The organism is Paenibacillus sp. GL_099_B (assembly GCF_057835695.1).
The window spans coordinates 5,071,553-5,129,223 of sequence record NZ_CM174430.1 but is presented as its reverse complement, the minus strand read 5'-3'; the positions used below and the strand labels follow the sequence as shown (position 1 = coordinate 5,129,223).

Annotated in this window: 55 protein-coding genes and 1 other annotated feature (2 of these 56 running past the window's edge); of the genes, 46 read left to right on the top strand and 9 right to left on the bottom strand. The window is 47.6% G+C overall.

Translation table 11 applies throughout. The annotated features are described in order from the left end of the window. Positions 1-196, top strand: the 3' end of a protein-coding gene (locus AC3ITG_RS23330) for a cache domain-containing sensor histidine kinase (RefSeq protein ID WP_489251480.1). 1,685 nt of this gene lie to the left of the window's left edge; only the last 196 of its 1,881 coding nucleotides appear in the window; its start codon lies beyond the left edge, outside the window; the stop codon is at positions 194-196. A 5-nt stretch (positions 197-201) separates the two neighbouring features. Further along, entirely contained in the window at positions 202-960 is a 759-nt protein-coding gene (locus AC3ITG_RS23325) for a response regulator transcription factor (RefSeq protein WP_489251479.1), read from the top strand. A 52-nt stretch (positions 961-1,012) separates the two neighbouring features. Here the strand turns inward: AC3ITG_RS23325 and AC3ITG_RS23320 are convergent, their stop codons facing one another. From AC3ITG_RS23320 to nirB, 4 genes are all read right to left on the bottom strand, one after another. Beyond that, on the bottom strand, positions 1,013-1,642 hold the full coding sequence (locus AC3ITG_RS23320) for a YfbR-like 5'-deoxynucleotidase (protein ID WP_064636321.1): 630 nt from the start codon (positions 1,640-1,642) through the stop codon (positions 1,013-1,015). A 301-nt stretch (positions 1,643-1,943) separates the two neighbouring features. Further along, positions 1,944-2,732, bottom strand: a complete 789-nt coding sequence (locus AC3ITG_RS23315) for a formate/nitrite transporter family protein (RefSeq protein WP_489251478.1) — start codon at positions 2,730-2,732, stop codon at positions 1,944-1,946. 29 nt (positions 2,733-2,761) lie between these two features. Continuing rightward, the gene (nirD, locus tag AC3ITG_RS23310; protein WP_489251477.1) at positions 2,762-3,088 is read right to left on the bottom strand and encodes a nitrite reductase small subunit NirD; all 327 of its coding nucleotides are present in this window, start codon (positions 3,086-3,088) and stop codon (positions 2,762-2,764) included. 69 nt (positions 3,089-3,157) lie between these two features. Beyond that, the gene (gene nirB / locus AC3ITG_RS23305; RefSeq protein ID WP_489251476.1) at positions 3,158-5,587 is read right to left on the bottom strand and encodes a nitrite reductase large subunit NirB; all 2,430 of its coding nucleotides are present in this window, start codon (positions 5,585-5,587) and stop codon (positions 3,158-3,160) included. 231 nt (positions 5,588-5,818) lie between these two features. Here nirB and AC3ITG_RS23300 point away from each other — a divergent pair, with 231 nt between their 5' ends. Continuing rightward, the gene (locus AC3ITG_RS23300) at positions 5,819-6,526 is read left to right on the top strand and encodes a metal-dependent hydrolase (RefSeq protein ID WP_489251475.1); all 708 of its coding nucleotides are present in this window, start codon (positions 5,819-5,821) and stop codon (positions 6,524-6,526) included. 151 nt (positions 6,527-6,677) lie between these two features. On the opposite strand, the gene AC3ITG_RS23295 is transcribed toward AC3ITG_RS23300, so the two are convergent. After that, the gene (locus AC3ITG_RS23295) at positions 6,678-7,751 is read right to left on the bottom strand and encodes a M42 family metallopeptidase (protein WP_489251474.1); all 1,074 of its coding nucleotides are present in this window, start codon (positions 7,749-7,751) and stop codon (positions 6,678-6,680) included. Between the two features lie 616 nt (positions 7,752-8,367). Between AC3ITG_RS23295 and spoVAC the strand changes: the two genes are divergently transcribed. The 17 genes from spoVAC (at position 8,368) to leuS (ending at position 25,262) form a co-directional block, all read left to right on the top strand. Continuing rightward, positions 8,368-8,871 carry a stage V sporulation protein AC gene (gene spoVAC, locus AC3ITG_RS23290; protein ID WP_063567264.1) on the top strand — a complete coding sequence of 168 codons (504 nt, stop codon included), beginning with the start codon at positions 8,368-8,370 and terminating at the stop codon, positions 8,869-8,871. Further along, positions 8,868-9,884, top strand: a complete 1,017-nt coding sequence (gene spoVAD / locus AC3ITG_RS23285) for a stage V sporulation protein AD (protein ID WP_413372738.1) — start codon at positions 8,868-8,870, stop codon at positions 9,882-9,884. Before spoVAC ends, spoVAD begins: the two co-directional genes overlap by 4 nt. 4 nt (positions 9,885-9,888) lie before the next feature. Beyond that, entirely contained in the window at positions 9,889-10,239 is a 351-nt protein-coding gene (spoVAE, locus tag AC3ITG_RS23280) for a stage V sporulation protein AE (protein ID WP_053781314.1), read from the top strand. Between the two features lie 207 nt (positions 10,240-10,446). Next, positions 10,447-11,403, top strand: coding sequence for an AAA family ATPase (locus AC3ITG_RS23275; protein WP_053781313.1), 957 nt, complete (start codon positions 10,447-10,449; stop codon positions 11,401-11,403). Between the two features lie 15 nt (positions 11,404-11,418). Beyond that, positions 11,419-12,654 carry a DUF58 domain-containing protein gene (locus AC3ITG_RS23270; protein ID WP_489254518.1) on the top strand — a complete coding sequence of 412 codons (1,236 nt, stop codon included), beginning with the start codon at positions 11,419-11,421 and terminating at the stop codon, positions 12,652-12,654. Beyond that, positions 12,651-14,864: a transglutaminase TgpA family protein gene (locus tag AC3ITG_RS23265; protein ID WP_489251473.1), complete on the top strand. Its 2,214-nt coding sequence runs from the start codon at positions 12,651-12,653 to the stop codon at positions 14,862-14,864. Before AC3ITG_RS23270 ends, AC3ITG_RS23265 begins: the two co-directional genes overlap by 4 nt. Before the next feature lie 109 nt (positions 14,865-14,973). Further along, positions 14,974-15,501, top strand: coding sequence for a YqeG family HAD IIIA-type phosphatase (locus AC3ITG_RS23260; RefSeq protein WP_064636329.1), 528 nt, complete (start codon positions 14,974-14,976; stop codon positions 15,499-15,501). Then, a complete protein-coding gene (yqeH, locus tag AC3ITG_RS23255) occupies positions 15,498-16,625 on the top strand; it encodes a ribosome biogenesis GTPase YqeH (RefSeq protein ID WP_024628522.1) in 1,128 nt (375 codons plus the stop codon). Before AC3ITG_RS23260 ends, yqeH begins: the two co-directional genes overlap by 4 nt. Positions 16,626-16,666: 41 nt before the next feature. After that, positions 16,667-17,530, top strand: coding sequence for a shikimate dehydrogenase (gene aroE, locus AC3ITG_RS23250; protein WP_413372733.1), 864 nt, complete (start codon positions 16,667-16,669; stop codon positions 17,528-17,530). Between the two features lie 88 nt (positions 17,531-17,618). After that, the gene (gene yhbY, locus AC3ITG_RS23245; RefSeq protein ID WP_063567269.1) at positions 17,619-17,912 is read left to right on the top strand and encodes a ribosome assembly RNA-binding protein YhbY; all 294 of its coding nucleotides are present in this window, start codon (positions 17,619-17,621) and stop codon (positions 17,910-17,912) included. A 15-nt stretch (positions 17,913-17,927) separates the two neighbouring features. Next, a complete protein-coding gene (locus tag AC3ITG_RS23240; RefSeq protein ID WP_379443647.1) occupies positions 17,928-18,518 on the top strand; it encodes a nicotinate-nucleotide adenylyltransferase in 591 nt (196 codons plus the stop codon). Continuing rightward, positions 18,502-19,068: a bis(5'-nucleosyl)-tetraphosphatase (symmetrical) YqeK gene (gene yqeK, locus AC3ITG_RS23235; RefSeq protein ID WP_489251472.1), complete on the top strand. Its 567-nt coding sequence runs from the start codon at positions 18,502-18,504 to the stop codon at positions 19,066-19,068. The genes AC3ITG_RS23240 and yqeK overlap by 17 nt, the downstream gene beginning before the upstream one ends. Positions 19,069-19,085: 17 nt before the next feature. Continuing rightward, a complete protein-coding gene (rsfS, locus tag AC3ITG_RS23230; RefSeq protein ID WP_024628517.1) occupies positions 19,086-19,433 on the top strand; it encodes a ribosome silencing factor in 348 nt (115 codons plus the stop codon). Further along, positions 19,430-20,335: a CvfB family protein gene (locus AC3ITG_RS23225; protein WP_489251471.1), complete on the top strand. Its 906-nt coding sequence runs from the start codon at positions 19,430-19,432 to the stop codon at positions 20,333-20,335. The genes rsfS and AC3ITG_RS23225 overlap by 4 nt, the downstream gene beginning before the upstream one ends. 138 nt (positions 20,336-20,473) lie before the next feature. Continuing rightward, positions 20,474-21,244 (top strand): class I SAM-dependent DNA methyltransferase, encoded by a 771-nt coding sequence (locus AC3ITG_RS23220; RefSeq protein ID WP_489251470.1) that lies wholly within the window; start codon positions 20,474-20,476, stop codon positions 21,242-21,244. Positions 21,245-21,422: 178 nt separating this feature from the next. Continuing rightward, entirely contained in the window at positions 21,423-22,379 is a 957-nt protein-coding gene (locus tag AC3ITG_RS23215) for a phosphotransferase family protein (RefSeq protein ID WP_413372726.1), read from the top strand. 98 nt (positions 22,380-22,477) lie between these two features. Then, positions 22,478-22,745: a binding site (T-box leader), on the top strand. Between the two features lie 72 nt (positions 22,746-22,817). Beyond that, positions 22,818-25,262 carry a leucine--tRNA ligase gene (leuS, locus tag AC3ITG_RS23210; protein ID WP_489251469.1) on the top strand — a complete coding sequence of 815 codons (2,445 nt, stop codon included), beginning with the start codon at positions 22,818-22,820 and terminating at the stop codon, positions 25,260-25,262. Here leuS and comER read toward each other — a convergent pair. Next, complete coding sequence (gene comER / locus AC3ITG_RS23205; RefSeq protein ID WP_063567276.1) at positions 25,243-26,088, bottom strand: late competence protein ComER; 846 nt, start codon at positions 26,086-26,088, stop codon at positions 25,243-25,245. The two genes, leuS and comER, sit on opposite strands and share 20 nt — an antisense overlap. Before the next feature lie 186 nt (positions 26,089-26,274). On the opposite strand from comER, the gene AC3ITG_RS23200 reads away from it, so the two are divergent. The 3 genes from AC3ITG_RS23200 (at position 26,275) to AC3ITG_RS23190 (ending at position 30,445) form a co-directional block, all read left to right on the top strand. Then, entirely contained in the window at positions 26,275-26,862 is a 588-nt protein-coding gene (locus AC3ITG_RS23200) for a ComEA family DNA-binding protein (RefSeq protein WP_489251468.1), read from the top strand. 95 nt (positions 26,863-26,957) lie between these two features. Next, a complete protein-coding gene (locus AC3ITG_RS23195) occupies positions 26,958-27,479 on the top strand; it encodes a deoxycytidylate deaminase (RefSeq protein ID WP_489251467.1) in 522 nt (173 codons plus the stop codon). 104 nt (positions 27,480-27,583) lie between these two features. Beyond that, positions 27,584-30,445 carry a ComEC/Rec2 family competence protein gene (locus tag AC3ITG_RS23190; protein WP_489251466.1) on the top strand — a complete coding sequence of 954 codons (2,862 nt, stop codon included), beginning with the start codon at positions 27,584-27,586 and terminating at the stop codon, positions 30,443-30,445. 621 nt (positions 30,446-31,066) lie between these two features. Here the strand turns inward: AC3ITG_RS23190 and AC3ITG_RS23185 are convergent. Next, positions 31,067-31,369 (bottom strand): hypothetical protein, encoded by a 303-nt coding sequence (locus AC3ITG_RS23185; RefSeq protein WP_053781298.1) that lies wholly within the window; start codon positions 31,367-31,369, stop codon positions 31,067-31,069. 348 nt (positions 31,370-31,717) lie between these two features. Here AC3ITG_RS23185 and AC3ITG_RS23180 point away from each other — a divergent pair, with 348 nt between their 5' ends. The 3 genes from AC3ITG_RS23180 to holA all read left to right on the top strand — a co-directional run bounded on the left by AC3ITG_RS23180 (position 31,718) and on the right by holA (position 34,790). Further along, positions 31,718-32,266 carry an RNA polymerase sigma factor gene (locus AC3ITG_RS23180; protein ID WP_024628507.1) on the top strand — a complete coding sequence of 183 codons (549 nt, stop codon included), beginning with the start codon at positions 31,718-31,720 and terminating at the stop codon, positions 32,264-32,266. Beyond that, positions 32,263-33,516 (top strand): anti-sigma factor family protein, encoded by a 1,254-nt coding sequence (locus AC3ITG_RS23175; RefSeq protein WP_489251465.1) that lies wholly within the window; start codon positions 32,263-32,265, stop codon positions 33,514-33,516. Before AC3ITG_RS23180 ends, AC3ITG_RS23175 begins: the two co-directional genes overlap by 4 nt. 257 nt (positions 33,517-33,773) lie before the next feature. Beyond that, positions 33,774-34,790 (top strand): DNA polymerase III subunit delta, encoded by a 1,017-nt coding sequence (gene holA / locus AC3ITG_RS23170; protein WP_489251464.1) that lies wholly within the window; start codon positions 33,774-33,776, stop codon positions 34,788-34,790. Between the two features lie 166 nt (positions 34,791-34,956). Here holA and rpsT read toward each other — a convergent pair whose 3' ends face one another. After that, positions 34,957-35,229, bottom strand: coding sequence for a 30S ribosomal protein S20 (gene rpsT, locus AC3ITG_RS23165; RefSeq protein ID WP_024628504.1), 273 nt, complete (start codon positions 35,227-35,229; stop codon positions 34,957-34,959). Positions 35,230-35,404: 175 nt separating this feature from the next. Here rpsT and gpr point away from each other — a divergent pair, with 175 nt between their 5' ends. The 18 genes from gpr (at position 35,405) to AC3ITG_RS23075 (ending at position 53,365) form a co-directional block, all read left to right on the top strand. Then, positions 35,405-36,406, top strand: coding sequence for a GPR endopeptidase (gene gpr / locus AC3ITG_RS23160; RefSeq protein WP_489251463.1), 1,002 nt, complete (start codon positions 35,405-35,407; stop codon positions 36,404-36,406). Between the two features lie 159 nt (positions 36,407-36,565). Then, entirely contained in the window at positions 36,566-37,861 is a 1,296-nt protein-coding gene (locus tag AC3ITG_RS23155) for a stage II sporulation protein P (protein WP_489251462.1), read from the top strand. A 54-nt stretch (positions 37,862-37,915) separates the two neighbouring features. After that, positions 37,916-38,275: a hypothetical protein gene (locus tag AC3ITG_RS23150; protein WP_489251461.1), complete on the top strand. Its 360-nt coding sequence runs from the start codon at positions 37,916-37,918 to the stop codon at positions 38,273-38,275. A gap of 146 nt (positions 38,276-38,421) precedes the next feature. Continuing rightward, entirely contained in the window at positions 38,422-40,236 is a 1,815-nt protein-coding gene (lepA, locus tag AC3ITG_RS23145; protein ID WP_489251460.1) for a translation elongation factor 4, read from the top strand. A gap of 275 nt (positions 40,237-40,511) precedes the next feature. Further along, positions 40,512-41,696 carry a radical SAM family heme chaperone HemW gene (gene hemW, locus AC3ITG_RS23140; protein ID WP_489251459.1) on the top strand — a complete coding sequence of 395 codons (1,185 nt, stop codon included), beginning with the start codon at positions 40,512-40,514 and terminating at the stop codon, positions 41,694-41,696. Positions 41,697-41,813: 117 nt separating this feature from the next. Further along, positions 41,814-42,284 (top strand): N-acetyltransferase, encoded by a 471-nt coding sequence (locus AC3ITG_RS23135; RefSeq protein WP_063567287.1) that lies wholly within the window; start codon positions 41,814-41,816, stop codon positions 42,282-42,284. A gap of 253 nt (positions 42,285-42,537) precedes the next feature. Further along, a complete protein-coding gene (hrcA, locus tag AC3ITG_RS23130) occupies positions 42,538-43,569 on the top strand; it encodes a heat-inducible transcriptional repressor HrcA (RefSeq protein ID WP_076288070.1) in 1,032 nt (343 codons plus the stop codon). Between the two features lie 39 nt (positions 43,570-43,608). Beyond that, entirely contained in the window at positions 43,609-44,184 is a 576-nt protein-coding gene (gene grpE / locus AC3ITG_RS23125; protein ID WP_489251458.1) for a nucleotide exchange factor GrpE, read from the top strand. A gap of 157 nt (positions 44,185-44,341) precedes the next feature. Continuing rightward, positions 44,342-46,186: a molecular chaperone DnaK gene (gene dnaK, locus AC3ITG_RS23120; protein ID WP_413372706.1), complete on the top strand. Its 1,845-nt coding sequence runs from the start codon at positions 44,342-44,344 to the stop codon at positions 46,184-46,186. Positions 46,187-46,315: 129 nt separating this feature from the next. Then, entirely contained in the window at positions 46,316-47,437 is a 1,122-nt protein-coding gene (gene dnaJ, locus AC3ITG_RS23115; RefSeq protein WP_063567290.1) for a molecular chaperone DnaJ, read from the top strand. A gap of 150 nt (positions 47,438-47,587) precedes the next feature. After that, entirely contained in the window at positions 47,588-47,956 is a 369-nt protein-coding gene (locus AC3ITG_RS23110; protein WP_489254517.1) for a hypothetical protein, read from the top strand. A 235-nt stretch (positions 47,957-48,191) separates the two neighbouring features. After that, a complete protein-coding gene (locus tag AC3ITG_RS23105; protein ID WP_413372705.1) occupies positions 48,192-48,371 on the top strand; it encodes a YfhD family protein in 180 nt (59 codons plus the stop codon). Next, entirely contained in the window at positions 48,364-48,756 is a 393-nt protein-coding gene (locus tag AC3ITG_RS23100) for a hypothetical protein (protein WP_413372703.1), read from the top strand. Before AC3ITG_RS23105 ends, AC3ITG_RS23100 begins: the two co-directional genes overlap by 8 nt. Positions 48,757-48,916: 160 nt before the next feature. Then, positions 48,917-49,882: a 50S ribosomal protein L11 methyltransferase gene (gene prmA, locus AC3ITG_RS23095; protein ID WP_413372702.1), complete on the top strand. Its 966-nt coding sequence runs from the start codon at positions 48,917-48,919 to the stop codon at positions 49,880-49,882. Positions 49,883-49,885: 3 nt separating this feature from the next. Continuing rightward, positions 49,886-50,560, top strand: a complete 675-nt coding sequence (locus AC3ITG_RS23090) for a site-2 protease family protein (protein WP_053781283.1) — start codon at positions 49,886-49,888, stop codon at positions 50,558-50,560. 145 nt (positions 50,561-50,705) lie between these two features. Beyond that, positions 50,706-51,470 (top strand): 16S rRNA (uracil(1498)-N(3))-methyltransferase, encoded by a 765-nt coding sequence (locus AC3ITG_RS23085; RefSeq protein ID WP_063567294.1) that lies wholly within the window; start codon positions 50,706-50,708, stop codon positions 51,468-51,470. Between the two features lie 2 nt (positions 51,471-51,472). Beyond that, complete coding sequence (mtaB, locus tag AC3ITG_RS23080; RefSeq protein ID WP_413372700.1) at positions 51,473-52,819, top strand: tRNA (N(6)-L-threonylcarbamoyladenosine(37)-C(2))-methylthiotransferase MtaB; 1,347 nt, start codon at positions 51,473-51,475, stop codon at positions 52,817-52,819. Positions 52,820-52,930: 111 nt separating this feature from the next. Further along, entirely contained in the window at positions 52,931-53,365 is a 435-nt protein-coding gene (locus AC3ITG_RS23075; protein ID WP_413372699.1) for an NUDIX hydrolase, read from the top strand. 58 nt (positions 53,366-53,423) lie between these two features. Here the strand turns inward: AC3ITG_RS23075 and AC3ITG_RS23070 are convergent, their stop codons facing one another. Next, a complete protein-coding gene (locus tag AC3ITG_RS23070; protein ID WP_489251457.1) occupies positions 53,424-54,425 on the bottom strand; it encodes a Na/Pi cotransporter family protein in 1,002 nt (333 codons plus the stop codon). 700 nt (positions 54,426-55,125) lie between these two features. Here AC3ITG_RS23070 and AC3ITG_RS23065 point away from each other — a divergent pair. Further along, positions 55,126-56,502, top strand: coding sequence for a class I SAM-dependent rRNA methyltransferase (locus AC3ITG_RS23065; protein WP_489251456.1), 1,377 nt, complete (start codon positions 55,126-55,128; stop codon positions 56,500-56,502). Positions 56,503-56,696: 194 nt separating this feature from the next. Continuing rightward, positions 56,697-57,671 carry the beginning of a helicase-exonuclease AddAB subunit AddB gene (gene addB / locus AC3ITG_RS23060; protein WP_489251455.1) on the top strand. 2,529 nt of this gene lie beyond the right edge of the window, so 975 of the gene's 3,504 nt are visible here — the first part of the coding sequence; its start codon is at positions 56,697-56,699; its stop codon lies off the right edge, out of view.

Sequence of the window (57,671 nt, the reverse complement as noted above, 5' to 3'; positions counted from 1 at the left end):
CATCCAACAGTACATACAACAATCACAGGAATGGGAGCGTATGCCAGAACTTGAGATCAACGGGATGGGTTTGAAAAACATCTGGATCAGACTCAAATTATGGTATGGTTCCGCGGCACATATGCATATTTCGAATAAACCTTCTGGCGGCGTCAGTATTTCGATTGGCGGTTCCATTCGAAAGGAGCACAGTTAAAACTCATGGTGATGACATATAGAACCATTATTGTGGAAGATGAGGCGTTAATTCGCCGCAACGTATCCCGGAAATTCAGCGAGCTGGGCACAAGGTTTGAGGTTATAGGTGAAGCTAGAAATGGACAGGAAGCATTGGAACTGATTGAACATACGGTGCCTGATCTGGTCGTTACCGATATTCAGATGCCCGTCATGAATGGATTGGAACTGGCGAAACATCTGTATTTTGCCTATCCCCATGTCAAGATTGTGATCCTGAGCGGCCACCATGAGTTTGAGTTTGCACGTCAGGCGATCAGTTACAAAGTGGAGGATTATCTGCTTAAACCCCTCACTGAAGAACAGCTTCGGTCGCTACTGGATGCGATGGAATTAAAGCTTGGCAGTGCAGAGGATTTGCTGGCACATGTCAGTGCAATGCTGGATGAACAGGTGAAGCCGGAGGATATTGCAGAGGCAGTTAAGTTGTATCTGAAACAGAACTATATGCATGAAATTACGTTGCAGGACATGGCAGGACAGATGCATTTTAGTGTAGATTACCTCGGGAAGTGTTTCAAAAAGGTGACGGGTGAAACCCCGCTCAAATACATGACAGGGCTTCGAATCAACGAAGCAAAACGCTTGCTCGCGGCCTTTGAAGATATGGATATCAAGACAGTAGGTAAAGCGGTGGGATATAGTGATTCCCATTATTTTAGCCGTATCTTTAAAAACAAGACAGGACTGTATCCAAGCGAGTATCGCCAAAGGTTACAATAACGAAAAAAAGCCCTGTCCATGGTTTTTGAAGAACCACGATGACTGGAGCTGATTATTGTGACAAAGCGTCTTCCGTGATTTGGCGGATATCAAATGGGGAGCGGTTACCTTCCTCAATAATGTCGGGGAGGATATGCTCGAGGAAATAGTGTACACAGTGGAGGTCAATATTTTTGATTTTGATCAGGGCGTATCGGTACATCACGATAAATTCCTTTTCTGTATTGCCACGTTGCAGTTCAGCAAACGCTTCGTACACCTGATCCATTTTGTCGGCCACCTCCAGAATAAGTCCTTCGACAGAATTGTCTTTACCTTCACGCAGCTGTCTGCGGAAAATCGGCTGGAACTCTTCAGGAATATTTTCGTTAATAAAATGCTCAACCATGCCTTCTTCCACCTGCTGCAGCATCGAACGAAGCTCTAGTGAATAATGTTTGACTGGCGTTTTGATATCACCGATAAAGATTTCGCCATAATCATGACTGCTGGTGATTTCATATAGCTTCTTCCAATCGATGGCGACGCCATGCTGTTCCTCAATATCGGCAAGTGTTTTGGCATATTGCACGACTTTCCAAGAGTGGGCGGATACGCTGTGTTCCTCGAACTTGAATTTTCCTGGGGTACGAATAATGCGTTCGAGATCGTTGAGTGACCTAAAGTACGTGTGAATTCCCATATAAGCGATCATCCTTTGTAAGTTTGGGTGGATATATAAACCGACTATACTCCAGTTATATTAACCGTAGATTAACGATGTATGCATGGAATGTAAAAAAATGCTGAGCAGCTGTCTGGGGAGTGTGGAGTGGGGGGAGCAAAAACCACCATTTCCTTCGGAAGATAAGCCGAAGGAACAATGGTGGTGAAGATGCGTTGAAAAAGTTGATTCGCACCGATGAAGCTAAATGAACTATGGCGTTATTCTGGACACCTGCTGTATGATGCCTCAAGGCATGTGAACTACATGATTAGCCGAGTCAGCCTTTCTTCCTCACGGGCGAAACAAACCAGTACGCCATACCTACAAACAGCGCACCGCCGATAATATTACCGAGTGTGACCGGAATCATGTTATGCATCCAGCCTGCCAGAGTAATCGTATCTGGGTGGTTTGGCAACAGCCAGGACAAGGAGAGCAAGGTCATGTTGGCGACGCTGTGCTCATATCCACTCGCGATAAAGGCGTACAGACACCACCAGATGAGGACGAGTTTGGCAATATCTTCTTTTGAACGGGCCGCCATCCAGATCGCCAGACAGACCAGCCAGTTACATAGAATGCCACGGAAGAAAAGTTCGCTAACGGGAGCGGCCATCTTTTTGGCAGAAACGACAAACAGCAGATGTTCCGGTGTCGCCGTCTTGAAGAGACCGCTTCCCACAATGAGCAGACTGAGCAGAACGGCACCGATCAGGTTGCCAAGGAAGACAAGTCCCCAGTTTTTGAGTGTATCGCGAACAGTAGTCCGGCCAGCTAGTGTACTCATTGTGAAGAACATATTGTTACCTGTAAACAGCTCCGATCCGGCAAAGATGACGAGTGTGAGGGCGAGTCCAAAAGACATGCCCATCAGCATCATCTGCAGTGGGGCACCGATACTGAATATCAGAATGATGCCAAGGCCTACATATGCGCCAGCCATCAAAGCGGCAACCATGTAACGTGGCAGGCTTGCGTTCATTTGATCTCGTTTTTTAACCGCTGCTTCAATAATTCCTTCAACATTTGTTGTATATACATGACGATTTCCCCCATTATGGTGCATCTGTCGTTGACATTGAAAATCTTATATAGCTATAAAGCGACCCAGACCTGCCCGTTCTCGATCTTCACGAGATACATCTGCACTTGTCCCTGATCGGGGGCCTGCACAAGACCGGTGTTTAGGTCGATTTTCCAATCATACAGTGGATCGTATAGATAATACCCGGAGACAATCCCTTCTGCCAGCGGTCCACCCTTGGGATGAGGATTTCTATTTGCTGCAGCAAAGATGGTGCCATCTGAGGTGCGAAATACAGCTAGTTCATGGTCTTTGATCTCAACCACTCTACCAATCTGCGGCAGAAATTCTTCGATCTCTCCGGCAGGATAGTAGATGGCAGATTGCTGTGTTGTCATATGAACATCTCCTTCATTTTCAGATTACGTTACAGGATCAATATATATCATAAAGCCCGAGACAGAGGACTATGGGCGAGCAGAAACTTCTATGCCATGGAAAAGTTTGTTCTGGCCTTCCTTGTTACGCAGTGCTTTTTTCCAAGGATCCTCCACTTTCTCAAGAGCGAATTCGATTCGTTCCATAAGCGCCTTGCGCTCTTTCACGTCATCGACAACAACGGCCCGAATGTGCTCCAGGCCCACACGTTCCACCCATTCGGAAGTCCGCTCCAGGTAGTTGGCTGTCTCCCGATAATGCTGCATGATCGCTCCACAAAGCTCAACTAATTCTTCATCTGTCTTGACCTTACACAGGGAGTCAGCCAGTCTGGCCTTGATGCCACCGTTGCCTCCAATAAATATTTCCCAGCCGCCGTCATTGCCCACGATACCTATATCTTTCGTACACGACTCCGCACAGTTACGAGGGCAACCGTTCACGGCATATTTGAACTTGGCAGGCAGATCCAGACGTTCGAACTTGCGCTCTAGCAGAGCGCCCATCGCCATGGAATCCTGCGTGCCGAAGCGGCAAAATTGTGAGCCGACACATGTTTTGACCGTACGCAGCGATTTGGCGTAAGCATAGCCTGAAGGCATATCCAATTCAGCCCAAACTTTGGGCAGATCTTCTTTTTTGACTCCAATCAGGTCCAGCCGCTGACCTCCAGTCACTTTGACGGCTTTTACATCGTATTTGACCGAAATGTCGGCAATGCGTTTCAAGTCTTCCGGAGTTGTGACTCCGCCATACATGCGCGGTACAACCGTATACGTGCCGTCTTTTTGAATATTGGCGTTCATACGTTCGTTGACAAAACGAGATTCCTTTTCATCCACATGGGTATCTGGTGCAATCATGCCAAGGTAATAGTTAATGGCCGGGCGGCATTTGGAACACCCTTCGGGTTGACTCCAACCCAGAACATGCATGACCTCTTTGGTCGTTTGCAATCCTGTTTGTCTGATCTCGGCTACGATTTCATCCCGGTTGAGGGAGGTGCAGCCGCAGATTCCCTGTTTGGCACCCGCTGTAAAGTTGTCTCCAAGCACATATTGCAAAATCTGTTCAACAACCGGTTTGCAGCCGCCGCAGGAGCGGGTTGCACCCGTACAGGCTTTGATTTCGTCTACGCTGGTCAATCCCTCATTCGTAATGGCATCGACAATGGTTCCTTTGGTTACCCCGTTACATCCACAGACAATTTCATCTTCTGCCATGGTTTCCACGGATGTGGCTTTTTTGTGCCCACCGCAGCCTGTACCCATCAGTGAAGCATACAGTTCATCTGTCATCTCAGCCTGTTGTTTAATCAATTTCTGTAATTCGGCAGAATCCGTAATATCACCAAAGAGTACTGCGCCTACCATGATATTATCCCGAAGCAGAATTTTTTTGTATGTGCGTTTCCAGTCGTCTTTATGTGCAATGACTGTATGTTCGGGACTGTCGATAAACTCACCGGTCGAAAAGACGTCTACGCCCGAAATTTTCAATTTCGTGGATACCACAGAACCTTCATAAGGAGCTGTCTCAACACCGCATATATGTTTGGCCAGAATCATGCCCTGTTCAAATAGTGGGGCAACTTGGCCGTAGCATACACCGCGATGTTCGGTACATTCTCCGACGGAATACACGTTATCCAGTGACGTCTGCATATAGTCATCCACTACAATGCCCCGGTTAACTTCCATGCCACTTTCCCGGGCTACACCCGTATTGGGTTTGATGCCTACGGCCATGACAATAAAATCGGTGTTCAGCACGGAATCGTCCGCAAAACGAATACCTTCTACCCGTTCGCCACCGAGAAGCTCTACGGTTTGTGCGCCCATCTTGAACCGGATGCCCTGTCGCTCAAGTTCGGCTTTTAACATCGCGGACGCCTGAGGGTCAAGCTGGCGTTCCATCAGATCCTCCATCAGATGCACGACAGTGACTTCCATGCCGAGTTGTACCAAACCTTTGGCAGCTTCGAGGCCGAGAAGACCTCCTCCAATGACAGCGGCTTTTTTATATTGTTTCGCGGCTTCCAGCATGACGTTACAATCCGCTATATCCCTGAAGCCGACGACTCCTTGTTTATCATGACCCGGTACGGGAAGAATGAAAGAGCTGGAGCCGGTTGCGATGATGGCTTTGTCATAAGGGAAGCGTGCACCTTCCGCAGTTACGACTTCATGGGTCTTGGAATCAATCCGTGTTACGGTTGTACCCTTATGGAGGGTGATACCATAATCTTCATACCAATGCAGATCATTGAGCACAATATCATCAACTGTTTTGCTGCCTTCCAATACATAGGACAGCATAATCCTGTTGTAATTGGGATAGGGCTCTGTGCCAAAGACGGTAATGTCGAACCGGGAACTCAATTTTAAAATTTGTTCAACTGTACTGATGCCTGCCATACCGTTTCCGACGATAACCAGTTTTTCCTTATTTCCGTTCATGTGTGTATGCCTCCTTTAATGGACACTTTACATTACAATCATTTTTAGTGGTTTATATTTGAATCATAACGTTCAACGCTGACATAAAATGTGATTAATTTCACTAATGACTATAGAAGCATTATAAAATGAAATGAGAAATGCGAACTATTGTTCTTATATTGTTTTCGTTGTAAAATCTGGAGTGGACGGTTTATGTTCCCTATTTCTTCGAAAGGAAGTTTTTGCACCATGATGGGAAGATCCCACCTGATTATCGGGACCACTGTATCACTCTCTGTTTTGCAATTGGCCGGTATGCCCGTGACTGCACCGGCGGTTACCGTGGCCCTGATCGGTTCGCTGCTGCCAGACATTGATGAACCGAATTCGCTATTGGTATCCAAGGCATTGCCGAACAGCCTCATTCGGCTATTACAGACAATCCTGCTGCCTGTCGCCGTATTTGTGTACTTCTATGTTCAGGCGAAACCATGGAATCTGCTGCTCGCCATTCTGATTGCGATGGTATCATTCCTACCATCCCGTTCCCTGCGCAAAGTGTTGATGTTTGCGATCGGATTGGGACTTGTATTCTATGGGCATGCATTTGCACCATGGAATCTAATTGCTGGCAGTCTGTTAATGCTGTGTACCACGTTAACCCACAGGGGATTGACACACACATTATATGGAACTGCCGTATGGACTGGGTTGCTCTACAGTACAACTCATTCGCAGGGGCCAGAGATCTGGGTAGCCGGAGGTACAGCCTATGTCATGCATCTATTGGCAGATTCGTTGACGAATCGCGGCATTCGTCCATTGCCGCCACTCAAATGGCGTATAAGGATCAATCTCATGAGTACGGGCACGAAACATGGGGCCGTTGTGGAAAATGTGTGCATTGTGCTGGCTCTTATTTTGGCCTGGATTGCGTTCTCCCCTTTATTTCTGTAAATCAAATCATGCCAGCTTCTGCTCATGCAGAGGCTGGCATTTTGCAATTCATCACTACATCTCCATTTCCCTTTATCTTTAGGACGAATTTCAGTGTTCTGAACATCAAAAAAGATGCCCTGAAAATCAGGACATCTCTTTATAGAAGAAGTTACGCGTTTCCGATAATCGTGTTCAGTGTCGTCTGATCCAAACCCTTCACCAGCTTCACCAGCAACTCTTTTGCCGCATCATAGTCATCCGTATGAATAATGGAAGAAGAGGTATGAATGTAACGAGCGCAGATGCCAATTACCGTTGAAGGTACACCGATACCGCTCAAATGCACCGCTCCCGCATCTGTACCACCAGGAGAGATGAAATATTGCATTTTGATTTGATTGGATGACGCTGTGTCCTGAACATATTCAACAATACCGCGATGGGTGAACATGCCCGGGTCGAAGATACGCAGTAAAGCGCCTTGCCCAATATGTCCGAATGACTGTTTGTCTCCTGTCATATCATTCGCGGCACTGCAGTCCAGTGCAAAGAAAATATCCGGTTCAATCAGATTGGCAGCCGTGCGTGCACCACGAAGTCCCAGTTCCTCTTGGACTGTTGCACCGCAATATAGGGTGTTTGGCAATTTTTCTTTATGCAATGCTTCAACCAGCTCAAGTGCAAGTCCGACACCGTAACGGTTATCCCATGCTTTTGCCATAATTTTCTTCGGATTGGCCATCGGTGTGAACTCACAGATCGGCACGATCTGCATGCCTGGATGAATGCCCCAAGACTCTGCTTCTGCACGGTTATCCGCACCAATATCCAAGTACATATGGTTAAGATCAACCGGTTTATTGCGCTGGGATTCATCGAGAAGATGAGTAGGTGTTGAACCGACAACCCCTGGAATCCGGCGATCCGGAGTGATGAGTTCCAGACGTTGGGACAGTACAGCCTGACTCCACCATCCACCTAGTGGGCGGAATTTGATCATGCCTGTTTCCGTAATACCTGTGGTCATGAAGCCAACTTCGTCGAAGTGACCTGCAACCATGACTTTGGGTCCGGACTCCTCTCCTCGCAATACACCAAAAAGGCTACCCAGGCGATCCTGGACAAATTCATCCGTATAAGGAGACATTTGTTCTTTCATCCATCCGCGAAGCTCGCGCTCAAACCCTGAAACGGAAGGGAATTCCGTTAACGTACGAAACATTTCCAACGTTTTTTGATTCATGTGTCGACAACTCCTCTGCTTGTATGTAGATCAGGTCTCAGCAGAACGGCTGCCGGACTGTTGTTCTTCGGAAGAGAAGAACGTTTTATTTAACCACTGGTCACACTACAGTATGAACCTTGCGCAAGTAATTGTCCATGGTTATGTCACGTATCTCAGGCATAAATGCTTGCTCGTTTGATGATTCATCGGGCCATTAAATCCGCACCAAGCACAGTCGCCAGGCAGCTGCATTGAATATGCATATAGTAAGGAACCGTTTTGCTTAACCAGTATTCCATAAGGTATCCAATGAGCCACTTATTTCACTTGCCTGACAACAGGAAGGAGCTGCGACAATAGATGACGCCACCCGATGAAGGCAATGAAACCATCCTTTGTATCGTCCTTTTTATTTTGCTCGTGATCATTCTGCTTTATTTATAAATTTCACAGACCTCTGATCCGGCGCTGAGCGACTCATCTCATTCGGCAGCTTCATCGTGCTGGAAACATATGCTGTCTTTCGCCGGATACATAACTTTCCCAACCTTAACAAACAATGAATACAGGATTACACACAGTACATGCAGTCACATCTGTTGACTCATTTTCATTACAAGGGAGGTTCTGTATCTTGCCAGCTCAAACTAAGGGTAGTAGTAAAAAATCATCATCATCCCTGTCCATCAGTGAACAGGAATATAAAAAAGTCGCCAAAAAACATGAGCCTGCCCGTCCAATCTGGACGAACTGTATTAAGGCATTCTTCGTCGGCGGATTCATCTGCGTCATTGGACAGGCTATCCAGGAAGCGTTTATGGCCGGGTTTGACATGACTTCGAAAGAAGCTGCCAGTCCAACCGTTGCGGTCATGATCCTCATTTCAGTCATCCTGACTTGTCTCGGTGTCTACGATAAAATGGCGCAATGGGCGGGTGCAGGGACGGCTGTACCTGTCACCGGGTTTGCCAACTCCATGTGTTCGGCAGCACTGGAGCATCGTGCCGAGGGACTGGTGCTTGGGGTTGGTGCCAACATGTTCAAACTGGCAGGCTCGGTCATCGTGTTTGGTGTCGTGGCTGCCTTTATCGTGGGAATCGTATACGCCATTCTCGGCTTCGGAGGTGGACATTTATGAAACGCTTGGGCCAACAAACCTGGCAATTTGAGAACCGTCCACGGATTATTGGCAAATCGGCAGTCGTTGGGCCAGATGAAGGCCAAGGGCCTCTGGTATCTGACTTCGATTATGTATATGACAATTTGGAGATTGGGGAGAAGACTTGGGAAAAGGCAGAGCGTAAGCTTCTCGAACAGGCTTCTCAAATGGCATTAATCAATGCGAATATCACGAAGGAAGAGCTGCAGTTCTTTGTTGGCGGGGATCTGATGAATCAGATTATCAGTAGTTCCTTTTCGGCCCGTAAGCTGGGTGTACCTTATCTGGGTGTATTTGGTGCTTGTTCAACTTCTATGGAAACGTTGGCTTTAGCCTCACTTATTGTGGATTCGGGTGCAGGGGATTATGTACTGGCAGGTACGGTGAGTCACAACTGTACGGTGGAAAAGCAATTTCGTTATCCAACAGAGTATGGTTCCCAGAAGCCGCCATATGCACAGTATACGGTCACCGGTTCTGGTTGTGGTGTCATCTCCCGTACTGGTGAGGGCCCGGTAGTCACCAAAGCGACCATTGGCCGAATTATGGATTTGGGTATCAAAGATCCGTTTAACATGGGGGCTGCGATGGCTCCTGCGGCAGCGGATACCATTGTTTCGCATTTCCGGGATACAGGCCTGGAACCGGGTTATTATGATCTGATCGTTACAGGTGATTTGGCTTCGGTTGGGTTGCCCATCGTTAAAGAGCTTTTGCATAAAGAGGGTGTTCCGATGGAACAAACTGTCTTCAATGATTGTGGCCTGATGATATATAACCTGGAAAAGCAGCCTCAGGTTGTGGCTGGAGGAAGCGGCTGTGGATGTTCAGCGACCGTGACTTACGGTCACATTTTGAACCGGATGCAAAAGGGTGAACTCAATAAGGTATTGGTGGTCGCTACCGGTGCATTGTTGTCTCCACTTTCATACCAGCAGGGCGAGAGCATTCCTTGTATTGCGCATGCCGTAGCCATAGAAAAGGAGGGATAAAAGGATGCAGTTTTTATGGGCATTTATTGTTGGTGGGTTGATATGTGTCGTGGGACAACTTCTGATGGATGGTGTCAAACTGACTCCTGCACATACGATGAGTACACTTGTTGTGGCTGGTGCGGTTGCGGATGCGTTTGGGCTGTATGATCCACTCGTCAAATTTGCAGGGGCAGGAGCTTCCATCCCCATTACCAGTTTTGGTAACTCCCTCGTGCACGGGGCATTGACGGAACTGGAGAAAGAGGGATGGATCGGTGTCATTACGGGGATATTTGATTTGACCGCGGCGGGTATTTCCTCAGCGATTATCTTTTCTTTTCTCGCGGCATTGGTGGTTCGGCCCAAAGGGTAACAGAGCATGGCAGAGCTAACCATTATATATGGAATCAGTAGAGGCTTCGGATAACTTCTATCCGAGCCTCTTTTTGTCGTAATCATGCGATAACTGCGGTGAATCTGACGGCTGGAAACAAATTATGAGTTCCTTCGAGTGTACTCGCGCCCTTGGATCATGTACAATAAAAGGAAATCTGTATGCTTTTTTAGGAGGTTAGACCACATGCCTGTGCGCAAAGAGTCGATCCAAATCATATCAGCAGTTCGTTCTAATCTGGAATCATGCATAATGGGAAAATCCTTTGAAATTCAACTTTTGCTCACAGCTTTGCTTGCAGGCGGACACGTTCTGATTGAAGACGTACCAGGAACAGGCAAGACGCAGTTGGTTAAAGCGTTATCGAAATCCATGCGCGGAGAGTACCGCCGCATTCAATGTAATCCTGATATTTTACCAAGTGATATTACGGGAGTATCCGTGTTCCATCCACGTGACGAGCGCTTTTACTTCCGTCCCGGTCCGGTCATGACCAACATTTTGCTGGCAGACGAGATTAACCGGGCAACAACGAAAACGCAGTCCGCTTTGCTGGAAGTCATGGAAGAACGCAGTGTGACGGTAGATGGCGATACGTATGATCTGCCTCATCCATTTATGCTCTGTGCAACCCAGAATCCAATCGATTTTGAAGGAACGTACACATTGCCGGAAGCGCAACTGGACCGGTTTATGTTGAAAATAAGTCTGGGTTATCCCGACAAGGATATCGAGAAAACGCTGCTGAAGCAGCATCAGTCAGGTCAGCCTGTTGATCGGCTTGAATCCGTAACCCATATGGATCAGATATCAGCCATTCAGCAGGAAATCAAGGAAGTATTCATCGGTGATCCGGTCATGGATTATCTGCTTGATGTGGTTCGCAAAACTCGCTCCCACCCATCCGTATTGCTGGGCGCCAGCCCGCGGGCAGCTATTTCATTTATGATGGCCGTGAAGGCTTTTGCCTTTTTGCAGGAACGTGACTACGTGCTTCCGGATGACGTGAAAACGATGGCGCCTTATGTCATCTCCCATCGGATTGTGCTGCGTCCCGAATCGAGACTGGACAGCATGAGCTCCGAGGCTGTATTGAATTCCGTACTTCAGCAGGTTCGTGTGCCCGTCTCCATGGGGCAATAATTGATGAAGCCGCTTTTGAGTACAGTCAGAAGGGGAATACGCCACCCCCGCGTATGGAGCATCGCGGCGGTGTGGATGTGCTGTTTGGCGTATGTTTTGTTCCAGGGCGGGAAGACCTCCCTGATGTTGCTGTCGATGGTGACTCTGCTTTGTGTTTACCTTGCGATTGCTGGTTTTAGCGGTGTACGGCGTACTCATGGCGTGCGCAAGCTTTCTTCCGGTCTGGATCATGAAGAGCTGCTGCATGCCGGTGACCAGGTACAGGTGCAGTTAAGTCTGAACATCCCGGGATTTTTGCCGCTTCCTTATGTGGTTGTGCGCGAAATGCTGCATCGGCATAACGGTGAATCCTGGTCTTTCAAAGAAAGCCTCATTCCGAGCATGCGAGGGTATGGTGAGTTGTCATTTCAGACCCCACCGCTGGAGCGGGGAAAGTATGTCTTTTCAGAAACGGAATGTGCCAGCGAGGACATCTTTGGTCTCATCGAGCATCGGGGAACATTCAAAGCTAAAGGGGAATTCCGAGTGCTGCCGCGGACGGTATTTATACCGTACTGGCAGCTGTATGATCGCAAATCACGGTTATCCGGTCCACAGACGGCCTTGACCCGCTCACGCAGGGAAACGACCCAGATTAACGGCGTGCGTGACTACGTTTATGGCGATCGCCTTTCCCGCATTCACTGGAATGCAACGGCTAAGACGGGAACGTGGAAGTCCAAGGAATTTGAACATGAGTCGGTGCCGAAAACGATTCTGGTGCTGGATGCGCTGTCAGGCAGCTATGAACATGGTGAGGCCTTTGAACTGGCTGTGTCCACGGCTGCCTCGCTGCTGGAGTATGGCACAAGAGAACGAATGGGTATGGGGCTGCTGACACTGTCGGAGAAAACATCATTTTTTGCTCCCAGCGAAAGTCCGATGGAGCGGCAGAAGATGATTCATCATCTGGTAGATATCCAATATGACGGCCAAGAGAATCGGCTGCTGCCCGGTGTCGAGAATATGTCACGTCAGTTTCCTCAAGGCGCGTATTTTGTAGTGATTTCTCCCCAGAAAGATGAAAAAGTTCTCGAACTGCTCCGATGGGCTGACACACGGGGGATGACCCCTTGTCATATTCTGATTGAACCCACTGATTTCCGCCGGAGTTCCGAGTGGAATGCGATGCTGCGCGGAAGAGGCAAAAGATCCTTTACCGTTTCCCATTTGCAGGAGCTTCCAACGGTTATGGGGGGAGGTAGTGTATGAGTACTAAAGGCAAAGAGCTGACAGTGGGGAGAAGATCCTGGTATCATGCGGCTTCGTTGCTCTGGATTTTCCTGATTGGCATGCAGTGGATATCATTCACACAGGAATCCTGGTATACCGAGACCACTTCATTGGTGCTGTGGACGCTCGCAGCGGTCAGTATTCTGGAAGTGATTCTGCCTTTCAAAATAATGATTCGAACCATAATCAAGGCGGTTGTCCTTGTATATATTTTGCATAAGACATTAATCGATTACACCGTTTATATTCCTTACGGCACGTTAATGGAGCGTACAGAGCAATTTGTGCTGCACCTGGCACCTTACATCTGGTTCTCCCTGTGCGCGTGGGTGATGCTTGAAGCTGCCCTGCGCCTGGTGACTACAACGCGCCGAATTCTCGTTTTTCTGGGCATTAACATTATCTCGATGGGAATTCTCGACTCCTTTACCCAGTTTCCACTCTGGATTGAAATCGCCTGGGTTATGTTTGCAGGAATGGGATGGCTGGTATGTCAGCACTTCCGTAATTTCCAACTGCAATATCCACAAGGGTGGAAGCGAATTATCCGACATCCCTACAAAATTCTGGCCAACATTGCAATCATATTCTCTTTGATTATCGTAGCCAGTGTGAATATGCCGGAAGTTCCTCCTACCTTGACGGATCCTTATACCGCGTGGCGTAACTACACCGGAAGTTCGGGGAGTCAGACAGGCAACGGCACACTGGACATTCCGGCAGCTACCGAGTCAGGATACAGCAGGGAAGACAACCAGCTTGGCGGAGGATTTAACTTCGACTATACACCTGTCATGTCTGTCACTACCAATGAGCGCAGTTACTGGCGTGGTGAGACGCGGGCAGAGTATACGGGAACAGGCTGGGATGATCGCGGACGAGGTGCGACAGAGGATGTTGAGGCGGGACAAGCACTGGAGAATGATGAACCCGGAAATGTAACCACCAAGCAAGTCACTCAGAAAGTGACGATGTTGAATGACAACCTGTATCCGATCCTCTTTGGAGCCTATTCCATCTCGAAAGTCACATCTGTCAATGGTGAGGCGAATTCGGACCGGATGTTATGGAATCCAGAGCAGGCAGAACTTCATGTCGTAACAGACCGTCAGCAACCGCAATATCCGAAGACGTATACGATTGTATCGGAAGCGCCAGTTATTGTGGAAGATGAACTTCGTACCAAATCTTTTGATGATCTGTATACGAGCAATCCGGCAGATGATATGTACCTGCAGCTGCCATCCAGATTCCCAGATCGGGTGACGGACCTGGCCACTGAAATTACAGCATCGGCAAATACGCCGTATGAAAAAGTGGCATTACTGCAAAACTATTTACAACAAAATTTTGATTACACAAACAATCCGGATTTATCCCGAAAAGTAAGCAGTGACTTTGTTGAAGGATTTTTATTTGACATTCGTGAAGGGTATTGTGATTATTTCTCAACTGCGTTGGTTATGATGGCGCGATCCGAAGGGATTCCTGCTCGTTGGGTGAAAGGGTACGCACCTGGACAGCTGTCGCTGAATTCAGACATGCAGGCCCCGCGCCAACCTGGAGCTGAGATCGAGACAACTTACACTGTAACGAATGCAGATGCGCATTCTTGGGCTGAAGTTTATTTTGGCGAGTATGGATGGATTCCGGTTGAAGCGACGCCGGGCTTTGACATGCCGTTGCTTACGGAACAACCGGATGTACAGCCGGTAGATGAGCCTGAAGAACAACCTGAAGAGGAACCGGTAAAAGAGGAAGAGCAGACTCCTGCGCCTGAGCAGGCTTCATCCAGCATCCCGACTTTTGTAATCTGGGCTGCGGGAGCCATCATCGTATTGTGGGTGGCTTATATGTTCTGGCGAAATCGCCTCTCGCTTCGATTCTTCGTGCTTCGTCTCCGGACAGGTGGACCGCTAACCCCTGAACAAAAGGTAGTGGCAGAGACCGAACGCTGGATACGTTATGCGAAGCGCAAAGGCTTGACCCGGAGTGGGGATGAGACACTTCGTGAATCGGTAACCCGCTGGAGCCAGCTGAAACCAGCTGCAGCAGCGACATTGCATGAACTCTTAGCGAAGTTTGAACAGACTCGGTATAGTCCAGCTTCTGTAACTGCAGACGATTGGAAGGCCGTCTATCAGACTGCTTCGAGGCTGCGTAAGGAACTTAAAGCGGAACGGGCGTAATGTCGCCCGTCCCGTTTTTCCTTTTTTCCTATACCGTGAGGCGCTGTATGCATTTTCAGGAAAGACGGATTTGTGATATAGTGTGTCGTATGAAACTGAGGTGACTTCTTTGTTTGAAATGTTAATGCCCAAGCTGCGTGTAGACACGGTTTTTGACATTAATCTGGAAGAGCTATACGCTCAAGGCTACCGTGGAATTATAACTGATCTGGACAATACACTCGTTGGGGCGAAAGCTCCTGATGCCACGCCCGAACTGATTGAGTGGTTCGCACGTGTCAAAGAGGCTGGTTTCCAGCTCATGATTGTGTCCAATAACAATTTGAATCGTGTATCCCTGTTTGCGACGCCACTGGATATCCAGTTTGTGCATAGTGCACGCAAACCATCGAATGTTCCGTTTCGTAGAGCAATGAAGATGATGGAGTTAACTCCTGAAAAAACGATTGTGGTAGGCGATCAGATGCTTACAGATGTCTATGGAGGGAATCGACTGGGACTCTATACGGTTCTGGTATTGCCGATCTCCATTGGGGATGAAGGCTTCATGACCCGCTTCAATCGGCGCGTGGAACGGATTGCTCTAACGAGTTTGCGCAAGAAAGGCTTATGGCTTGAGGAGGAAAAGAAGAAATGACAGAACCGCATAACGGCAATATTGCCGTAAGGTGCAGCGGATGCGGAGTGCATCTGCAAACGGAAAACCCGGAATTACCAGGATTCATCCCCGAAAAAGCGTTGGATCGTGAACCCGTCATTTGCCAGCGTTGTTTCCGTATCAAAAATTACAATGAGTCATCATCCGTTACAGTGGATCAGGACGAGTTCTTGGCCCTGCTCAGCAAAATCGGGGATAAGGATGCACTCGTCATCCATATCGTTGATCTGTTTGACTTTGATGGCAGTATCATCTCTGGTTTGCAGCGTTTTGTAGGCAACAATCCGGTATTGCTTGCCGTGAACAAAACGGACTTACTTCCAAAAGTAACCAACTGGAACAAGGTTCGCAACTGGGTGCAAAAACAGGCCAAAGAACAAGGTTTGCGCACCGTGGATGTCGTTCTGTGCAGTGCGAAGCAAAATCAGGGCTTCGACCGACTGCTTGAGCTTGTCGGGACGTATCGCGGAGATCGTGACGTATATGTGGTTGGAGGTACTAATGTGGGCAAATCCACACTGATTAACCGTCTGATTCGTGATTACAGTGATCTCGAGCAGGAACTTACGACATCTCGTTATCCGGGGACGACGCTCGATATGGTTAATATTCCACTGGACGATGGAAAAGCTATTATTGATACACCGGGAATTGTATACCCTTGGCGTTTCAGTGAGATTGTGTCCCGTAAAGATCTGGCTGCCATTATGCCAGAAAAACCGCTTAAACCGGCTGTTTATCAGTTGAATTCTGGTCAGACGCTGTTCTTCGGCGGCATGGCTCGTTTTGACTTTGTAGAGGGAGATCGTCAGTCCTTCACTTGTTTTATCAGCACTGCACTTGATATTCACCGGACGAAGCTGGAACGTGCAGACGACTTGTATCGTGACCATCTGGGTGAGTTGCTGTCTCCACCAACGCGTGAAGATGCAGCGGACATGCCTGAATGGACCAGACATGAATTCCGTATCAAACGTGGCAGTCAGTCGGATGTATTCATTTCCGGACTGGGCTGGATTAAGGTTAACGGTGAGAATGGGGCGCTTGTAGCTGTTCATGCTCCAAAAGGTATTCGTGTACTGATCCGCCCATCCTTGATCTAATGTAATAACAGCAGCATTTTCATCAGATCGGAGGCGGAAGTATGTCGGAACAGAAAAAAACCAATCCTTCACTCCCTGTCCTACTTGGCGTTATGGGTGATCCCATTGCACATTCCAAATCGCCTGCCATGCATAATGCGGCTCTGCAGGCTGCAGGAGTGAATGGAATGTATATGCCACTGCATGTTCGTCCCGAACAGCTGGAATCAGCCATTCGAGGCATTGTGGCGCTGGGGTATCGCGGTGTGAATGTAACCATCCCGCACAAAGAACAGGTCATGCAGTATCTTGATGTCATTGATGAAAGTGCACGCCTGATTGGCGCGGTGAACACCATTGTCAATGAAGAAGGCAAGCTGACAGGGTATAATACGGATGGCATCGGTTATGTGCGTTCATTGAAGGAAGAAGCTGTTCCGGAACTCGCAGGTAAACGTATTGCTGTTCTGGGGGCTGGCGGAGCAGCAAGAGGTGTGATATACGCCCTTGCTTTGGAGAAGCCTGAACGGATTAGTATTCTTAACCGTACAGCCGACAGAGCCGTTGCCCTTGCTTCCGATCTGCGCGCTCATGGACTGGGTGACATCACAGGTAGTGGAATGGAAGAGGCTGCTGCGGTACTGGCTTCGGCCGATATCGTGATTAACACGACAGCCGCAGGCATGCATCCGCATGTAGATGACGTGCCTGTTGACCCTGCACTCATTCGAGCAGGCGCAGCAGTAAGCGACCTTATCTACAATCCGCTGGAAACACGCCTGCTTCGCGAGTCAAGGCAGCGTGGATGTACTGTGCATGGTGGTCTTGGTATGTTTATATACCAGGGCGCTGTAGCATTCGAGCATTGGCTCGGCATCCCGGCTCCTGTGGAGAAGATGCGGCGAGCTGTGTTAGACAGTTTTTAATATGCAAAAATATAATTGAACGGTCAAGCCTAGGACAGATATTGTGCTGTTGCTGAGGCTTGCTCACCATAAGGAGTATGGAGTATTCATGTTAAACGGTAAACAAAAGCGCTTTTTGCGTTCACAGGCACATCATCTGACCCCTGTATTTCAAATCGGCAAAGGGGGAACGAATGAGCACCTGTTCCGTCACATCGAAGATGCAATTGAGAAGCGCGAATTGATGAAAGTGCAAGTGCTCAACAACAATGACGAGGACAGAAAAGAGATGGCCGAAGAAGTTGCCCGTGAAACGGGTAGTGAGCTTGTACAAGTCATCGGTAACACAATCATCCTGTACAAAGAATCGCGCGATAACAAACAAATCGAACTACCTAGATAAGGGAGTGTGACGCGGGTGAAGATCGGTATCATGGGTGGTACGTTTGATCCGATCCACATGGGACACCTCCTGGCAGCAGAAGCGGCCAGGGATTCGCATGCACTGGATGAGATCTGGTTCATGCCTTCCCATGTCCCTCCTCATAAACGCGGAGCCGGAGCGTCGGGACAGCAACGTCTCGAAATGACGGAAGCGGCTGTGAAAGAAGTACAGCATTATGAGGTGCTTGGCATCGAGATGGAACTTGGCGGTGTGTCCTATACCATTGATACAATGAAGGAGCTTTGGCGCCGCTATCCGCAGCATGAATTTTATTTCATTGTTGGAGCGGATATGGTGAACTATCTTCCCAAATGGGAACAGATCGAAGAACTCGCCGAACGTTTAACCTTCATCGGTGTGGGGCGACCGGGATTCCAGTTACATCTGGATGACCTGCCAGACGCGTTACAGGATCGGGTATTGTTGGCTGAGATGCCCCTGGTGGACATATCATCCACGGCAGTACGCAGACGTTTTGCCAAAGGGCATTCCGTGCGTTTTATGATTCCTGATGCCGTCCATCAATACATTGTAAGGAGCGGTTTATATGGAACTAAGCCGTGACGAACTGATCCGCGCAGTTTCCGGTCAAATGCCAGAGAAGCGTTGGAAACACACGCTGGGTGTCATGGAGTCGGCAGTGTTATTGGCTGAAAAATATGGTGCTGATCCTGTAAAAGCGGATTTGGCAGCCATATTGCATGATGTGGCCAAGTATTGGCCCGTATCCGAGATGGAAGCGGTCATCCGTGACAATGGATTGAACCAAGAACTTTTACAGCATGACAAGCAGCTCTGGCATTCCGAAGTGGGTGCTTTTGTTGCCGAGCGTGACTACGGCATCGATGATGCCGAAATTATTAATGCCATTCGCTGGCATACCTCGGGTCGAGTGGGCATGAGCCTGCTGGATAAAGTGGTATGTCTTGCGGATTATATTGAACCGGGAAGAGACTTCCCGGGAGTAAATCATATTCGCGAACAGGCTGGACATAGTCTGGAGGAAGGTTTAATTGCCGGTTTCGACTCGACGATCAGCTTGTTGATCTCGCAGCGCCGTGTCATTTATCCTTTGACCATGTTGTCGCGGAATGACTTGATTGCACATTTATAGATTATGGAGGTTGGTTCATGACAGTATCATCGAAAGAACTTATGAATATGGCGGTTGCTGCCGCTGACGATAAAAAGGCATCCAACATTGTAGCACTGGATCTGATTAACATCTCGCTGGTAGCGGACTATTTTGTTATCTGTCACGGGAATTCCGATACTCAGGTACAAGCGATTGCAACAGAGATTCGCAAACAGGCGCATGCAGCCGGAGTAAACATCAAAGGCATTGAAGGTATGGATTCAGCACGTTGGGTATTGATGGATATGGGTGATGTGGTTGTTCATATCTTCCACCGCGACGAGCGTGAGTATTACAACATTGAACGACTGTGGTCTGATGCCAAAGTGGTGGAAACGGTATGAGTTTGATCGCAGGAACAGTCGTCAACTTGCCGGTTTCACGTGAAGTGTCTCCATTTGGCTACTTTTTGACGACAGGATCGGAAGATGTACTGCTTCACTATACGGAACTCACACGGGACATTAAAATTGGAGAATCGCTGGAGGTCTTTCTGTTCTTTGATACAGAAGATCGCCTGGCGGCAACCATGAAAAAACCATATCTCACACTCGGTGAAATGGGACGACTGGTTGTGGCCGATATTCATCCACGCCTCGGCTGTTTCCTCGAGATGGGGCTTGGGCGGCAATTGCTGCTCCCGATTCGTGAATTACCTGAGTTGGAAGAATTACGTCCCCATGTAGGCGATGAAGTATTTGTCCTTATGGAGCATGACAAGCAAGGACGTTTGCGAGCGAAATTAGCTGGGGAACGTGAACTTGCACCATTGTCCTTCCATGCGCCAACCTCTTGGGTCAATGAATGGGTTGAAGCAACGGTGTACAAGCCACTTCAGATGGGTACTTTTGTACTTGTTGACGGTGGTGTGCTGGGCTTTGGCGCTATTGGCATGATTCATTCCTCGGAACGAAATCGTATGCTGCGTCTAGGTGAAAAGGTGAAATGCCGGGTAACCATGGTACGGGAAGATGGACGTGTCAATCTGGCGATGTCTCCTCTCAAAGAGGTCGGTCGCAATGAAGATGCAGACAAACTGCTCGCTTTCATGAAAGAGCGCCCTACGGGCGGTATGCCGTATTCGGATGCAACCCCGCCGGACATCATTAAGCAGCGCTTTGGTATTAGTAAATCCGCTTTCAAGCGGGCTTTGGGCAAACTGATGAAGGATGGTCTGGTAACTCAAAGGGAAAACTGGACCTATCTGACAGAGTCTACACCCCAGGATCAGAACGAGGACAAGTAACAAACGGGTATCATGGATCAAGCATGCGCTTGAATCCACAAGTAAAGGCAGGGCAAGGCTGGGTGAACTCCGGACGCCCCTGCTTTTTCTTTTGTTCAAAAGAGATTCGAAAATGAAATTGAAAGTGCGGTGCCTGACATGTCTTACCGGAAATTTGCCTATGTGTACGATGAATTAATGGAGGATATGCCTTATCCGGACTGGATAAGGTTTGCGAGAACGGCTTGGGAACGGCATGGCATGCCGAAAAGTGTGGCTGAACTGGGCTGTGGAACCGGCTCAATTACGATTCCACTGGTGAACTCCGGCTTTGAAGTTACAGGTATTGACCTGTCGGCAGACATGTTGTCTGTTGCACGCAGTAAAATGGAGGCAACGCCTCAAGGACACCGCTTATATCGGGAAGGCAGTGTCCGTTGGGTACAGCAGGATATGCGAGACTGGAGAGTACCGGATCCTGTGGACTCGGTGATATCGTTCTGTGATTGCGTGAATTATTTGCTTGAAAAAGAGGATGTCGTTCGTACATTTCAGCGTACTTATGAGATGTTGAAGCCGGAGGGCACGTTCCTGTTCGATGTACATCATCCGAATACCCTTATTCGATACGAAGAGGAGCAACCTTTTGTGTTGGACGAACGTTCCGTATCGTATATTTGGACCTGTGATATGGATCATGATCGGTGTGAGATTGAGCATCATCTGAGTATCTTTTCGCGTGTGGCTGAGAGCGGTAAGGATATGTACCAGCGGTTTGAAGAGGTTCATGTTCAGCGTGCGTATGATCCGGACTGGATGAAGCTGGAGCTGACGAAGGCCGGTTTCAGAGATGTACGTGTATATGCTGATTTTGAGTGGAAAGAAGCGGGAGAAGGCGCACAGCGTCTGTTTTATGTAGCCGTGAAATAGGATTATGATGTAGAGCTGTCCTTATGATGCATAAGGGCAGTTTTTTATGTAAAAGAATGTTTTTTTATATGTAATAAAAGCTATTGCCAGCGGGGTTAGAGAAAGCCATACTAGTTGAATGGAAACCGTTTTCTTAAATAGTAGAATCCTGAAAATTAAAATTCTGGGTGGGTGCAGAATGGAAAGTACATACAAAACAAGGTTGACTTCCAAACAGTTAGACGGAATTGTGCAGCAGCATTTTAACACAGGTATCCAAGAATACAAAGAGATGATCGACGGCTGGGCAAACCACGCTTACTTTATCACTAAGGACGACGGACAGAAGGTTGTACTCAAAATAGCTCCTTCTAATGGAATTAAGCTGATGCGCTGTGAACAGCATGTCATGGTTGCTGAGGTTGAGGCACTACGACTCGCAGCAGAGCTTCAGGATGTACCCGTTCCCCGGGTATTGGCCTATGATCCATCGCTCACCCTGGTTCCGGCAGAATATTTTATTATGGAGTATATGCCAGGGACGCCTTATAACAAAGTCAAGGATCAGTACAGTGCAGAAGAGCAGGAATCCATTGAGCAGCAACTGGGTGCATACAATCGTCGGATCAATGAAATTAAAGGGGAGAAATATGGTTACTTTTCCTCAAAGAAACCGCATCATGCGACGTGGAAAGAAGCTTTCCTGAGCCTGATGGATGATATGCTCGCAGATGGCAAAGAAGCGGGAGTGGAATTTTCGATCCGTTATGAGGAACTGGAGCGTTTGATTCAAGAAAAATCGGATATGCTGGATGACGTCAAAGAGCCTGTGCTTGTGCATTGGGATTTATGGGATGGGAATTTATTTGTGGAGGCGGGGGAAATCACAGCCATTATCGATTTCGAACGATCCCTCTGGGCAGATCCTCTAATGGAGCACTACTTCAGTCATTTTAATAATACACCAGGATTCCTCAAAGGATATGGAAGAGCAGCTACAACAGATAGTGAACGAAAAAGAAGAATTTTATATGATCTGTACTTTGATCTGGCGCTGAGAATCGAGTGTACTTATCGTCAATACGATAACAAGGAACATATTCAGTGGACGATTGATAACCTAGAAGAAGGAATCAAGCGATTCCAGTCGTTCTGATGTGCATGCTGATGCATAGCATCGTTTATAGGCAACAGATCGTATTATATTGACTTTAGTGTTACTTTTTTATATAATGGTGCGGATCATATCGTATACATATTTCGATGATAAGGATCAGTAGTGAGTCCTGTACATGACAGAGAGCCGGCGGTTGGTGCAAGCCGGTTGACAGTATTTCACGAACTCGCCTTGGAGAAATGCGGTGATTACACCATCTTGCAAACGACCGAAGTAACACTCGGGCTCAGGAATGGAAATCCGCATCGGTTAACCGCCGTTACAGGTCCAAAGGGAGTGGATGACGAAGCACGTTCGTCCGCTAACTAGGGTGGTACCACGGGAATTCAACCTCTCGTCCCTAGCGCTGCAAACGCTACGGGATGCTGAGGTTTTTTTGTTGCAATAAAAGCGAATAACCAAGAGGAGGAACAATAGATGAGTGAGAACCAACAGCCGAAACACGGCTACCAACCACAAGCCATGGAGAAAAGTTGGCAGCAATACTGGGATGACAATAAAACGTTTAAAACGGGTGAAGACCCGGTTAAACCGAAGTTCTATGCATTGGATATGTTCCCGTATCCATCCGGTTCGGGCCTGCACGTAGGTCACCCAGAAGGATACACGGCAACGGATATTGTTTCCCGTTACAAACGTATGCGCGGTTACAATGTATTGCATCCAATGGGTTGGGACGCTTTTGGTCTGCCTGCTGAGCAGCATGCATTGGATACAGGTGAACATCCGCGGCATATTACATTCCGCAATATTGACAATTTCCGTCGCCAGATCAAGTCACTCGGTTTCTCATATGACTGGGATCGGGAGATCAGCACAACAGACCCTGAATACTATAAATGGACGCAATGGATTTTCATCCAGTTGTACAATAAAGGCTTGGCTTATGTCGATGAAGTGGCAGTAAACTGGTGTGAAGCTTTGGGTACGGTACTGGCGAACGAAGAGGTTATCGACGGTAAGAGTGAGCGTGGTGGACATCCGGTCGTTCGTAAACCGATGCGCCAATGGGTATTGAGAATTACGGAATATGCAGAGCGTTTGCTGGAAGACCTGGAAGAGCTGGACTGGTCGGAAAGCATCAAGGATATGCAGCGCAACTGGATCGGCAAATCGACCGGGGCGGAAGTTACTTTTGCCATTGAGGGTCATGAAGAAGTCATTAAGGTATTTACGACACGTGCAGATACGTTGTTCGGCGCAAGTTATGCTGTATTGGCACCTGAGCATGAACTGGTGGAAGTCATTACAACGACAGAACAGCGTGAAGCAATCAAGGCATATCAGGAACAAGCTGCTCGCAAGAGCGATCTGGAACGCACCGATTTGGCTAAAGACAAAACCGGTGTGTTCACAGGAACTTATGCAATCAATCCGGTAAACGGAGCGAAGGTGCCAATCTGGATCGCCGATTATGTTCTGGCTGGATATGGCACAGGGGCAATCATGGCCGTTCCGGGACATGACGCTCGTGACTGGGAGTTTGCGAAACAGTTTGGTCTGGACATCATTGAGGTTGTACAGGGTGGCGACGTGACACAAGAAGCGTATTCCGGAGACGGACCGCATGTGAACTCCGATTTCCTGAACGGATTGAACAACGAAGAAGCGATTGCGAAGATGATTGCCTGGTTGGAAGAGAACGGTAAGGGACAAGGCAAAACGACCTACCGTCTGCGTGACTGGTTGTTCAGCCGTCAGCGTTACTGGGGTGAGCCAATCCCGATTCTGCATCTGGAAGATGGAACGATGAAGACGGTGCCGGAAGATCAACTGCCTTTGCTGTTGCCAGATATTGACCAGATCAAACCTTCGGGTACTGGAGAATCACCACTGGCGAATGTTACGGAATGGGTTAACACCGTAGATCCGGAAACAGGAATGAAAGCACGTCGCGAGACGAACACGATGCCACAATGGGCCGGTAGCTGCTGGTATTACCTGCGCTTTATCGATCCGCACAATGACAAGGAACTGATCTCTCAGGAGAAACAGCAGCAGTGGCTTCCTGTTGATCTGTACATCGGGGGAGCAGAGCACGCGGTGCTTCACTTGCTGTACGCTCGTTTCTGGCATAAAGTGCTGTATGATCTGGGTGTGGTGCATACCAAAGAGCCGTTCCACAAACTGGTCAACCAAGGTATGATCCTGGGAACCAACAATGAGAAGATGAGTAAATCTCGTGGTAATGTTATTAACCCGGATGAGATCGTCAATGAATTCGGTGCAGATACATTGCGTCTGTATGAAATGTTCATGGGGCCTTTGGAAGCGACAAAACCGTGGAACGCTAACGGGGTTGAGGGCATGCACCGCTTCCTGTCACGTGTATGGCGTTTGTTCATCAATGAAGATACAGGTGCAATCCATGACAAGATCACAGCAGATGGTGGAACCGATGAGTTCCAGCGGACAGCACACAAGACGATCAAAAAGGTTACAGAGGATCTGGAACATCTGCGTTTCAACACAGCAATCAGCCAGTTGATGATTTTCATCAACGATGCGTACAAAGCAGATACGCTGCCGCGTAAAGCAATGGAGAACTTTGTACAGCTGTTGTCACCGCTGGCACCGCATATGGCAGAGGAGCTGTGGAGCCGTCTTGGTCATGAAGGTGGAATCTCTTACGTAGCTTGGCCTGAGTATGATGAGTCCATGACGGTGGACGCCGAAGTGGAGATTGTTGTTCAAGTGAATGGCAAAATTGTAACCCGTGCTACGATCGCGAAGGATCTGGACGCACAGGGCATGCAGGACTTTACAATGGAACTTGCACCTGTGAAACAGGCACTGGAAGGCAAGACCATTCGCAAGGTCATTGCCGTTCCAGGCAAACTCGTTAATATTGTTGCCGGTTAATCTCACCGGCTTTGAATAGTTCATCCAGCTTCAACAAATCTTCATCATATTTGTCATGAGTCGTCTGGATCAGACTGTCAAAAACACCATTCAGACTCACCTTTAGCAGGGCAAGTGCCTGTGCGGTGATGCCGCCAGGTACAGCCACGCGAGCCTGAAGTTCTTGCGGGGTGTATCCTCCTTCGGTGAGCAGCTTGCCTGTTCCCAGGAGCATCTCGCCGGCAAGAGCGCAGGCGTCGGCTCGTTTGATGCCTGTAAGCTTGACGGCACTTTCGATCCATTGCTCCAGAAAGAACGATATGAATGCAGGTCCGCAGCTGGAGAAGTCGGATGTGATCCGGGTGCAGGCTTCATCCACTTGATAGGGTCTGCCGATATGACTGAGCAGCCCTTCCAGCACAGCGCGGTCTTCGGTAGTCATTCGTTCACCGTGTATACACAGGGACGCTCCGCTGCCGACCTGGTGCGTAACGCTGGGGATAACTTTGGAGACTTTGCAAGGAAGTGAAGATTCCAGATGGCGCAGCTGCACGGGACTGGTGATCGAGACGATTATATGATTGGGATTCACGACAGGCAGGATGTCGTCAATGACATGTTTGAATTCAAGTGGCTTCACGCACAAAAAGATGATATTGCTGCGGATGACGGTTTCCCGGTTGCTCTGTGATTCATGCAGACCGGGGTAACGGAGGGATAACTGCCGTACTTTGGAAGGGGTTCTATTGCTGGCGGCGATCTGTCGTGGCTCAAGTGCACCGGATTGAATCAAGGCATAGATCAGCAGGCTGCCCATGCTGCCGGTTCCGATAAATCCAACCTTCATTGTTCAGGCCTCCTTTCATGCTTTAAGGTAATGGCGCAGTTCTTTCCCTCTAGTGTATGCGTCAGGACCTGCTTCACATGACATGAAAATAATACAGCTTGGTTTACCAGGCAAGTCCAACGGTTCGGAAGCACCGCCCGTGTTCAGAATAGATTTATTTTGAATCCAGGGAGAGGTGTAGAAGAAATGAGATGGAACAAGGGGATGACCATTGCTGCTGCGGTGGTCGGATGTATACTGATATTATGGTCGGGCAAAAGTGAACAGCCGCCTTCTGGCTGGGAACCTATGCAGCTCGCCACCGAGAAGCCGACAATAGAGCAGGAAACCCCTGCTGTACAGTCGGCTACTTTGGTTCAGGAACAAACGAAGGCTTCCTATTCAGAACAGAGACCGTCAACAACAGAGGCCCCTGCAGAGACTAATCAGGTTGATGCCACAGCAGGGAAAGTGGCTGATCAGACAGTTGCAGTTAAGCAAACGGATACTTCTACAGGTGGGACACAAACGAAATCCGAGGCAACCGTTGCTTCACCAGACAATAACCAAGCATTGGTGAGCAATGAAGTTGTCGACAATGGCAAAATTGATGTCAATACAGCTCCGGCAGCGAAGCTTATGGACCTTCCTGGAATTGGGGAGAAAAAGGCGCAAGCCATTATTGATTATCGTAATTCCCATGGTCCTTTTACCAAAGTCAGCGATCTGACCAAAGTGAAAGGAATCGGAATGAAGATGCTGGAGAAAATGGCTCCTTATGTTCAGATCAGGTAATCACGCAATATTAAATATTAGGATATAAGTTGAATTGGAAATGACATAAGAACGATGTATGGGTTTAACTTTTACCAGATGGGAGGGAAACGGTTATGAGCACAGCAGACGTACGCAAAGACTGGGATACGTATTTCATGGACATCGCATATATGGTCTCTACCCGTTCCCGCTGTTCACGCCGTCATGTTGGCGCCGTACTTGTGCAGGGGAAGAAACTGCTTGGAACAGCCTATAACGGTGCGCCCATGGGGGTTCCGGACTGCTCTGAAGCAGGATGCATGATCTCGGAAGAATATGAGCTGGTGGTAACCGACGGTCAGGAGGAAATGGTGAAAAAGCAGCGCTGCATTCGTACTATTCATGCGGAGCAGAATTTGCTTTTGTTCACCGATCGAATTGACCGTGAAGGCTCTTCTGTATATGTCACGGATGAACCTTGCTGGACTTGCTCCAATATGCTCGCGAATAGCGGTATTACAGAAATCGTGTTTCATCGCTCATATCCCAAGGATACAGGCAAGGTGACAAACATGATGAAGCAAAAAGGCATTACGTTTCGTCGGCTGGAAAATTACCAGCCTCCACGGGAGACGATGATGACAGTAAGTGACTAGAACCAATATAATATTCAAATTTGCGGGGAAGAACCTCCGGTTGCTGTATCAGCTGCCGGGGGTTTTTCTGCGTTCATACGGGTGACACAAAGGAGGGGGAGAAAATGAAAGGCAGGCCTTTACTGGTATTTACCGTCTGCTGGTTATGCGGTAGTGGGATGGCATGTGCATTATCGGGTTGGTCCTTGATCGTGGGAGTGATCGGGGCATTCGTTTGTCTGCCACTTTTACTACGATGGATTGATATACGTGGTTGGTCCATCTTGTTACTGATCGGAGCACTCGTTGGCGGTGCTGTGCACTGGGAATGGAATGATGCGCGGAATCGGAGCAGTCTGCCCGATATCACACATATGGCTGCGGAGGATTTGGACGGTTATGCAGCTACCTTTGAAGGTAAGCTTATGTCTGATGTACGCATAGATGGGGATCGGGCCGATTTTGAAATGCAGGTCACGTCGATGCTTTCACTATCCGATGGACTCTCGACAGTAGTGTCAGAAGCGCGAACAGCGCCTAACGTGAGAGAACGTCTAATGGTCCAAGTTCGCCTGGCTGAGGAAGAAGAACAGCAAGAAGCAGCAGGGTGGCAGCGAGGGGATACGATAACGTTGACGGGTTCGCTTGCGCTTCCCGGCGAAGCCAGAAATTTTGGTGGGTTTGACTATCGAAATTACCTAAGGACTCTTCATATTCATTGGTTGTTTAAAGTGAAGGGGGCCAGCTCGGTAACCACCGTTCCGCCCGAAGGGCTGGGGAAACTCAATATCCTCCGGTGGAATGACATCGTCAGGCATAAGCTTGGCGCAGCGGTAGAACAGATATTTCCCGAACCTCATGCGGGCTATATGAAAGGCTTGATTATCGGAATGGCAAATGATATCGATCCGGATACCTATGGTCAGTTTTCACAGCTTGGTTTAACTCATATATTAGCGATCTCCGGAACTCATGTCGCGGTGTATGTGGCATCGCTGCTGCTCCTTTTATCCTGGCTTAGGTTAACCCGAGAAACCTCGCTCACCATTGTGTTGCTGCTAATACCTGCATATGTACTGTTGTCTGGCGGTTCGCCATCGGTCATTCGTGCGGGGATCATGTCCATGATTGGTTTGTATATGGCGCGGCGTGGGCTTGCGAGGGATGGATTGCAGATGATCAGTGCAGCTGCGTTGTTAATGATGTGGTGGAACCCGTATTTTTTACTAAGTGTGAGCTTTCAGCTATCTTTTCTGGTAACAGCTGGACTGATGATTTACATGCCACTGATTAATCGGATATTTAGCAGTTGGCCCAAGGGCCTTGCAGCAACAGCTTCTGTGACGGTAACAGCACAGCTCATTTCTTTTCCGGTCACGATTCTGTATTTCAACCAGTTTTCACTGCTTTCATTTGTCGCAAACTTCCTGCTTGTATCTTTGATCAGTGCGATTGTACTTCCTCTTGGAACGGTCGCTCTGATTTTATCGTTTCTTTGGATGCCTCTGGCTAAACCATTGGCGTGGATTGCTATTATGCTGAATAAATTGACCTTTGTAAGTGTGGAATGGATGAACAGTTTGCCTGGATTTGTGCTGATCTGGGCTACCCCATCGCTACTGTGGATTGCAGCATATTATGCTGTTCTTTATTCGCTTTTGCGGGTCCTTCATCGAGGTCGAGGTGACCAGCCTGTAGTTCAGGGTATAGAAGAGGATACGGCTCCGCTTGATCGCCGATATGTTGGGGGAATGCCTAAAGCGGCTCTAGGATTGTCTGGGTTGTCTAATGTATCATTACAAGGAGTAAACAAAGGTGGACGTGAGGCTAGCCCGGGTTCGATGACAACATTAAGTGCAAGTATTGCCTGGCCGGAATATACCAGTGCATTTGCTGCGCGCGGGGCGGGTTTTTACTCTGGTGAACGGATGAACGTCTTCCACAAATGGATGTGTGCGCTGCTGGCTCTCAGCTTTGTGGTGGGATTATGGTGGGCGTACCAGACACCGCAACCTGCGGGGACCGGAGTGGTGCAGTTTTTGGATATCGGACAAGGGGACAGTACACTTATTACAACACCTGAAGGTAAACATATATTGGTCGATGGTGGAGGTACGGTCCAGTTCGGGAAGTCTGAACAATCCTGGAAGACACGGCGTGATCCATACGAAGTAGGGGCCAAGGTGGTCGTTCCTTTATTGAAAAAGCGGGGCATTCATCGGCTGGACGCCGTAATCGTAACCCATGCCGATCAGGATCATGCTGGGGGATTACAGGCCGTGCTCGAACAGATTCCAGTGGAACGATTCATGTTCAATGGGACAACCAGCGGTACAGCCAATTTCGAGAAATTGCTGGATACCGTTATAGACAAGCAGATTCCGTTATATGCAATTCGCCAAGGGATGTCCTACGCTCCGGATGGGGAGACCAGACTACATTTTATATATCCGGATCTGGAGAAAGCAATGGATACAGGAGAAAGATTGCCCTTCTCAGAACATCAGAATCATGATTCGGTTGTCTTTATGCTGGAAATGGCAGGCGCCTCATTATTGTTCACTGGAGACATGGATGCTGCAGCCGAGCAGGATCTGCTCTTTATGATTCAGGATGGATCGCTTGCAGCCTCGTTTGGACAGTACGATGCGGATGCTATATTAGCAGATGGTACTGTTCAGGAGATGTTCACACGTCACTCGGGGGAGAAACATGAGGTTCCTGTTAACATAGATGTATTAAAAGTTGCACACCACGGTAGTAAAACATCGTCAACCGAAGCTTGGTTACAGTACTGGAATGCATCAGCATCCGTGATATCGGCTGGGGCCAACAATACATATGGACATCCCAATCCTGGTGTGCTTGATCGTCTTGTAGATTCGGGTACAGACATCTATCGAACAGATCAAATGGGGGAGATTCAGATGAGAATCAAAGATGGGGAGATTGATGTGCGCTATAAGTTGACGATGGATGATTCATGAATTTTTGTGGGACTTGACTAAAATGGATTACTCTCTTGCTTTTGAAATACCGACTATTAAGCTAATTATAGTCGCACTGAATAAGTTAAGCGTGTGATCGATTTCATCCCAAGTTTTATGGCGTATTATCATATTGAATACAATAAATGATAGACTACAGAGTAGAAAAAATCCTAGGAAGTATTTTAAAAAGATTTTCAAATTCATTTAATCTGTCTCATATCTGCTTAGAAATTTTGTTGCGCCGTTATGAGTTCTAATTCGTGTGTGCGGCTTGAATTACTATAAAAATAGTGTCCGGTTTTCCGTTAGTTGTCTGATTTCGCTCCCCTACGTACCTATATTTTCTATTTTAAGTTATAAAGTAGGATTAATTATGCTGTTTATGTGAAACTAATGTAAAATTTCGTGAAAGATGCGTAATACTTCTGTGTTCATCATGTTCGCTCTATAAAGATAAAATCCACACAGTCCCAATCCACAACTGATTGTTATTTATTAATTTTATGTATGAAGTACATCATTTGCTCGTAGAATGAAACCAAAAGCCCGCTTTCCGGTATACTCCTCGGGGAGAATACCGGAAAGCGGGCTAATTTTGGAATGACTTATAACAATGAATTATTCAACGCCATCTTTGAAGTGTTTACTCCAATGTTTGTCGCCTTTGTGCAACAGATCTTCTACGGTTTTCTCAAGCGTCAGCAAGAGCTGTGCTCGTACATCAAGCACGGTTTCTCTGTACAAGCGTTCTTCCGATCCGACGATTTTATCGCCGTATAATGCCTGTGCAGCGGTGTATTTCCGATGTTCCTCAACCAGGGTATCAATAGACTGCAACGCATGTTCCACAAAATGGGATATGCTTTGATATTCTTTGGGCATTTGTTCTTTTAACGCTTGAATTTTTGCAAGAGCTGGCATGCTCATCACCTCGTGTTATGAATGTAAATTTACAATACACTGTTTTCATGAAAATTACATTAAAATGAGCTTAAATTTGTACGAAATTTGAACTTTTTTATTTTCAATGCTATAAGTGTGGTTAGCTATAATGTATGCCATTGTAATTAAATTGAGTCGTGTAAGTACTGGAATGACTTTTGAGCTAGCTTGATGACTCGTTATGCAATTTCTGTTATTCTAAGAGAAGATTTCAGCGGCCCCAATACATAAGCCGTTATTTTGTTATGGCAATAAAAAAATACTTAACTTTGCAACAATTTTATTGATGGTCACGTCTGTAAGGTTGCAGGGAGAGGGGGATCCTTTGTGGTAGAGCCGGAACTCATCAGAGCCGCTCAATCGGGCGATCGCGACGCTCTAATTACCCTATTGCGGGACATTGAACAGCATGTTTATCGGACCGCATATTACATTCTAAATAATGAACAGGACGCTTTGGATGCTGCTCAGGAAGCGTTGATCCGAATTTACACCAAGATTAATTCATATGAGGAAAAGGCCCAGTTTAAGACATGGGTTCAGCGCATCGTCACGAATATCTGTATTGACAAATTCAGAAGAACCAAGCCCTCCGTCTCCATTGACGAGCATGATATGGTTTTTCAGGACAATCAGGATGTGGAATTCGAAGTGATGTCCACATATGTGGCAAAGGATATTCAGGATGCCATTAACAAGCTACCTGAGCATCATCGTACCGTTATTGTTCTAAGATATTTGCAGGACTTATCCTATAACGAAATTGCGGATTGCCTCGATCTTCCGTTGAATACGGTTAAATCTTATTTATTTAGAGCCAGACAGCAATTACAGAATCTACTACAGGAGTATCAGAAAGGTGGTGTGACAGGATGAAATGCGAAGAGGTGGTGGAATGGATGCACCGGTATCTGGATCATGATCTGGGTGAGGCGGAAACTGCGCAGATGCTACAGCATGTGGCCCAATGCGCGGAGTGCGCCGAAAATTTTAGTTTGCTCAGAGCTCTCTCCAGAGAACTGGAATATTTGCCCCAGGTAACCCCGAGATTCAGTCTGGTTGATGCCATTATGCCGCAACTGGATGCAATCGACGAAGCGAAGAGGGAACAAAGCAGTACAATACAGGAAATGAGTCCTGTCCCTGCTGCATTTGAGAATTTACAGCGTTCAAGTGAGCGGAAACCGAAGCAAAAATGGTTGAATTCTATGGCAGGCCGGATGTCCATGGGCGCGGCAGCAGCTGTTGTACTGGGCGTTGCCATTTTCGGATATCAGCCAGAGAAGATTGAAAATGCAGAAATGATAATGAGTACTGGCAGTACTCAAGAAGGCGGGAATGAGGATCAAAATCCAATGAGCAGAGAGATCAATAATGAAGATTCATCCTCCTCTCTACAGAGCGATAACAGCGTGTGGGTTGACACTTCGGAAAGTCAGCCATCCGCTCAAGATAAACAAGCTCAAGAGGTTGGTCCTAAAGAAGACGGTTCAGAGAAGGTGCAGGAACCTGAATTGAAGGAAGACCAAACTCCTAAACAGCCGGATACGGGGTCAGAATTGAACAAGAGTGATGCAACGAAAAACACCCCTTCCAGTTCCAATCCTGCTGATAGTACCCAGAGTATGGATCAGCAAAAAAGTCAGGATTCAGGATCTGCTACCGGACCTTCGGCAGGCTCTACTGAGAGTGGAGCAACGGAGCCTGAAAATGGGGACGCGCAATCATTAACTTCTCAAGATATGCCTGATGTTAAGGTAGAAGAGCCGACAGAGGGCGTTACGAGTCCTGATTCCGAGACAGGCATGGATGCATTGGGAGGCAATAAAGGATTGGTTGCCACGGATTCAGGTGCACTTGCCACCACGACTCCAAAAGAATGGAAGTCACCCGATGGCTCCTATCTGGTCATGCTGCTCGGCGATCAGATCAGCATCTACTCTAAACCTGCCGCTGACCCGGATGTGCTTAATCTGGTTGAGCAACGTAATGTGGAGGGTACACTAAAATCTGCGAGCTGGTCCAAGGATAGCACTATATTCAATTACGAGACAGATCAAGATGGGACAACAGTGAAGAAATCATTTAACGTGTCCACTGCCTCAAGCGGAACCTCTGCCAAATAGGCTGTAAATTACACGTTTGGCCTCAAGACTTGCTGAACATTTCTGTTGTATCAAGAATATATTGAAAGTAACAACAACGTCCTATCTCAGTTGGAATAACTGACGTCGTATGACCGCGCACCAGCCTTTTCTAGAATTGTTGGTGTCAGCGTTTATATAGATGTAGGACAGGGGCCTTCATCCGTTAACCGGATGCAAGGCCCCTTTGTTGTCTGTCACGTTTTCTGGTAGGATAAAAGGGATAAGGGGGCACCGTGATGGATGTAAAGAGTGCGACAAAGGCAATACGTAATGGAGAAACGGCTCCGGTATATGTGCTGTACGGAACGGAGAAGTACCAGATACAGCAATTTACGGATATGTTAAAACAACAGGTAATTGAAGAAGAGCACCGAGAATTTGCGATCATACCATATGATCTCTCTGAAACACCTGTGGAAGTGGTCATTGAAGAAGCGGAGACGGTTCCATTTCTTGTTCCACGTAAACTCATTATCGTTCGCGATGCTAATTTGTTTACAGCAGGCAAGGATTCCAAAATTGATCACCAGATTGATCGGCTGCTTACATATATGGACAATCCGGCAGATTATAGTACTATTGTGTTTCTGGCCCAAGGGGATAAGCTGGATGAGCGTAAAAAACTAGTCAAGGCAGCCAAGAAACAAGCCATAGTCCTTGCATTTGCTCCGCTAAGCGGTGAAGAGCTGCTGGGTTGGATTGTAAAGCTGGCGAAGCAACGGGATGTATCTTTTGAGACTGGAGCAGCAGACACGCTTGTGAGTTATGCAGGAACAGGCTTGCAGACGTTATCTGCGGAAGTGGACAAATTGTGTTTGTTCGCTGGTAACGGAGGCACGATCAAACGCGCGGATATCGAATCACTGGTGGCGCGAAGCACCGAGCAGAATGTGTTCGCTTTGGTGGAGGAGCTTGCTAACTTGCGGCTGGAGAAAGCGTTGGGTCTTTTTTATGAGTTGCTGAAGCAGCGTGAAGAACCGATCAAAATTGCAGCGTTGATTGCCCGTCAATTCCGAATTATGATCCAGGTAAAAGAGTTAGGGCAGCAGAGTTACTCCCAACAGCAGATTGCCAGCCAGCTTGGTCTGCATCCGTATGCTGTCAAAATTGCTGGTGAACAGGCTCGCAAGTTTCAGGCAGAACGTTTGAGGCTAATTCTGAGTCATCTCAGTGAACTGGATTATCAGATGAAGACCGGGGCAGTGGATAAAGTGCTCGGACTGGAGCTTTTCTTGTTAAGGCTCGGAGCTTAAACTTAGATAAAACTGTAACACAAAGCGGCCTTTATTTCGTTGATGGTGAGATCATCGGAATAAAGGCCGCTTCGTTTAAATGAGTGCTTATAGAATCAGATACTAAAAAATCCTGAAAGCTCTTGCTGTTCAGGATTTTTCCATTAGATCGTATAAGTAACGCTTCTTACGCTTGTGCGGAAAGAGCGTTCAGTTTTTTCGCCAAGCGAGACTTTTTGCGGGCTGCAGCATTTTTATGAACCAGACCTTTAGTTACAGCCTTGTCCAGCTTTTTGGAAGCAGCTTGAATCGCAGCTTTTGCAGTATCAACTTCGTTACTTACCAGAGCAGCATCAGCAGCTTTAACAGCTGTACGGAGTGCAGATTTCTGGGAAGCGTTGAGTGCGCGGCGCTTGTCGCTCGTTTTTACGCGTTTAACAGCGGATTTGATGTTTGGCATTACATTCACCTCCTGTAAGGCATTTGCATGAATACAAACGTTTCACAACTTAAAATATTCTAGCACGCTGGCATGCAAATTGCAACAGATTTTCCTATGATGTTCGATAGTGCTGCATAAAGCACACCATTTTCCCACACAATATGCTCAAATGCGGTAAGGGAGGCAGGGACAGATGACACTGGATTTGCAAAATTATGCAGTTCGTACCGACTTGGCAATTGACTCCAAGGAGATGGCTCAGGGTGGGCAAAAACAGACGATTCCCGGGTTGCGGGAAGATGTCGATCAGAAAGACGGTATCACTATCACACGTATTGATGTGCTTGATGATGCAGCCGCTACAGCAATTGGGCGTGTGAAGGGGCACTATGTCACTTTGGAGGTTCCATCGCTTCGTAACGGGGATACCGATCTTCAGGAGCGGGTGGCGGCAGAATTCACGCGGGAGATGGAAGGTTTTTTGGCCAAGGCCGGAATTAACAAGACATCCAAGGTGCTGATTGTGGGTTTGGGCAACCTGAACGTCACGCCTGATTCACTTGGTCCGCTGGTAGTGGAGAATCTGATGGTTACCCGTCAGTATTTTGAGCTGGTGCCGGATCAGGTTGCACCCGGTTATCGGGAAGTCAGTGCCATTGCGCCAGGTGTGCTGGGTACAACAGGCATTGAATCCAGCGACATCGTACAAGCAATCGTGGATCGAACGAAGCCGGATGCAATCATTGCGATTGATGCGCTGGCTTCACGCTCGCTCGAACGTGTTAATACAACGATTCAGGTTGCAGACATCGGCATTCATCCAGGCTCAGGTATTGGGAACAAACGACGTGGATTGACACGTGAAATTTTGGGTGTTCCCTGCATTGCCATCGGTGTACCTACCGTATGTTATGCTTCGACCATCGTGAATAACGTCATCGAAATGATGCGTACTCATTTTCGGCAAGAGACCGATCAGACGAAACAGATTATGGGCATGCTGGACGATATCGGCGAAAATGACCGTCTTAGTTTGGTAAAAGAGGTACTGGAGCCACTAGGGCATGATCTGATCGTTACCCCCAAAGAAATCGATGAATTTGTCGAAGATATTGCCAATATTATTGCAACCGGTCTAAATGCAGCGCTCCATGATGCGGTAAATGCTGAGAATGTAGCTGCCTACACTCATTAATTAACATTTGAAATTTAAAGCTTGAGACTCCTGTGAAGAAGGTCCGAATCTATCGGACTTTCTTTTTTTGCGCAATCTTCTTTTTCCTGTTCTATCAAATCTGGCAGGCTCATAGAGTTGAAGTATAAGCGTTGTCCAGCAGGGAAGGAGACAGAAGCAATGAACAAAATATTGGCCTGGAATATTGGTAAATGGAAAAAGAGATGTTTGCACGTGCTGGCCATGGGCCGTACGTTGTTGTTGCTTATGATTATATCTGCTTTGTTTTTTGTTGTACTCGGTCTGGGAGGCATGGCAGAAAAGCGTTTGAATAGCTCACCCGTTTCTTCTATGAAAGGATTTGCGGGAGCCGTATCAAGTAGCTTTTTTGTGGACATGCTCGGCATGGAAATGCCGCATCTAACTCAGAAGGAACAGGCTTCAGCATTTTCTGGTGAGAATCTGACTTCGTTTGTATTCCAACTGCTGACGAATGTGAATCCGCAAGACCCCAAAAGTCTAATCGCTAGAGAAATGCCTGGCATGGGTTCCAATCAACCCGTACTGCTGCGACCAGGGTCGGGAAATGAAAAAGCTGAAGCTCCAGAAGATTATCAGCCGGGTCCTGGACTCATCGATACGGCATCAGCAGGCGGAGGAAAGTCAGGTGGCGAGCAGCATGTCCCACCAGGTCAGGATAATCCAGATCCATCTGATCCGCAGGATTCGGGTGATGGCGAAGTAAAGGGTGATCCCCCACCGAAGAGTGGAGGTAAAGATGAACCGAGCAAACCAACGACAGGAAAAAAAGCGATTCTTGTCTACCATTCCCATCCACGTGAAGGATACAATCCTCTCTTGGGCACGAAGAGTGACAATCCTTCCTCTGGTAAATCGACTGGTAATGTTTTTCAAGTGGGAACCTACTTGTCCGACAGCTTGGAGAAGCTGGGGATTGGGGTGGAACATGCGCAGGAGGATTACCCAACCAAGGTCAAGGATTACAACTGGAATTATTCCTATAAATACTCCCGTCAGACGGTGAAAACTGCACTCGCTCAAAATGATGATCTTACGTATCTTATCGATATTCATCGTGACTCACAGCGTCATAACAAAACAACGACGACCATTAATAATCTGGGTTATGCCAAAGTATATTTTATTATAGGACATGAAAATCCAAACTGGCAGCAGAATGAGGCCTTTGCGGCCAAAATTCATAAGAAGCTGGAAGCGAAATATCCAGGGGTATCTCGGGGCGTATGGGGCAAGGACGGCGGCGGGGCCAACAATGGTGAATACAACCAGACGCTTTCTCCCAACAGCATTTTGATTGAGATTGGCGGCATTGACAATACGGCTGCTGAACTGGAGCGGACATCCAAAGTACTCGCCGACATGATTGCAGAGGTGTACTGGAATGATCAGAAGGTGGACAAAGCGAGTGCGGAAAAGACATCACAAGGTGGCTAGTATTCCTGATATGGAAGAATAGAAGAATCGAAGATAAAACAGGAGGCGAGGAACGTGTCCAGATTCGGCAAAAGATTGTTTTCCATCTGTGTATTAATGTTGCTGGGTGTTCTGTTTGGAATGCAGCTGGCAGGCAGCAGCTTTAATAGGGGCGATGATTCGACCGGCAATCCTGCAGTGGTGAAAACTGAGCCGGTGTCACCGGCTGCCGAGTCTGTTCCGACCGCGCCAGTACAACAGGAGGTCAAAGAACCTCCAGTGGTACCTGTTCTGTCACCGAGTCAGGTGCTTGGCGCAGAGCAGAGCAAAGCACCGGTCGACGTGCTGGCTGACAAAACGGCAGGTCTTCTTCAAAATCTGTCCCATAACGGAATGAAGTGGGTAGTATCCTTATTTAGCGGAGTCGCTGAATAAAAGGTTATGAAATATAGGCAAAATATACCCTTGGGAGTTCGCAATTGTGACGATAATTATAAAGTTGAGGCAACGCGGGATTGATGCACCCTGCATCAACTGTTATAATGAAGTGATTGACACTAGGCTGTTTCTGGGGGTAAGGAATGACTGATATTCGGGCAAGACAACGTAAAATTCGTAACTTTTCAATTATTGCACATATAGATCACGGCAAATCAACACTTGCGGACCGGATCTTGGAGTACACAGGTGCGCTAACTACACGTGAAATGCAAGAACAAGTATTGGACCAAATGGAACTTGAACGGGAACGTGGAATTACGATCAAGCTGCAGGCGGTTGCGCTGACTTACAAAGCGGATGACGGCGAAGAGTATTTGTTAAATCTGATTGATACGCCGGGACACGTAGACTTCACGTATGAAGTTTCACGCAGCCTTGCTGCATGTGAAGGTGCTCTGCTGGTTGTGGACGCGGCACAAGGAATTGAAGCCCAGACACTGGCTAACGTATATCTAGCTTTGGATAATGATCTTGAAATTTTACCGGTAATCAACAAAATTGACCTTCCAAGTGCTGACCCGGATCGGGTTAAACAGGAAGTGGAAGATGTCATTGGATTGGATACAAGTAATGCGGTTTTGGCTTCAGCCAAAGCGGGAATTGGTATCAAAGAAATTCTGGAGCAAGTGGTGCAAAGTGTTCCAGCTCCACAAGGTGATCCTGACCAGCCTTTGAAAGCGCTGATTTTTGACTCTCACTATGACCCGTACAAGGGCGTAATTGTTTACGTACGTGTAGTGGACGGCAAGATTAAATCAGGTTCCAAAATTAAAATGATGGCAACAGGCAAAACGTTTGAAGTCATTGAAGTTGGAGCGTTCAAACCGCGTATGACGATCGTGGACGAGCTGAACGTGGGCGATGTAGGGTTTATCGTTGCAGGTATTCGACATGTAGGCGATACACAAGTCGGGGATACGGTAACAGATGCCAAAAATCCAACACTTGAACCTTTGCCCGGCTACCGCAAAATTAATCCAATGGTTTACTGCGGTCTCTATCCGATTGAAACATCGGATTATATTGATCTGCGTGAAGCACTGGAGAAATTGCAGTTGAACGATGCGTCGCTCAGCTTTGAGCCTGAGACTTCCAGTGCACTCGGTTTTGGATTCCGTTGCGGATTCCTTGGATTGCTTCACATGGATGTTATCCAGGAGCGGATCGAGCGTGAATTCAACATTCCGTTGATCACAACCGCACCAAGTGTAATCTACCACGTGACCTTGACGAATGGTGAAGTGATGAAAATTGACAATCCATCCAACTATCCTGAGGTAGGGCGGATTGATTATGTCGAAGAACCGTACGTTAAGGCAGCCATTATCGTACCGAATGATTATGTAGGTACTATTATGGAGCTGTGCCAGAATAAACGCGGCGAATATGTGAATATGGAATATTTGGACACAACCCGGGTTACCATTACGTATGAGATCCCGTTGTCCGAGATTGTATATGACTTCTTCGACCAGTTGAAATCAAGCACCAAAGGTTATGCATCCTTGGATTACGAGTTGTCTGGTTACCGTCAGTCCAATCTGGCGAAAATGGACATTGTGCTCAATGGCGAACAGGTCGATGCCCTGTCCTTCATCGTTCACCGTGACCGTGCGTATAACCGCGGACGCATTATCTGTGAGAAGCTGCGCGAGCTGATTCCACGGCAAATGTTCGAGGTACCGATCCAGGCATCTGTGGGTACCAAGGTTGTAGCTCGTGAAACGGTAAAAGCAATGCGTAAAAACGTACTTGCCAAGTGTTATGGCGGTGACATCTCGCGGAAACGGAAACTGCTTGAGAAGCAGAAGGAAGGTAAGAAGCGGATGAAGCAGGTTGGTAACGTAGAGGTGCCGCAAGAAGCATTCATGGCGGTGCTGAAAATTGATGATTAAAGACGTTTGCTTGCAAACGTCACGTGAACCCTTTCGGTACATCAATAATTTGTGTATGAAAGGGATAAACGATATTTTGTCTCGGGTACAACACAGAATGTGTGTATTCAAATTAGATTAATAATTCATTTTTGGGTACAACACTGAGTGTGTGTATCAAAATTGAATTGTAAGACGTTTGCTCGCACACATGGTTACAACACAGAATAACCAATAAACCAAGCTGAAAGGGAAGCCGGATGGCTTTCCTTTTTTCAAATAGAGGGGGACTTGCCATGACATTGGCAGCACACAGCCGGAAAACAGGTGCACCCCAAGCGGTGTATCTTCACATTCCCTTTTGCACAAATAAATGTTTTTACTGCGATTTTAACTCCTATGTATTGAAGGACCAGCCTGTTATGCAATACCTTGAAGCGCTGGAACGGGAGATGGAACATACGGTTAAAGCGAATCCGCCGGGAGAAATCAAAACTATATTTGTGGGCGGCGGTACGCCGACTGCACTGAAACCGGACGAAATGGCCGTATTCCTGAAGTCCGTTAAGACCTATTTCCCGAACTGGGCAGATGATATTGAGTTTTCAATGGAAGCTAACCCGGGCACGACCGATGCAGAGAAGCTCGCAGTTATGAAAGAAGGCGGAGTGAACCGCGTCAGCTTTGGAGTACAGGCTTTTCAAAATGATCTGTTGACAGGTATTGGCCGTATTCATAATACAGATGATGTATACCGCAGTTTGGAAAATGCCCGAGCAGCTGGATTGCATAACTTGTCCATTGACCTCATGTTTGGTTTACCAAACCAGACCGTCGAGATGCTGAACGAGAGTATCGACAAAGCGCTGGAACTGGATCTGCCGCATTACTCCATTTACAGCCTGAAGGTGGAAGAGAATACTCTTTTCCATACGTTGTATCAGAAGAACCAGCTACCGCTTCCTCATGAAGACGACGAGTTGGAAATGTATCTTCTATTAATGAAGCGTATGAAAGAAGCAGGTTACGGACAATACGAGATCAGTAACTTTGCCAAACCCGGCTTCGAGAGCCGTCACAATATCACGTACTGGCGTAATGAGGACTATTACGGTCTGGGTGCAGGTGCACATGGATATGTAGGCCGCGAACGCCATATGAATATAAAAGGTATAAACCCGTATGTTGAAGCTTCCAAAGGAGGTCTGCCGCGTCTCGACCATTTTGAGATCAGCCGCGCCGAGGCAATGGAAGATTATCTGATGGTTGGGTTGAGAATGCTGGAAGGTGCTTCATCCTCACGGTTTAGTGATCAGTTCGGGGAGCCTATGGAGGAAGTGTTTGCGAAGCCTTTGGGCAAAATGTTGAATGCAGGACTGCTGGAGAAGACGCCAGACGGCTTCCGGCTTAGTGAGCAGGGCATCCTGTTCGGAAATGACGTTTTTGCCGAGTTTATCGGGTCCATATCGCTGAATTCGTAGCTTGAAATTCTATACGCTCTGTTGTATATTTATTCATATTGATTTTACAGAGCGTGTAATTTATACAACTACGAAGTCGGCTTTCCTCTGGAAAGCTTCTTATAGGAGGAGAGCTGGATGTCGGCCATATGCAGAAAAGCCGTACCGGAAGATGTTGAACCATTATTTGAAATGATTAAGGGCTATGCAGAGCGTGGGATCATGCTTCCGCGTTCACGGGAAGTACTGCAACGGCAGCTGGAGCACTTTGTTGTAGCTGAAGTGAATGGTCAGGTTGTAGGCTGTGGATCTCTCTGCCGTTTGGGGAATGATCTGGTGGAAGTCAGATCGCTTGGTATCTCCGAAGGTCACAAAGGCATGGGCATTGGCTCACTGCTACTGGACCGGCTGGTAGAGGAAGCGGAGAAACAGCAAATTCCCAAGGTCATGGCGTTGACATATGAGGTTTCCTTTTTTCTCAAAAACGGTTTTGCCGTTGTGAACAAGGAGATTTTCCCGGAGAAAGTATGGACCGACTGTGTTCATTGCAGCAAACAGGATTGCTGTGATGAGATTGCTGTATTGAAAGAGTTGAATATTTCAGCCTGATAAATGGATGAACCGTATGGATTGAGCCGAGTATACTCTATCTCACCTGCGGTTCTTTTTAATTCATGAGATGTACAGTAAAGTTGTTATGTCTTGAAGACATTGGTCTATACTATAAATAGATGAGCGTACTCATCAAACTGACTTGACAATGCTCACGTCATTTTGGTATTTTTGTATTACCGCTTAGCACTCATCTAACCGGAGTGCTAACGACATGGGACAGTACAGTCAGAAGGAGGGAATACTCACCATGTTAACAGAGCGTCAACGAATGATTCTGAACGCTATAGTGGATGACTATATCCGTTCAGCTGAGCCCGTAGGGTCCCGGAGCATTTCCAAAAGGGGAGATGTTGGATACAGTCCGGCGACGATCCGTAATGAAATGGCGGACCTTGAAGATATGGGCTTTCTGGAACAGCCGCATACATCGGCTGGTCGCATACCTTCGCACAAAGGCTATCGATATTATGTCGATCATTTGGTTCCCTGGAATCAGGTGGAGCCGCAAGAGCTGGACGACCTGAAATCATTTTTCGCAGAAAAGCTGAACGTGATGGAACAAGTTATTCAGCATGCCTCAGTCATTTTGTCACATATGACGAATTATACTTCGATCCTGCTCGGACCGGAAGTTTTTCACACGTCACTTCGTCATTTTCAACTGCTCCCACTTAATGAAAACGAGGCTGTAGCCATCATCGTAACGAATACGGGTCAGGTAGAGAACAAGACAGTTCAGATTCCACCTGAAATTTCGGTAGCGGAGATGGAGAATGTAGTTCGTTTATTAAACAGCAAGCTGGTCGGCGTGCCGATTTACAAATTAAAGTCTCGTCTCTACACCGAGCTTGGGCAAGAGATGGAACGGCATATTACACGTTATGAGGAAGTCATGCAGGTGCTGAACAGTGCCTTTGACAACGAGCATGACAATCGTCTGTTCCTTAGTGGTGCCACCAATATGTTGACCCAGCCAGAGTTTAAAGATATTGAAAAGGTAAAAGATATTCTTGACCTGCTGGATGAGACACCAACACTCATGAAATTGATGATGCCCGTGCAGGGTGGATCTGGTATTCAGGTGCGAATAGGCACTGAGAATGATCATGAAGCCTTCGCCAATTGCAGCCTGATAACGGCATCCTATTCATTGGATGGAGAGGCTTTGGGCTCCATCGGAATTTTGGGACCTACGCGAATGGATTACGCACGTGTCATTCATATTTTAAATACATTATCCCGTGATTTGACGGCCATGCTAACGCATCGCTTCAAATAAGGGAATGAACCATTTCATTCTTATAAGGAGGTGAACATCTTGAAAGAGGAGCAATCATTCGCAGCAGAAGAACAGGAACAGCAAGCAACTACAGCAGCGGAGCAGGAGCCTGTCAACGAAGCCGGAGCTGCAGAAGCACAGGCGGAAGAGATGACAGATCAGGAGCAAGATGAGATCGCTCGCTTGAAGGCGGAAGCTGAGGAACATCAACAACGTTTTGTCCGTGCGCAAGCTGATTTTGATAACTTCCGTCGTCGTACACAGAAGGAAAAAGAAGAACTGGCGAAATACGCTTCGATGAAGCTGGTCACCGAACTGGTGCCGGTCATTGATAACTTCGAGCGTGCCATGGCTACTGTACCGGAAGGTACTGAAGTCGAGTCCTTCTCCAAAGGCATCCAAATGATCTTCCGTCAGCTGGAAACTGTGCTGAACAATGAAGGTCTGACGTCAATGGATACGGTAGGACAACCGTTTAATCCCGAATTCCATCAGGCGATCATGTCAGTGGAGAGCGACGAGTATGAAGAAGGTACCGTTGTCGAGGAAGTCCAAAAAGGCTATATGCTGAAGGATAAAGTACTTCGTCCGGCTATGGTTAAAGTTAGCTCATAATTTCTATTAAAGAAATGAAGTGAGTTCACTCTTGATTGTACGATGCCACCGAAGTTTAATATAAAGGTTAGTACACACATAGAGCACGATTAGGAATAACAAATACAAATTAGGATCAATCTGATCCATTTAAATTGTCGAGGGAGGAAATTTTCCGATGAGTAAAGTAATCGGTATTGACTTAGGAACAACAAACTCATGCGTAGCGGTTATGGAAGGCGGCGAGGCTGTCGTTATTCCAAATCCGGAAGGCGCACGTACAACCCCATCCGTAGTAGGTTTCAAAAAAGATGGAGAACGCGTTGTCGGTGAAACGGCTAAACGTCAAGCGATCACGAATCCGGATCGTACGATCATGTCGATTAAACGTCATATGGGTACATCCCACAAAGAAACAATCGATAGCAAAGACTACTCCCCACAAGAGATCTCTGCAATCATCCTTCAAAAACTGAAATCCGATGCTGAAGCTTATCTGGGTCAAACGGTAACTCAAGCGGTTATCACGGTACCAGCTTACTTCAATGACAGCCAGCGTCAAGCAACAAAGGATGCAGGTAAAATCGCAGGTCTGGAAGTTCTGCGTATCGTCAACGAGCCAACAGCAGCAGCTTTGGCATACGGTATGGAGAAATCTGAAGACCAAACGATTCTCGTATATGACTTGGGTGGCGGTACATTCGACGTATCCATCCTTGAACTGGGTGACGGCTTCTTCGAAGTTAAAGCGACTAGTGGTGATAACCAACTGGGTGGCGATGACTTCGACCAAGTAATCATTGATTATCTCGTTAGTGAGTTCAAAAAAGATCAAGGCATTGACTTGAGTAAAGATAAAGCAGCGGTTCAACGTTTGAAAGATGCAGCGGAAAAAGCGAAAAAAGAACTTTCCGGCGTATTGACTACAACCATTTCCCTGCCGTTCATTACTGTGGTTGATGGGGTTCCTCAACATTTGGAGTTGAACCTGAGCCGCGCGAAATTCGAAGAAATTTCTGCTGGTCTGGTTGAGCGTACGCTTGAACCAACTCGTCGTGCACTGAGCGATGCTGGAATGACGGCTAACGATATCGACAAAATCGTATTGGTTGGTGGTTCCACTCGTATTCCTGCAGTACAGGAAGCAATCAAAAAACTGACAGGTAAAGAGCCACACAAAGGTGTTAACCCGGATGAAGTTGTAGCTTTGGGTGCTGCTGTACAAGCGGGCGTACTGACAGGTGACGTGAAAGACGTTGTATTGCTTGACGTAACTCCATTGTCCCTGGGTATTGAAACTGCGGGTGGCGTATTCACTAAGATGATCGAGCGCAATACAACGATCCCTACAAGCAAATCCCAAGTATTCTCCACTTACGCAGACAACCAACCGAGCGTTGAGATTCACGTCCTGCAAGGGGAGCGCGAAATGGCAGCGGGTAACAAATCCCTTGGTCGTTTCATGCTGGGTGATATTCCTCCAGCTCCACGTGGCGTTCCACAAATCGAAGTTAGCTTCGATATTGATGCCAATGGTATCGTTAACGTATCTGCAACAGACAAAGGTACAAACAAAACTCAAAAAATCACCATCACTTCTTCCAGCGGTCTGAGCGATGCTGAAGTTGAGCAAATGATGAAAGATGCTGAGTTGCATGCTGAAGAAGATAAAAAACGCAAAGAACTCGTTGAAGCGAAAAACAGCGCAGATCAACTGATCTACTCTGTTGACAAAACGATCAAAGATCTTGGCGAAAAAGCAGACGCTGGTGAAGTTGAAAAAGCGAATGCTGCAAAAGAAAAACTGCAAGGCGTTCTGGCTTCCGACAATCTGGAAGACATCAAAGCCGCTACAGAAGAACTGACAGAGATCGTTCAACAACTGTCCGTAAAACTGTATGAGCAAGCACAAGCTCAAGAGCAAGCAGCTCAAGGTGCTGAAGAGCAACAAGGTTCTGCAAAACGTGACAACGTCGTAGACGCTGATTACGAAGTTGTGGATGAAGATAAAAAACAAAACTAATTCACGATTTCTAGTGAACTAATCATCGGTGACGTTCGGATCGAAGGGAAAGTCATAGCCGGGGCTCCCGTGCTTTGGCTTTCCTTTTGTCACGATGTGCGATATGGTGAATGATATGGGGGTGGAAGAGTGGCTGAAAAACGTGATTATTATGAGGTACTCGGCGTCGGCAAAAATGCCAGCGACGAGGAAATTAAAAAGGCATACCGCAAGCTTGCCCGTCAGTATCACCCTGACGTAAATAAGGCTGCTGACGCGGAAGCCAAGTTTAAGGAAGTTAAAGAAGCTTATGATGTAGTCAGTGACGGCCAGAAGCGGGCACAGTATGATCAATACGGTCATATTGATCCAAATCAGGGCGGATTCGGCGGCGGTGGCGATTTTGGCGGCGGCGGCTTTGGCGACATCTTCGATATGTTCTTTGGCGGTGGCGGTGGACGACGTGATCCAAATGCTCCGCAACGGGGGAACGATCTGCAATACACCATGACGATTGAGTTCAAGGAAGCGGTATTTGGTAAGGAAACTGACATTACCATTCCTCGTACAGAAGGCTGTGATACTTGTCATGGCTCAGGTGCGAAACCAGGAACCAAACCAGAAACCTGTTCCGTCTGCCAAGGTAGTGGTCAACAGGAAGTGGTTCAAAATACACCGTTTGGCCGTATGGTCAATCGTCGTGCTTGTTCGAACTGTAACGGTTCGGGACAAATTATCAAGGAAAAATGTACAACGTGCAGCGGCAGCGGTAAAGTACGCAAACAACGCAAAATTCATGTTCGCATTCCAGCGGGTGTAGATGACGGCGCTCAATTGCGTATGACTGGTGAAGGTGAAGGTGGTCTGCGCGGAGGACCAGCAGGAGATCTGTATATTGTTATCCGTGTGAAATCACATGATTTCTTCGAGCGTGAAGGCGATGATATCTATTGCGAAATTCCGCTTACCTTCGCTCAGGCAGCATTGGGAGATGAGATTGAAATTCCAACGCTGTCCGAGAAAGTGAAGCTGAAAGTACCTGCCGGTACACAGACAGGAACGTATTTCCGTCTCAAAGGCAAAGGCGTACCACGCCTGCGCGGTATGGGGCAAGGGGATCAGCATGTGAAAGTCGTTGTAGTTACGCCTAGCAAGCTGAATGACGAGCAGAAAGACCTGCTTCGCCAAATTGCTGCGCTGGATGGAGAACAAACTCATGAGCATGAGCAATCCTTCTTTGACCGGGTGAAACGGGCTTTCCGTGGAGACTGAGTCTTAATTATTAATTTAAAAAGGACACCACAGCGGTTTTTCCGCAGGGTGTCCTTTTTTGCATAATATGGGCGCTGTTGCGGAAAGATACCAGACATGAGCATTCAGGGGTTTACTGATGTGCCGAAACTAGGGAAGCAGGTGAACCGGATGACCGAAAAAAATATTTTGGCTTATTTCCATAGCCCGGAGCAAGCGGAAGGGGCAGCCAAAAAACTGGAGGCATTACGAGTGGAAGACCTGTCTATCAATCGATTCAGTCGTTATGCGGGTGTCGGGCCAAGCGGAGCATCCTATACGCCAGGCGTATCAGGCAGTTTTTCTTCCTGGGTACCGGGTGTTCTAGGCACAAATGCCAGCGCGGGAATCATGGCTGCAGCAGATCCTTCTGCGAGCGGTATGAGCGATGGCGGACAAGAGGGTCCGACAGGCAGAGATGTATTACTGACCGTCGTTGTTGACGAGGCAGTACATCATCGTGCCCTATCCATTATCGAACAAGCCGGCGGAATGATCTAGGTTTTCAAACTCTATACACTGAGTAAGTTCCAACCTAAACATTTACACGATAACGGAGAGGACAGAAAAAACCTAGAGAAGCGAAGCGTTCGCCTTTATCCCTGGATTTTCCCTTTTAAGAAAGGGAATCAAAAAAATCTGGGGATAACAGCGATCGGAAGGTTGTTCTGTCATCGGAGTGTCAGTGTAAATACTCTTTAGTTAAACTTATACAATTTGAAGGAGGAGCATAACGATGGCAGAACATGAACGTCCAGGCAAGATTTTGACGAAAACGGAAAAGATGAAGCGAATGCAGTCCGCCAAAAATGAGGATGTGGAATTCAGTGCTGAAGCTGCGGATCAGGAAGATATAGAGGCTTTGCGCCGCAGTGAAGCCGCCGATCGTCGTCAGGGCCGGGAGATTCATGACTGAAGATCGCTCTGCAGTGATTATCGAAGCGGTGTTTACAAGCTGGTCCGAGGCTGAATCTGCACGCAGAGCTCTGGAATTGTTGCACCCAAACCAGTTGAGTATCGAGAGTCTGAATGACTCATCATCTTCAGTGGATTCTGGAGTGCCTGAGGGTACGGATAACTCGAATATGGCTGTGATTGGGGGATTCAGTGGTGAGCTGAATGTACTTTCCCTCATTAGCGATGAGACCGAGGTGTTGTCGGGTGGACAAGTGTATGACGCTCCGGATGCAGGCTCTGAAGGCAGGTCCAAGCAAGAAATCTTGCTGACCGTATCCGTATCCAGTGACTCTCTCCCGCAAGCTGCAGAGATGATTACCCAGAACGGTGGACGCTTTTGCTAACAAGTTAACGAGTTTAGACATAATTAAAACAGGGTATTCGAGCAGTCAGGCTGCGGGTATCCTGTTTTTGTTGTTTCTTTACTGCCGCGGTTTTGTACTCCTGCTCGCTTGTGTAGTACAATAGTTGGGATGTTTGAAAAATGAGGAGGAAAAACGAAGTATGTTATGGCATGAACTAACAATACATACCACAGAAGAAGCTGTGGAGATGATTTCGAATTTTTTACATGAAGCGGGTGCTGGAGGGGTCTCGATTGAAGAGTCCGGTACTTTAAATAAAAAACGGGATACGACGTATGGCGAGTTGTACGAGTCTCCTTTGAATGATATTCCTGAAGGCTTTGCGGTCATTAAAGGATACTTCTCCGAAGGTACGGACATGGATGCATTGCAATCTGAAGTAAGTCCACGCATTGAGCAACTTTCCGAATTCGATATCCAAACGGGTGAGGTTCGTTTTGAGACTCGAACAGTGGATGAAAATGACTGGGCGAATGCCTGGAAACAATATTTCAAGCCAGTACGTGTCTCGGAACGTCTAACCATTAAACCGACATGGGAAGAGTATACGCCGGAAGGCCCGAATGAGAAAATTATTGAGCTCGATCCAGGCATGGCGTTTGGTACAGGAACACATCCAACCACTTCGCTTTGTCTGCGTACACTGGAATCGGTAATTCAGGGTGGCGAGGAAGTCATTGACGTAGGTACAGGCTCTGGTATTTTGGCCATTGGAGCTGTCCATCTCGGAGCAAAACATGTGCTTGCGCTGGACCTCGATCCGGTTGCGGTAGCAAGTGCCAAAGAAAATGTGGAACTGAATGGGCTGGGACAACAAATTACGGTTAAAGAGAGTGATTTGCTGTCTGTTCTGGGAAGTCAGGACCCTGCGCTGGGCGTGAAGCTTCCAGTGAAAGTTATCGTTGCCAACATTTTAGCTGAGATTATTATGCTGTTTGTGGATGATGTCTATCATGCGCTTGAGTCTGGTGGCGTTTATATTACTTCAGGCATTTGGAAAAATAAAGAGCAGCTCGTCCATGACGCGCTCGTTGCTTCCGGATTCGAAATAAGTTCGGTTCATCGCGATGAGGACTGGATCGCGTTTGTGGCCAGAAAGAGGTAACCGATGGACTTAAACTCGTTCTTTCGTTATCCACTGGATCAACTACCGTTTTTCCTGTTGACCATCCTGATTGCTTTTACGGTGCATGAATTTTCTCATGCGTATTTTGCCAACAAATTCGGCGATCCGACAGCCAAGCTGCTGGGCCGGGTTACGCTGAATCCGGTCGTACATTTTGACTTGTTTGGTGTGTTGTTGCTCCTTATAGCTGGTTTTGGTTGGGCACGTCCTGTTCCAGTGAATCGGGCAAATTTCGACAAACCGAGATTAATGGGTGTCATTGTATCCGTAGCAGGCCCTTTGAGCAACTTGCTGCTCGCGATCATCGGTACGATCATCTATGCATCCTTGGTTGGTTCGGGAGCACTGGGTGGTATTGAAAATGAGCGTTTGTTAACGGCGATCTCGACCTTCTTTTACATGTTTAACCTGACGAACTTTTTCCTATTTTTGTTTAACCTTATTCCATTGCCGCCGCTGGACGGTTATCGAATTCTTGAGGATTTACTGCCCCCTTCAATTAGCCGCAAGCTGCAGGGAGTTGAGCAATGGTCCGTATTTATTTTCCTGCTGATTCTTGTAATCCCACCGTTGCAAAGAGCAACGATTCAGCCTTTATACCAATTGGCGTATGATATGTATGTAGATTTTTCATATTTGATTTTGAAACTGTTTTAAGAGGAAGAATTAGGAGCGTTTTTGGACTGGAATACTGGTCAGAAGGACATAAAAGTTGTATGATCATCTGTGGCGATTGGATTCATGCCTGCCATCAGGCGGGATGAATTCCAGTCATAACAGGATAGAATGGGTGGACAGACTAATGCAGCGTTATTTTGTATCTGCAGAACAGTTTAATGAACATTCCGTGGTCATCACGGGTGATGATGCGCGCCATATCGGCAAAGTGATGCGTGGTAAACCTGGAGATAAACTGATTGTCAGTGACGGAAACTCCAAAGAAGCTTTGGTGGAGATTGAAAGCATCGAAGCCCAGCAAGTAACAGCGAATATTGTGGAACCTCTCGAAATGGACCATGAAGCACGGATACGTGTAACCGTGGCTCAAAGCTTGCCAAAAGGCGATAAGATGGAGACGGTCATCCAAAGATGTACAGAGATCGGAGCGGTTTCCTTTGTTCCTTTCCTGTCTGAGCGTACGATTGTGCAATATGATGCCAAAAAAGAAGGCAAACGGTTGGAGCGGTGGCGGAAAATCGCCAAGGAAGCCGCTGAGCAAAGCCATCGGAACCGCATTCCATCCGTCGAGCAGCCACTTTCCTGGAAAGGGCTGCTATCTTCTTTTGAGGGCTACAGTCTGGTATGTTATTGTTATGAAAAGGAAAACGGCAAGCAGTTAAGAGACGCATTGAAGCCGTTTGTGGAGCAGCTTGCACCTGGTGCGAGTGCTGAAGTGTTGATCGTTGTTGGACCTGAGGGCGGATTCTCGGAGAGGGAAACGATTGAAGCCGATCAGGCGGGTGCTGTATCCGTTGGACTGGGCAAACGCATCTTGCGGGCCGAGACAGCAGGAATGGCGGCGCTAACTTGTGTCTTATATGAATCCGGAGAAATGGGGGGAATGTAATTATGCCATCCGTGGCGTTTTACACCTTAGGCTGCAAAGTTAATTTTTATGATACAGAGGCGATTTGGCAATTGTTCAAAAACGAAGGATACGATCAGGTAGACTTTGACGAACAGACAGCGGATGTATACTTGATTAATACTTGTACAGTAACCAATACCGGCGACAAAAAGAGCCGCCAGATTATCCGTCGTGCCATTCGGCGCAACCCGGATGCGATTGTAGCCGTTACAGGCTGTTATGCGCAAACTTCTCCGGCAGAGATTCTGGACATCCCTGGTGTGGATCTTGTTATCGGTACACAGGATCGGGACAAAATCTTGCCATATGTCAATGAAATTCAGGAATCACGTCAGCCCGTCAATGCTGTGCGAAACATCATGAAAACGCGGGTATTTGAAGAGATGGACGTACCGGATTTTGCCGATCGTACCCGTGCATTTCTGAAAATTCAGGATGGCTGCAATAACTTCTGTACGTTCTGCATTATTCCGTGGTCGCGTGGACTTTCCCGCAGCCGGGAAGCAAACAGCATCATCCAACAGGCTCATCAACTGGTGCACGCTGGATACAAGGAAATTGTCCTGACAGGCATTCATACCGGTGGATACGGGGATGACATGGAGAATTACGATCTGACGGATCTGCTGTGGGACTTGGATAAAGTAGAGGGCCTGGAGCGTATTCGGATCAGTTCGATTGAAGCGAGCCAGATTGACGACCGGATGCTGGATGTGATCAAACGTTCAGACAAACTTGTGCGCCACTTCCACATTCCGCTGCAAGCGGGCGATGATACCGTACTGAAACGTATGCGCCGTAAATATACGACCGAAGAGTTTTACAATAAAATGCTTCGCATTCGGGAAGCGATGCCGGATGTAGCGATTACAACCGACGTTATTGTAGGGTTCCCGGGTGAGACCGATGAGATGTTCCGTAACGGATACGAGCTGATGAAGAAAATCGGTTTTTCCGAAATGCACGTGTTCCCATATTCCAAGCGGACCGGAACACCGGCAGCACGTATGGAGGATCAGGTGGATGAGGAAGTCAAAAATGCACGCGTGCATGAACTGATTGATCTTTCCGAGCAAATGCAACTGGCATACGCCAAGCAGTTTGTGGGGCAAGTACTGGATGTCATTCCTGAAGGTGAAGCCAAGGGCCGTGCAGGCAGTGGTAAACTGCACGGTTACAGTGACAATTACATTCAGCTGGTCTTTGATGGTTCCATGGATATGGTCGGCAAAGTATGCCGTGTCAAAGTGACCGAAGCGGGTGTGAATGAAAGCCAGGCTACGCTGGTTCGTGTGTTGGAAGAAAATCTCAAGTCCGCAGCGATGTAATCGAGGCGTCAGAAACAAGGATTTCATTTCCTTGGGGAGTGTACCCGTGGAGATGAGGTCCTTCTTTTTCCAAAAAAAGATGCAGACAATTCCGTAATGGGGGAGAGCAACATGAACAGAAAAGAAATTTCGGCAGGCGGAGTCGTCTACCGCACGGGAGAAGACGGAAAGCTTCAAATTCAACTGATTGTAGATCGGTACGGCAAAACGACCCTCGCCAAGGGCAAAATGGAAGATGGAGAAACGGTGGAACAGACCGCACTGCGTGAGATTCTGGAAGAGACAGGCATGGTCGGTCGAATTGTAGAACCCGTCGATATCATCGCCTATACGTATCAGCATGCAGAGTTTGGTCCGGTGGACAAGGAAGTTCATTACTATCTCGTTGAAGCGGAAAGCGGCGATCTGCAGCCTCAGATTGAAGAAATCAAAGGTGTGGATTGGTACGCTCCTGAAGAAGCTTGGTCCAGACAGCAGCATAGTGGATACGATAATAACGATGACATTTTACGTGTGGCGCTGAACAAATTAGGCATTAACGTATAGCTGTTTTGTTTTCTTTTGAGTGACGTATCGCTACTGTTTGTCGAAAGAGTGCTGAACATCAGGCCACGGGTGACTTCGCCACTGGGGTGGAGACCGGTGGTTTTTTGTGCCAAATCGGCAAGTAGCAGAATGGCAAGGCAAGCAGTGAACTGGTGACGTTAAAAAGGGTCTGGGCATGCGCAATCTGTGCCCCGTTATCCGCTGACAGCCAGGCCGAAGCTGCATGCAGCTGGCTGATCAGCGGCATAAATAGCAGCGCTCCCGCAATGTTTAATACGACATGGGAGGCTGCGACAAATTTGCCTGCGGATGCTCCGCCAGCGGCTGCAATCACGGCGGTGATACAGGTCCCCACGTTTGATCCGATCACAATGGCGATGCCGATCTCCACAGGCAGTACTCCTGTGGCTGCAAGCGTAATCGCCATGCTGATGACGGCTGCACTACTATGAATGAGAGCCGTCAGACAGGCACCAGCCAGAAAGCCCCACCACAAGCTGTCGGCTGATCGATCCAGAAACCACTGAAATACGCCCATACTACGCAGGGGCACGGCAATGGATTGCATCACTTGAATGCCTGTCATGACGAGTGCAAATCCGGCTGACGTGAGAAAGCTGTATTGTATGGTAAACAGTGTCCGGCGTGTGCGTTCAGGAGCGAACTGATTTCGTTCACCAAGCACAACAAAGACGGCCCAGCCTGTCAGGGACAAGGCAAGCAGAGGCAGGGAAACCCGTCCGATCTGCAGCCCGACCAGCTCGGTGGTTAGACACGTCCCGATGTTGGTGCCGAGAATAATACCAAGTGTGCGTCCGTAGGTAATTAATCTGGCGTTCGCCAGTCCAATGGTTAGTACGGTAACGGCGGTACTGCTTTGCAGCAGGGCTGTAGCGCCCGCGCTGAAAGCCATGCCTTTCCAGGGAGCAGAGGTAGCCCGGCTCAGCCATCCAGCCAGCATGGGCCCGGCCATCCGCTGTAAGGCTGTTTCCATCAGCTTCATCCCACCAAAAAAGATAAGAAGCCCATATAATAGGGGCAGCACAACATCTCTGAACATGAGTTAACATCATTCCTTCCGTGCATATCCTTATTTTCATCCTATGAGTAAATAAGGACAACCATGACAGGCTAACGGGATTCTGGAGTCAATAGCATTTGAAAGATCGGTAAGTCACCATAACGGTCACCCAAATTATCGCCCCCAATTCAAAAGATACGGAGATTCTGCAAACGCAGCGGAGGGGATGGAATTGGAATTGGAACTGAAGAAGCGAAGCGTTTACGGTCATAGAGTTGATCTAAAGATTCACACGATAACGAAGAGGGCAGAAAAAACCTGAAGAAGCGAAGCGCTCGCCTTTATCCTCGGATTTTTCCTATAGTGAAAAAGGAATCAAAAAAATCTGAGGGTAACAGCGATCGGAAGGTTGTTCTGTCATCGCAGTGGCAAGTGTGGAATTTGAGATTCATCTGTACAACGACGTAACAGCGATCGAAAGTCTGATCCATCACCGCAGTAGTCACCCAAATTACCACCCACAATTCAAAAGATACGGAGATTCTGCAAACGTAGCGGAGGGGATGGAATTGGAACTGCAGAAGCGAAGCGTTCGCCTTTATCCCCGGATTTTCCCTATTGAGAAGGGAATCAGAAAAATCTGGGGATAACAGCGATCGAAAGTCCAATCCATCCCCGAAGCGGTCACCTTTGCACCAAGCCTATCTTTTCAACTAACTATGAAAGAAGTGGATCTATCTTGCCATCAGTTACACTGGAACGCAGCCGCAAAAAGCGGCTTGAACATGCACATCCATGGATATATAACAATGAAATTGCCTCTGTTGAAGGAAACCCCGAGCCGGGAGATCTGGTCAACGTATTGAATCACCAAGGTCGCTATCTCGCGACGGGTTACTATAATCCTGCATCTCAAATCACAGTTAGAGTCGTGGCATATCAACCTTTGGAGTTTGAACAGATGGACACCGCGTTTTTTGCAGCGCGATTCCGCGATTGCTTGCGCCACCGGGAGCGTTTTATTCAGGATGGAGAGGCATACCGTCTTGTTTATGGGGAAGCTGATTTCCTGCCAGGACTGATCGTTGACCGTTTTGGCAGCATCCTTGTTGTTCAATTGCTCACATTGGGCATGGACCGTTGCCGCGAAGCGATTGTACAAGCTCTAATTGAAGTGATGCAGCCGGAAGGCATCTATGAACGCAGTGATGTGTCCATTCGTGAACTGGAAGGCTTGGAACAGACAAAAGGACCATTGTATGGGGATTGCCCGCGTCATGTCACGGTAACGGAGAACGGATTGCTCATTAAGGTGGATATCGTGGAAGGCCAGAAGACAGGGTACTTCTTTGACCAGCGCGAGAATCGTGCAGCCATCGAACCGCTTATGAAGGGTTGGGGTTACAAGAGTGGTATTACGCTCCAACAGACTGAACAGGATGGTACGCAGCAGTTGCTTCCTGTGAATAAAAGTGGCAAGGTTGTGACGTTCCCTTATTGGGATGGGGCCACTGTGCTGGAATGTTTCTCCCATACAGGCAGCTTCACATTGAACGCCTGCAAATATGGAGCCAAAAAAGTAACATGCCTTGATATCTCAGAGCATGCGATTGAAAGTGCACGAACCAACGTAGAGCTGAACGGTTTCACTGAACGGGTCGAATTTGTCGTTGCGGATGCATTCCAATACTTGCGTGAGCAGGTGAAAGGCCTCGATGAGCGTAACGTACGCGCGCGTGCTGGCGAACAGAAAGTGGATACTTCCAAAGCACTTGCATCCGGTGGTAAAACATTTGATGTAGTTATCCTCGATCCGCCAGCCTTTGCCAAAACGAAATCAGCAGTTAAAGGCGCATGCCGTGGATATAAGGACATCAATTTGCAAGGAATGAAGCTGGTGAATGAGGGCGGGTATCTGGTAACCGCAAGCTGTTCATACCACATGCGTCCGGATCTCTTCCTGGAAACCATTGCAGATGCAGCCGAAGATGCAGGCAAAGTACTGCGTCTGATCGACTGGAAAGCAGCCGGAAAGGATCACCCGCAAATTTTGGGCGTAGACGAAGGTCATTACCTGAAATTTGCCATCTTCGAAGTGCGCAGCAAAAAGAATTAATCGAGCGATTTTCATTTAAGTCGAACATACATTTACGCAAAGAGTCCACAGTTTTCATAAGCTGCGGGCTTTTTGCTATGCTCGCGCAAAAGCTCTCTGGAATTGCCGGATAGTGGCAAACGTATGTTCCGAACCAAGTCAGATATGTTATACTGGGAATTAAAATCTGTTCGTGATGGTTTGGAGGATTAAACATGTCCGTACGCTTTGTTATTGGCCGGGCAGGCAGCGGCAAGAGTGCGCTGATTACCCGGGAAATCACATCCCTGCTTCAAAAGGAACCGCAAGGTAAACCACTGATTCTGCTGGTCCCGGAACAAAGTTCGTTTCGAACCGAACAGTCACTGGTATCTTCAGGGGCTATTAAAGGTACCATGCGTGCTGAAGTGCTTGGTTTTCGCCGATTGGCCTACCGGGTAATGCAGGAGGCAGGTGGTTCTGCACGTATTCCCATTGGAGCTGAAGGAAAAAAAATGCTGCTCTACAAAGTGCTCCAGCGTCGTAAGGAAGAATTGAAGCTGTTTGGAGCATCAGGCAGTCAGCTGGGATTTATAGGAGACTTAAATGATTTATACAGTGAGTTTAAACGTTATGAACTTGACCCTACATCACTGGAAGAAGGACTTTCCGCATGGAATACTTCCTCTTCTGCACCGATTTTGGGAGACAAGCTGCATGACTTGCTTCTTATATACCGTGACTATGAAAAGGAGTTAACCGAACTATATATCGATGATGAAGACACGTTGACTGAACTGACAGAGCGATTGCCAGAAAGCACGTTGCTGCAAGATGCACAGATCTGGATCGATGGATTTCAGGGATTTACCCCGCAGGAAATGAGTGTCATTGGAAGACTTATGCTGCAAGCTTCTTCGGTGACAATTGCATTGACTTTAGATCGTGTTTACGACCACGGCGCACTTCCTGGAGAACTGGAGCTGTTTCATCCCACGGCGAGTGCTTACACGCGCCTCAAAGGCATGGCTGAGGATCTGGGTGTCCTTAATGAGACAACCTTGCTTCAACCGGAAGTTTTGCCTAGATATGAAGGCAGTCCTGGACTGGCGCATTTGGAGGCTGGCTTTGATCGCAGAGTTCGCTGGAAGAGTGAGGGGCGTGATGCGGGTGTCCGACTTTACGCCGCTGAGAACCGCCGGGCTGAGATG

Coding starts and splice junctions, on each gene's coding strand:
- mtaB (WP_413372700.1), top strand. CDS start 51,473: ATGCCATCCGTGGCGTTTTACACCTTAGGCTGCAAAGTTAATTTTTAT.
- nirB (WP_489251476.1), bottom strand. CDS start 5,587: ATGAACGGAAATAAGGAAAAACTGGTTATCGTCGGAAACGGTATGGCA.
- AC3ITG_RS23105 (WP_413372705.1), top strand. CDS start 48,192: ATGGCAGAACATGAACGTCCAGGCAAGATTTTGACGAAAACGGAAAAG.
- hrcA (WP_076288070.1), top strand. CDS start 42,538: ATGTTAACAGAGCGTCAACGAATGATTCTGAACGCTATAGTGGATGAC.
- comER (WP_063567276.1), bottom strand. CDS start 26,088: ATGAAGGTTGGATTTATCGGAACCGGCAGCATGGGCAGCCTGCTGATC.
- AC3ITG_RS23100 (WP_413372703.1), top strand. CDS start 48,364: ATGACTGAAGATCGCTCTGCAGTGATTATCGAAGCGGTGTTTACAAGC.
- rsfS (WP_024628517.1), top strand. CDS start 19,086: ATGACAGTATCATCGAAAGAACTTATGAATATGGCGGTTGCTGCCGCT.
- aroE (WP_413372733.1), top strand. CDS start 16,667: ATGTCGGAACAGAAAAAAACCAATCCTTCACTCCCTGTCCTACTTGGC.
- prmA (WP_413372702.1), top strand. CDS start 48,917: ATGTTATGGCATGAACTAACAATACATACCACAGAAGAAGCTGTGGAG.
- yhbY (WP_063567269.1), top strand. CDS start 17,619: ATGTTAAACGGTAAACAAAAGCGCTTTTTGCGTTCACAGGCACATCAT.
- AC3ITG_RS23185 (WP_053781298.1), bottom strand. CDS start 31,369: ATGCCAGCTCTTGCAAAAATTCAAGCGTTAAAAGAACAAATGCCCAAA.
- holA (WP_489251464.1), top strand. CDS start 33,774: ATGGATGTAAAGAGTGCGACAAAGGCAATACGTAATGGAGAAACGGCT.
- AC3ITG_RS23275 (WP_053781313.1), top strand. CDS start 10,447: ATGCCTGTGCGCAAAGAGTCGATCCAAATCATATCAGCAGTTCGTTCT.
- gpr (WP_489251463.1), top strand. CDS start 35,405: ATGACACTGGATTTGCAAAATTATGCAGTTCGTACCGACTTGGCAATT.
- AC3ITG_RS23295 (WP_489251474.1), bottom strand. CDS start 7,751: ATGAATCAAAAAACGTTGGAAATGTTTCGTACGTTAACGGAATTCCCT.
- yqeK (WP_489251472.1), top strand. CDS start 18,502: ATGGAACTAAGCCGTGACGAACTGATCCGCGCAGTTTCCGGTCAAATG.
- AC3ITG_RS23265 (WP_489251473.1), top strand. CDS start 12,651: ATGAGTACTAAAGGCAAAGAGCTGACAGTGGGGAGAAGATCCTGGTAT.
- hemW (WP_489251459.1), top strand. CDS start 40,512: ATGACATTGGCAGCACACAGCCGGAAAACAGGTGCACCCCAAGCGGTG.
- spoVAD (WP_413372738.1), top strand. CDS start 8,868: ATGAAACGCTTGGGCCAACAAACCTGGCAATTTGAGAACCGTCCACGG.
- AC3ITG_RS23175 (WP_489251465.1), top strand. CDS start 32,263: ATGAAATGCGAAGAGGTGGTGGAATGGATGCACCGGTATCTGGATCAT.
- rpsT (WP_024628504.1), bottom strand. CDS start 35,229: ATGCCAAACATCAAATCCGCTGTTAAACGCGTAAAAACGAGCGACAAG.
- AC3ITG_RS23215 (WP_413372726.1), top strand. CDS start 21,423: ATGGAAAGTACATACAAAACAAGGTTGACTTCCAAACAGTTAGACGGA.
- AC3ITG_RS23325 (WP_489251479.1), top strand. CDS start 202: ATGGTGATGACATATAGAACCATTATTGTGGAAGATGAGGCGTTAATT.
- AC3ITG_RS23320 (WP_064636321.1), bottom strand. CDS start 1,642: ATGGGAATTCACACGTACTTTAGGTCACTCAACGATCTCGAACGCATT.
- AC3ITG_RS23315 (WP_489251478.1), bottom strand. CDS start 2,732: ATGCACCATAATGGGGGAAATCGTCATGTATATACAACAAATGTTGAA.
- AC3ITG_RS23300 (WP_489251475.1), top strand. CDS start 5,819: ATGATGGGAAGATCCCACCTGATTATCGGGACCACTGTATCACTCTCT.
- AC3ITG_RS23225 (WP_489251471.1), top strand. CDS start 19,430: ATGAGTTTGATCGCAGGAACAGTCGTCAACTTGCCGGTTTCACGTGAA.
- AC3ITG_RS23155 (WP_489251462.1), top strand. CDS start 36,566: ATGAACAAAATATTGGCCTGGAATATTGGTAAATGGAAAAAGAGATGT.
- AC3ITG_RS23135 (WP_063567287.1), top strand. CDS start 41,814: ATGTCGGCCATATGCAGAAAAGCCGTACCGGAAGATGTTGAACCATTA.
- AC3ITG_RS23220 (WP_489251470.1), top strand. CDS start 20,474: ATGTCTTACCGGAAATTTGCCTATGTGTACGATGAATTAATGGAGGAT.
- AC3ITG_RS23075 (WP_413372699.1), top strand. CDS start 52,931: ATGAACAGAAAAGAAATTTCGGCAGGCGGAGTCGTCTACCGCACGGGA.
- AC3ITG_RS23110 (WP_489254517.1), top strand. CDS start 47,588: ATGACCGAAAAAAATATTTTGGCTTATTTCCATAGCCCGGAGCAAGCG.
- AC3ITG_RS23195 (WP_489251467.1), top strand. CDS start 26,958: ATGAGCACAGCAGACGTACGCAAAGACTGGGATACGTATTTCATGGAC.
- AC3ITG_RS23190 (WP_489251466.1), top strand. CDS start 27,584: ATGAAAGGCAGGCCTTTACTGGTATTTACCGTCTGCTGGTTATGCGGT.
- spoVAE (WP_053781314.1), top strand. CDS start 9,889: ATGCAGTTTTTATGGGCATTTATTGTTGGTGGGTTGATATGTGTCGTG.
- nirD (WP_489251477.1), bottom strand. CDS start 3,088: ATGACAACACAGCAATCTGCCATCTACTATCCTGCCGGAGAGATCGAA.
- yqeH (WP_024628522.1), top strand. CDS start 15,498: ATGACAGAACCGCATAACGGCAATATTGCCGTAAGGTGCAGCGGATGC.
- AC3ITG_RS23200 (WP_489251468.1), top strand. CDS start 26,275: ATGAGATGGAACAAGGGGATGACCATTGCTGCTGCGGTGGTCGGATGT.
- AC3ITG_RS23090 (WP_053781283.1), top strand. CDS start 49,886: ATGGACTTAAACTCGTTCTTTCGTTATCCACTGGATCAACTACCGTTT.
- AC3ITG_RS23070 (WP_489251457.1), bottom strand. CDS start 54,425: ATGTTCAGAGATGTTGTGCTGCCCCTATTATATGGGCTTCTTATCTTT.
- dnaK (WP_413372706.1), top strand. CDS start 44,342: ATGAGTAAAGTAATCGGTATTGACTTAGGAACAACAAACTCATGCGTA.
- AC3ITG_RS23085 (WP_063567294.1), top strand. CDS start 50,706: ATGCAGCGTTATTTTGTATCTGCAGAACAGTTTAATGAACATTCCGTG.
- leuS (WP_489251469.1), top strand. CDS start 22,818: ATGAGTGAGAACCAACAGCCGAAACACGGCTACCAACCACAAGCCATG.
- lepA (WP_489251460.1), top strand. CDS start 38,422: ATGACTGATATTCGGGCAAGACAACGTAAAATTCGTAACTTTTCAATT.